Consider the following 56,577-nt stretch of genomic DNA (forward strand, 5'->3'; position numbering starts at 1 on the left):
GGCGGTGGTTAGGCGGGGGCGGGCGGCGGTTTTGTTCCAAGCGGGGGGGGGGGGGTCGCACATTGAGGAGGGCTTCGGCGGGCCGGCCTTGCGGGTGCCGGGCGGCCGGGCGGCGGCCGCCTTCGCACGTATGGTCGCAGCCCTTGGCGGTCCCGCCGATTTCGTCGAGAAGCCGGAAAAATACCTGCCGAAAGCGGCGGTGGAGTTTGCGGTCAAGGCGGCAGGCAACGGCTTTGCCACCGGCATTGCCACCCGCGATATCGGCCTTGCCGTGGTCGGGCTCGGTGGCGGGCGTACGCGGCCGGACGACAGGATCGACCATGCGGTCGGCATCACCAGGCTGCTGCCGCTCGGCGCCGAGGTGCGGACCGGCGAGCCGCTGGCGCTCGTCCACGCCCGCACGCAAGCGGAGGCCGAAGCGGCCGCAGCCGCCGTGCTTTCGGCCTATACGATCGGGGCGTCGAAACCAGCCGCCGACAAGACTGTCATCCGGCGCGTGCTGCCGCGCGGGTAGCGGAAGGCGCTACTGCACCAGCAACAGTGTGCCGTTTTCGACCTGGTATTTTGCCAGCCGCTGCAAAAAGCTCATGCCGATCAGGTTGGTGCGCAGCGCCTTGTCGTCGAGGACCACGGCCTGGATGTTGTCGACGCTGATCATGCCGATCTGCAGGCGGTCGATGTTGACCACAGCGGCCCTGATCGCGCCATTGGCGGTGTTGACCTGATGGCTGAAATCCGACGGGTTGAGCGAGATGCCGATGCGGCGCGCCGTCGAGGTGTTGATGGCGACCAAAGTGGCGCCGGTGTCGATCATGCCGTCGACCTGGCGGCCGTTGAGCTTGAAGGCGGAGGTGAAATGGCCGCGCTCGTCGGCCGCCACCAGGACCTTGCGACCGGTGGGCAGCGGTGCGGCCGGCTTGTCGGGAACCGAGGCGAGGCTCAGCTCGGGCTGCGGTTGCGGCTTGCCGGCGACGGTCGACTTCAACAGGTTGTCGAGAATCTGCGGGTTCGACTGATAGACGATCGGGATCGATGCCGACGTTCCGGCGAACACGCCCAGAATGAGAAGCTTGCGCAGCATGAATGGACCTTCGTGAAGGCCCATTTTTGCCCACGTATGGTGTGTGCCGCTTTAACGCCAACCCGAAACCGCGGCTTTGCGTAAACGGGCGGTAAACGACTGGATGCCAGCTGGCCTTGCCAGCCGCCGTCATTTGGTTCCGTACATGCGGTCGCCGGCATCGCCGAGGCCGGGCATGATGTAGCCCTTCTCGTTGAGCTGGCGGTCGATGGAAGCGGTAAAGACCGGGACATCCGGATGCGCCTTGGTGAAGCGCTCGATGCCTTCTGGCGCCGCCAGCAGGCAAAGGAAACGGATGTTGGTGGCTCCGCGCTCCTTCAGCTTGTCGATGGCCGCGATGGCCGAGTTCGCGGTCGCCAGCATCGGATCGACGACGATCACCAGCCGGTCGGCGAGATCGCTCGGCGCCTTGAAGAAATATTCCACCGCCTCCAGCGTTTCGTGATCGCGGTAGAGGCCGACATGCGCGACGCGGGCCGCCGGGACCAGGTCGAGCAGGCCTTCGAGCAGGCCATTGCCGGCGCGCAGCACCGAGGCGAAGACCAGCTTCTTGCCCTCCAGCGTCGGCGCTTCCATGGTTTCCATCGGCGTTTCGATGGTCGTCGTCGTCAGTTCGAGGTTGCGGGTGACCTCGTAGCCGAGCAGGAGCGAGATCTCGCGGAGCAGTCGCCGGAAGCCGGCGGTCGACGTCTCCTTCTTGCGCATGATGGTCAGCTTGTGCTGGACAAGCGGGTGGTCGACGACGGTGACGCCCTGCATGGGTTGCTCCAGTGAATGGTGAATAGTGAATAGTGAATAGTGAATAGTGAGCAGGTTTGCGAGTCCCGATGGCTCAATCATTGCGGTTGGAAGGCCGAAGAGCCGGCAAACCATTCACCTCTTCGCATCGAGCCGGGCAAGCAGCGCGCTTTTCGTTTTCCTGTCGACGAAAGCCGCCTCGATCGCGGTTCGGGTGATGGCGGCCAGCGCCTTTTCGTTCATGGCGAAATGCTCGGCGGCGATGTCGTATTCGCGCTTCAGCGAGGTCCAGAAATAGGGTGGGTCGTCGGAGTTCAGCGTCACCTTGCAGCCGGCCGCCTGCAGGGCAGGCAAAGGGTGATCGGCGAAACTGTCGTAGACTTTGAGCGCGATGTTGGAGCCGGGGCAGCATTCGAGCACGATGCCCTCATCGGCGATGCGGCGCACCAGGTCGGGATTTTCGATGGCGCGCACGCCATGGCCGATGCGCGAGGGGCGGATGTGGTCGAGTGCGGCCTGCACCGTCTCCCACCCGGTCAACTCGCCGGCATGGATGGTGATGCCAAGGCCGGCTTCGCGGGCGATCTCGAAGGCCCTGACATAATCCTCCATCTCGCCCATGCGCTCGTCGCCGGCGACGCCGAAGCCGGTGACCAGCGGATTTCCGCAGCGCGCCGCAAAGCGCGCCGCCTGCTCGATCGACTCGACGCCGACATGGCGTACGCCGGTGACGATCATGCGGCCCTCGATGCCGGTCTTGGCTTTGGCGCGCAGCATGCCTTCGCCGAGCGCATCGGTATAGGCCTTGGGCGACAGGCCGGCCCTGACGGCATGGTCGGGCGAGGTGAAGACCTCGGAATAGATGGCGCCGTCGCGGGCAAGGCTGGTCAGATAATGGTCGGCGAGGCGGGCATAATCCTCCTCGGTGCGGAACAGGTCGGCGGAAAAATCATAAGCCGCCAGGAACGAGGTGAAATCATGCCAGACGAAGGAGCCGTTCTGGATATAGGGCGAGGTGTCCTTGCCGTATTTCTGCGCCTGACGGATGACGAGTTCGGGCGCCGCTGCCCCCTCGATGTGGCAGTGCAGTTCTGCTTTCAAAGGCATGCAGTTATCCCGTCTCATCAGTCCAGGCCGTAAAGCCCACCACCTGGAAGCGCGGCCGAACACCGCGCCTTAAACAATAGCGCCCGCACCATCGATCGGCTATGGTCCCGCCGGTTTTATGACGGATCAAAATAATGTCAGTTGAGAGAACCACGGCCGCGGGCGGCATGGAAACCTCCTATGGTTTCAAGAAGGTAGGGCCAGGCGACAAGCAGCCTCTGGTCAACGATGTTTTCCACAAGGTGGCGAACCGCTACGACCTGATGAACGACCTGATGTCGGCCGGGCTGCACCGGCTGTGGAAGGATGCCATGGTGACATGGCTCAATCCGCCGAAACGTCCGGGCTGGAAAGTGCTTGACGTGGCGGGCGGCACCGGCGACATCGCCTTCCGCATTGTAGACGCCAGCCATGGCAACACGCATGCCACGGTGCTCGACATCAACGGCTCGATGCTCAGCGTCGGCCGTGACCGCGCGGAGAAAAAGCGCCTGTCCGGCAACACCGATTTCGTCGAGGCCAATGCCGAGGAACTGCCTTTCACCGATAGCACCTTTGACGCCTACACCATCGCATTCGGCATCCGCAACGTGCCGCGCATCGATGTCGCGCTGACGGAAGCCTTTCGCGTGCTGAAGCCCGGCGGACGGTTCCTGTGCCTGGAGTTTTCCGAGGTCGAGATGCCGCTGCTGGACAAGGTCTACGAAGCCTGGTCGTTCAACGCCATTCCGCAGATCGGCAAGATGGTGACGGGCGAGGGCGAACCCTATTCCTACCTGGTCGAATCGATCCGCAAATTTCCCAATCAGCAGAACTTTGCTGCCATGATCACCCGCGCGGGCTTCGAGCGCGTGTCGTTCCGCAACTATTCCGGCGGCATTGCCGCCCTGCATTCGGGCTGGAAGCTTTGAGGCACCACAGTTTGCAGCAGCAGGGTAGGCGATGAGCAGCGTCGGCGCCGCCTTTCGGCTCGCACGGGCCGGCTGGGTGCTGGTTCGCGAAGGCGTGATCGCAGCATTGCCGGGCGACGAACTCGGCGGCCTGCCGAAATTCGGCTGGCGCATGGCCCGGCTCTTCACCCGCCGCCGCGCACTCGCTTATGAGCGCAGCGACCGGCTGGCCAAGGCGGTGGTCCGGCTTGGACCCTCCTACGTCAAGCTCGGCCAGTTCCTGGCGACGCGGCCCGATGTCGTCGGCAACGACATGGCGCTCGACCTCGCCATGCTGCAGGACAAGATGCACACTTTTTCGCAGGCGGAAGCGGTGGCGGCGATCGAGGGCTCGCTCGGGCGCAAGATCGGCGAACTCTATACGCAGTTCGGCGGGCCGGTCGCGGCGGCCTCCATCGCCCAGGTCCATCCCGCGCAGGCCATGCATGACGGTGTCGATACCAAGGTGGCGGTGAAGGTGATCCGGCCTGGCGTGCGCCGCCGCTTCTTTCAGGATCTCGAAAGCTATTTCCTCGCCGCCCGGCTGCAGGAGAAATACATCCCGTCGTCGCGCCGGCTGCGGCCGGTCGAGGTGACCGAGACGCTGGCGCAGACCACCAAGATCGAGATGGATCTTCGCCTCGAGGCGGCCGCACTTTCGGAACTGGGCGAAAACACCAAGGACGATCCGGGCTTCCGCGTGCCGTCGGTCGACTGGGAGCGCACCGGGCGCGATGTGCTGACCATGGAATGGGTCGACGGCGTCAAGATGAACGACATCGCCGGCCTCGCGGCGGCGGGGCACGATCTGAAGGCGATCGCCACCAACCTGATCCAGTCGTTCCTGCGTCACACGCTCCGCGACGGCTTCTTCCATGCCGACATGCATCCAGGCAATCTGTTCGTCGAGGCCAATGGCAATATCGTCGCCGTCGATCTCGGCATTGCCGGACGGCTCGGCAAGAAGGAGCGCCGGTTCCTCGCCGAAATCCTCTACGGCTTCATCACGCGCGACTATCTGCGCGTCGCCGAGGTGCATTTCGAGGCCGGCTACGTGCCGCGTCAGCACAATGTCGCGGCTTTCGCGCAGGCCATTCGCGCGATCGGCGAGCCGATCCATGGCCAGCCGGCTGAAACCATCTCGATGGCGAAGCTTCTGACGCTGCTCTTCGAGGTCACCGAACTGTTCGATATGGCCACGCGGTCGGAACTGATCCTGTTGCAGAAGACCATGGTGGTGGTCGAAGGCGTCGCGCGCACGCTCGACCCGGCCTTCAACATGTGGAAGACGGCCGAGCCGGTGGTCGGCCAGTGGATCGCCGGCAATCTCGGGCCGAGCGGCCTGCTGATGGACGCGCGCGACGGCGCCAAGGCGCTGCTGGCGCTGGCCCGCCAGGCGCCCGATCTTGCCGCTCGCACCGAGCGGCTGTCACGCGAGATCGATTTTATGGCGGAGCACGGCCTGCGCTTCGACGAGGCGACATCGCGCGCCATCGGCAAGGCCGAAGCCCGTTACACCCGCTCGGGCCGGCTGGCGCTGTGGGTGATCGCGCTGACGCTGGTTTACATCGCGTGGAAGCTGCTCTGATCGCTTGCAACGCTAGCAACGGTGGTGCTAGCGTTGCAGTCGCGCCATTGATGTCGCGGAGCAAGTCATGGGCACCATTACTGTCCGCAATCTAGCTGACGACGTGAAGCAGAAATTGCGTGAGCGCGCTGCGGCGCGCGGGGTGTCGATGGAGGAAGAGGCGCGTGATGCGCTTGCCAAAAGCGTGCTGTCGGCGGAAGCCGGCATGCCCGAGAGCGAAACCCTCTATGCAACAATCCGCCGCTTGGTTGAGCCTCATGGAGGTTTTGACATCGATCTGCCCGAGCGAGGTCAATCCACAAAAACGCACAAAACCCTCGACGGCAAGCGCATCCTGCTGATCATCGGCGGCGGCATCGCCGCCTACAAGGCGCTGGACCTGATCCGCCGGCTGCGCGAGCGCGGTGCGGCGGTGCGCGTCGTGATGACATCGGCGGCGCAGGAGTTCGTCACCACGCTTTCGGTCGGCGCGCTTTCGGCCGACCATGTCTTCAGCGAATTGTTCGACCGCAATGACGAGCACGATGTCGGCCATATCCGCCTGTCGCGCGAGGCCGACCTTCTGGTAGTGGCGCCGGCCACTGCCGATCTGATGGCCAAGCTCGCCAACGGCCATGCCAACGATCTGGCCTCGACGGTGCTGCTCGCCACCGACAAGAAGGTGCTGATGGCGCCGGCGATGAACCCGAAAATGTGGTCGCATGCCGCGACGAGCCGCAACCGGGCGACGCTCGCCAAGGATGGCATCGCCTTCGTCGGCCCGGCCAAGGGCGAGATGGCGGAAAGCAACGAGGCGGGCGAGGGCCGCATGGCCGAGCCGCTGGAGATCGTGGCAGTGATCGAGGCACTGCTCGACAGCAGGCCGAAGCCGCTGGCCGGCCGCAGGATCATCGTCACCTCGGGGCCGACGCATGAGCCGATCGACCCGGTGCGCTACATCGCCAACCGCTCTTCGGGCAAGCAGGGCCATGCGATTGCGGCAGCGCTGGCAAGACTGGGCGCGGATGTACGCCTGGTCTCCGGTCCGGTTGGCATTGCCGATCCGGCCGGCGTTGTGACGACACATGTCGAGACCGCGGCCGAGATGAAAGCGGCCGTCGAACAGTTGTTGCCGGCGGACGCCGCGGTCTTCGTAGCTGCCGTCGCCGACTGGCGCACCGCTGGCACGGCCGGCGAGAAGATCAAGAAGGTGGCGGGCCAGGGCCCACCGGCGCTGCAAATGGTCGAAAACCCCGACATTCTCGCCGGCGTCGGTCATCACGGGCAACGGCCGGGGCTGGTTGTCGGCTTCGCCGCCGAGACGCAGGACCTGATTGCCAATGCCGAGGCCAAGCTGAAGAAGAAGGGCGCCGATTTCATTGTCGCCAACGATGTCTCGCATGAAAGCGGCGTCGGCCCCACCGGCGTCATGGGCGGCGACCGCAACAAGGTGCGCATCGTCTCGGAGGACGGCGTCGAGGAATGGCCTGAGATGGGCAAGGACGAGGTGGCGGCGCGGCTCGCCGCGCTCATCGCCGAGCGTTTGCAAGCCTGAGCGGCCGCCGGTCCGCAATCAGGCACGGGCCATGGTCTTGCAAGCAGCCTTGTGGTCGAGGGCATTTGACGCCGACAGCGCCGGCGGAATGCTGTCGCCAAATTCTCCATCCGCCGTGCCCTCAGCCTGTCGCCAATTGCGGCCGGCGTGCCGCCAAAGCCATCTTCAACGCCGCCAGGCAACCGACAATGCCAAGTGGCACGAAGGCCAGGTACAGCCAGCCGGCGACGTGGGCTGCTGCCTCGCGGTTCAGCCCGTCCGAAAAGCCGCTGGCATTGGCGATGATGCCGGCCATGGCGGCGCCCACGGCGTAGCCGATGCGCTGCATGGTCGGCACGGCGGCCGAGGCGATCGTCTGCTCGCCGTCGCGGGCCGAGGCGACGATGATGCGGGTCAGGAAGGGCCATGACACGCCGAAGCCACCGCCTTGCAACAAAGCGCAGAGCAGGATCACCGGGATCGAGCCGGCGGGGATGGCATAGGCGAAACCGGCGAGGCCGGCTGCAATCATCAGCGCGCCGATGACGAGGATCTGCCGTTCGCGCTGCAGCGGCGCATTGGCGACGGCGATCGACAGGATTGACCAGGCGATCGATTCGGCGGCGATGATGTAGCCTGTGGTCAGGATCGGGATGCCGTGCAGCGTGGTAAGCAGAAGCGGCCCGTAGATGGAAAAAGAGACTGTCGCCACCGAGAAGGCGGCAACCATGCTCATGCCGCTGCCGACCGGCGAGCGCCATGAGAACAGGCCCGACGGGAACAGTCGCGATTGCGGCTTCATGGCGTCGACGAAAACGAACAGCGCCAGGCCGGCGAGGCCGAGGACCAGCAGCAGCGACGATCGAAGCAAGGCGACGTCGACGCCTGCGGTGGCGATCAGCACGACGGCGATGGCGAGGCAGCCAAGTGCTGCAAAGGGGAAGGGCGGCGAGGTGCCGGCGGCGGCTTGCGGCTTCGTCGCTTCCGGCGTGTTCAGGACGATGAAGCTTGCCGATGCCATGGCGATGCCACCCAGCACGAAGACGCCGAAGGCCCAGCGCCAGGACAGGAGCTCGACCATGATCGCGCCGAGCATCGGGCCGCTGAAGGCGGCGACGCCCCAGATCGCCGACATGATGCCGAACAGCTGTGGCCAGATGCTGCGGTTAAACAGCCGCTCGACCGAGACGAAGGCCAGCGACACCAGCGCACCGCCGCCGAGACCCTCGACCAGACGGCCGCCAAGAAACACCGGCATGGACGGCGCGGTGGCGCAGATCAGTGCGCCCACGGCATAGAGCAGGGCGGCGACCGTGACGTTGGAGCGTAGAGCGACATAGCTGACCAGCCGCCCGGCCGCTGCGCCGGCGACAATGGCGCCGAGCTCGTAGACGGCCAGCGACCAGCCGACGAACTGCACACCGGCGAGGTCCCCGACCATGGCCGGCATGACCGTCGCCACCATCGTCTCGTTGGTGGCGTGCAGCAGGATGCCGAGGCTGATAAAGCAGAAGCGCGCGAGGTCGCCGCTTGCCCACAATGCCCGCCAGTCGACCTTGTTGCTGGTGATTTCAGTCATTCTTTTACCCTGCCTTTGCATATCTCGATGCCGGCGCATGGCGCCAGAAGCCAGTGGGGGCTTTCCGGCGGGGCCATGCGCGCTGTTTCAGTCAGGCGAGTTGTAAAACCTCAAGCGCAGTTGAGCTCAAGTGGCTTTTTATCGAAGTGCAGACGGTCGAGATTGGCCGGAAACCTCTCCGCTTGATGCGCCGGTCAGTTCTCAATGCTGCGCAGCTGAAACTGGCTGACGCCGATGGCAATGTTGATACCGGTCTGCGTCTGCAGGCTGAGCGGCTGCAGAGTGAAGGCCTGCGAGGAGCCGCCGACCAGGAGATTGGCGCCGGCGCCGACCGCCGCGGTCACTTCGGCGCTGGCGCCGATATAGTCGCCGGCCAACGCGCCGGGCGCATAGATGTTCCTCAGCGGCGTCAGCACCAGCCATTGCATGACGGTCTGCTTGGTGGTGCCGATGTCGAGCCCGTATTTGTTGACGGCGCCGAAATAGGCTTCCGGCGAAAAGCTCTTGTCGGCCGGCGTGAAGGTGCAGCTCAGATCCTTGCTGGAGCCGAAGATGAAGCCGGTGCCGCCGCCGATGGCGCAATCGAGCACACCGAGTTCGATACCCTGGCCTTGCGCTTGGGCTTGGGCGGTACAGATGATGGTGATAGCGGCGGCGATGGCTGGTTTCAGCACGGCGGATCCCCCAAAAAGCATGCGGCGCGAAACAGTAACCTGTTCCGCGCCGCGCGTAGAGGGATCAGTCGATCCTTATTTGCCGATGCTTATTTGAACGAGTGGATCAGCTCCAGGGAGGTCACGGCGACCGCTACATTGACGCCGGTCTGCGCCTGGACGCTGAGCGGCTCCAGCACAAAGGCGCCGTCCAGCCCGCCGACCAGCAGATTGGCGCCGCCGCCGGTCACCACGCTCGCCTCGGCGTTGACGCCGTAATAATGGCCGGCAAGGTCGCCCTCGTCATGGCCGCGGGTGGCGGCCAGAACCGCCCACACCAGCTGGCCCTGATGCGTCTGGCCGAGATCGACGCCGAGCTTGGAGATCATCCCCGTGTATTTCTCGGACGGCCCATGGTGATAAGGACGGAACGTGCAGTCGACGCCCTTGTTCGACGTGATGACGTAACCGACGCCGCCGTCGATGGTGCAATCGAGCGTGCCGAGCTGAAGCTTGCCGGCGCTGGCGGGAACGGCAAGCAGCGTCGTGGCAAGTGCCGCGGCACAGATGATTTTCTTGATCATGGGTCAGTCCTTTCGAAAAATGCCTTCAACAACGGTTGAATGGCCCGGAGCGTTCCGCTGAAAACTTGGCGCGATCAAGGCAGGGGTTAACGCTTTGCCCCCGGTGGTTAAGATTGGGTGATAGTGGGGTTTTCTGGATACGCATCCCTAGCGGAAGCGCTCTGCGCTTTCCCGGGGAGAAACCGCTCAAGCGGGGCACTGCATCAGGAATGGAACGTTGTTATAAAAGGCCGCGGATGGCGGCGCGCCGGCTGCATCTCAGCCGGCGGTGGCGCCCGATGTGCGCGACAGGCCGTCCTTGGCCGGCTGGTAGGTCGGGTCGAGATGGACGGCTTCGCGGTAGGCCTTCGAGGCCTTGACCTTGTCGCCGCGGCGCTCGTAGATCAGCGCCTGGTTGGACCAGGCTTCGGCGTTCTTGCCGTCGAGCTTGATGGCCATGTTGAAGTCGGAGAAGGCGTTGTCCTCGTCATTCATGGCGAGATAGGAGAGGCCGCGGCCGTTGTAGGGTTCGGCGGCGTCCGGCGCCAGCGAGATGGCGGTCGAGAAATCCTCGATGGCAAACTTGTGCTGGCCCTGGCTTTGATAGATCAGGCCGCGATTGTGGTAGGCGCGGGCATCCGTGGTGTCGAGCTGGATCGCCTTCTGGAAATCGTTGAAGGCCTGCTGGGTCTGGCCTGCCTTGCGATAAAGGTTGCCGCGGCCGATATAGGCGGCGTCATAATTTGCATTGATCTGGATCGAGCGGTTGTAGTCGGCAAGGGCGGCCGCTTGGTTGCCGAGGAAGCGCTGGATCAGCGCCCGGTTCGAATAGGCTTGGTAGAAATTCGGGTTGAGCTGGATGGCGGTGTCGAAATCCTTCAGCGCCGCCTGATACTGGCCGCCACGGCCATAGGCCGAGCCGCGCACATTGTAGCCTTCCGGATCCTGCGGATTGCGCTGGATCACCGCCGACAGCGAGGAGATGTTCTCGCTCGAGCCTTGCGCCTTGTCGATGTTGTTGAATTCGCCGGTCGGAACGCTCTGGCAACCGGCCAGCACCAGGCCGGACATCAGGGCTGCCGCCAGGGCCAAACCGCGCATTGTGGTTCTGCGCTCTACGCCGATTGCGTTCATGTCTGCCCTGTCCTCACTTCAGCCGCGCCGTCCAGGTCCCCCTCCGGGCCGGGTCACAGATTGTCGTAACAAAATCTAGAACGCGGTTTGCGCATTCAAGGGAACGCCCTCCAACAGAATGGCGGCGCTCCAAACAAAAAGGTGGCGGCGATTCCGCATCGCGCCACCTCAGAGTATCCTTCGAAAAGGACGAAAAATTGGCGTCAGAACCGCGGCGGACGCGGAGCACCACCAGGACCACCGGCGGCGCCGGCAGCAACCGGGCGCGGCGTCATCGGCAGCAGGCCTTCGCGCTGGGCGCGCTTGCGGGCCAGCTTGCGGGCGCGGCGAACGGCTTCGGCCTTTTCACGGGCGCGCTTCTCGGAAGGCTTCTCGTAATGGCCGCGCATCTTCATTTCGCGGAAAATGCCTTCGCGCTGCATCTTCTTCTTGAGAGCGCGAAGCGCCTGATCAACGTTATTGTCGCGGACGAGTACCTGCACGGGCAATCCTGTCTTTCGGGTTTGATATCAACAGGCAAGTGACCATAGCCACATGCCTCCGCGGCGCTTTACACCACGAATTGTGGCGGCTGATAGCAGAATCAGGCCGCGCTGTCCACACTGGAAATGAAGGACAACCGCCAATTTGCCACGGCAGCCCCGAGATAGGGCGCCAACTAGGCGCTGGCCAGATGGAGCCGTGCGAAATCCTCGAAGAATTCGCCGTAATCGCAGGTAATTTCCTCGCCGGCTGATATATCTCGAGTGGCGGTGGCGCCGCCATATTGCGAAAAATCCGTGTTCGGCCGCTCGGCGTGGTTCATGAAGCGGCCATTATCGACTTCATAGACCATGAAGCCGGGACGGTCGGGGCTCGGATAGGCATAGCGGTCGAGCAATTCCTTGAGGTGCGGCGGCGCCGCCTCGTATTTGTCCATCGGGATCAGCCGGTCGAAATCCGGATCGAGCCGCCATATCGAGGCGCCCTTCCTGATCGGCTCGGCGGCGAACACGCCGACGCCTTCGATTGCGCTCTGGGCGACATAGGTCCTGATCAGCAGCATGTCCGTCCTCCTCACCCGAAACCGAATCGCCAAATCGCGTGGAAAAAGCAAGTCCGGTTTCGGGGTCTATGGCTGATCGGCGCGGGCGATGGCCCGCGAAATGCTTCACGTCCGGGTGATCGAGACGCCGCCATCGGCAAACAGCGCCGATCCTGTGGTGAAGCTCGACGCATCCGATGCCAGGAAGAGCGCAGCGCGGGCGATCTCTTCAGGCACAGCGACACGTTTCAAGGCATGCAGGTTTTCCACGAAAGCGCGTGATTCCGGCGTCTTGAATGTTGCCGACGGGGTGTCGGTGCCACCCGGCATCAGCGCGTTGACCCGCACGCCCCTGGGGCCGTATTCGGCGGCCAGTACCTGCGTCAGGCCGATCAGTCCGGCCTTGCTCGCGGCATAGCTGGTCATGCCCGGCATGCCGACTGTGTGACCGACGAAGGTCGAGGTGAAGATCAGCGATCCGCCGCCGCGTTCGACCATCGCCGGCACCTGGTATTTCGCGCCGAGAAAGGCGCTGGTCAGATTGGCGTCGAGCGTCTCGCGCCATCCGTCCAGCGACAGTTCCGAAATCGGACCCATCGTTCCGACGGAGCCGACATTGTTGAAGCCGATATCGAGCCCGCCGAATTTTTCGACGGCGAGATCGACGAGGGCTTTTGCATAGGCTTCGTCGCGGACATCGCCGGCAAGCGCGACTGCCGTGCCGTCGGCGTCCTCGATTTCGACGACCAGCGCATCGAGTTCGGCCTGGCGGCGGGCGGCGATGACGACCCTGGCGCCTTCTTCGGCGAAGAGTTTTGCGGTGGCGCGGCCGATGCCGGAACTGGCGCCGGTGACGATCGCTATTTTATTGGTGAGTGCGAACATTTTTTACATCCTTTCATCGCGCCGGCTGTGCCGGCAACCGGGATGTTGATCGCAGTTCGGGACGGTGCTAGCCACCCGATACGTGCTCGACTTGCTGAATGGCTTCGCAGCGGCACAAGCGCCGCGCGCCGGACTATTGCTTCAGCAGCCAGCCGAGGCGATCGAGCGAAAATGCGTAGCTGATGGCGATGAGCAGCGTGATGACAACGCCCGTGGTTGTGTGACCGGCGGCATAGAATCCGGCTGCACCGCCAAACAGGATGGCCAGTTCAAGCACCAGCCTGACTGCGCCTGGTACAGGAACCGGCGCGCGTCCGGACCGGCTCGGGTCGCCGCGCACCGCGAAGGTTCCCCACAGCGCAGCTGCAATGAACGGCAAGGCCAAGGCGAGGACCCAGCGCCACCATCCGCCGGAGAGGCTCCAGCCGGCAAAGCCGAGGCCAAGCAAGGCGGCAAGTTCCAGCAGGAAACGCAACGTCAGATTCCACCAGGCGTTGCCCATATCCGTCCTCCAGAGTCTCGCGATCGCCAGTGTGTCCGAACGCAGCCATGCCTGCCAGCCCGGGCAGGTCTTTTCCACCGCGGCGCAAAACGGCAAGCGCCGTCGCAAACAGCGCAAGGGTGGAAGCGCCGTTTCGCTAGTGATACACCTCGCGCGCCGGGGCTGCGTAAAATACCCCACCGCCATTTGCGAGGCTGGAACGTTGAAAAAATATTCGGTATTCGCCATCGCCCGCGAGGCCATGCGCGGCCACAAGGGCTGGGAGGAACAATGGTCCTCGCCGGAACCGAAGAAGGAATATGACGTCATCATCGTCGGCGCCGGCGGTCATGGCCTGGCCACCGCCTACTATCTCGCCACCGTGCACGGCATCACCAATGTCGCGGTGCTGGAAAAGGGCTGGCTAGGCGGCGGCAACACCGGGCGCAACACCACCATCATCCGCTCCAACTATCTCTATGACGAGAGCGCCGGCATTTACGACCATGCGCTGAAGCTGTGGGATGGGCTCTCCCAGGAACTCAACTACAACGTCATGTATTCGGCGCGGGGCGTCATGATGCTGGCGCACAATGTGCACGACATCCAGGTGCTGAAGCGCCATGTCCATGCCAACCGTCTCAACGGCATCGACAATGAATGGCTGACGCCTGAGCAGGCGAAGGAATTCTGCCCGCCGCTCAACATTTCCAGGCAGGCGCGCTATCCCGTTGTCGGCGCCGCCTTGCAGCGGCGAGGCGGCACGGCGCGTCACGATGCGGTGGCCTGGGGCTATGCGCGCGGCGCTTCGGCGCGCGGCGTGCACATCATCCAGAATTGCGAGGTCACCGGCGTCAAGCGGGCGGCCAATGGCGCGGTCATGGGCGTCGACACGACGCGCGGCTTCATCGGCGCCAAGAAGGTCGGCGTGGTGGCTGCTGGCCACTCCTCGGTGATCATGAACATGGCCGGCGTGCGCATGCCGCTGGAAAGCTATCCCCTGCAGGCGTTGGTGTCGGAGCCGGTCAAGCCGGTGGTGCCGTGCGTGGTTATGTCGAACACGGTGCACGCTTATATCTCGCAGTCCGACAAGGGCGAACTGGTGATCGGCGCCGGCACCGACCAGTATGTCTCCTATTCGCAGACCGGCGGCCTGCATATCCTGCAGCACACGCTCGACGCCATCTGCGAGATGTTCCCGATCTTCACCCGCATGAAGATGCTGCGCTCGTGGGGCGGCATCGTCGACGTGACGCCCGACCGTTCGCCGATCCTGGCCAAGACGCCGGTGCCCGGCCTTTACGTCAATTGCGGCTGGGGCACGGGCGGCTTCAAGGCAACGCCCGGCTCAGGCGATGTCTTTGCCCACACGATTGCCAAGGACGATCCGCATCCTATCAACGCGCCCTTCACCATCGAGCGCTTCCGCACCGGTCGCCTCATCGACGAGGCAGCGGCGGCGGCGGTGGCGCACTGATGATGGTGGAGTTGGCTGTAGCGGTGCCGCTGGTGCTGGCGGGGGAGCAGGACCTGTTCCATTTTCCGTCACCGGACGAGGTGCGGACGCAGCCGATCAGCCGCGCCGGCAACGAAGCCAATTGGCCGTTTTCGATCGACGCCGGCATTCTGGCATGCGTGTGGAGCGGTGGCCAGAAGGTGGTCATCTTCATGGAGAACAGGCCCTCCGATCTCGGCGAGGACGACACATTCGATGCGCGCAGCGTCATCGTGACGACCGATCCGTTTCAGCTCACGATCGGCAACATGGCGTATCGCGAGCTGTTTCGCCCCGCCGCAAGTGTAGAGGAGCGCATTCGGCTCGTCGCGCCTTTTGCTGCGATGGGCCAGAGGCTTTGCAACCAACCGGCCGGCGCGCATGTCGGCCACGGCGAATTGTAGGAACGAACGATAATGCTTCTCATCCGCTGCCCCTATTGCGAGGAAGAGCGCCCGGAGCTCGAGTTCCGTAACGCCGGCGAGGCGCATATTGCGCGTTCGGCCAACATGGCGGGCGAGAGCGACGACGACTTCGAAAAGTTCTTCTTCATCCGCTCGAACCCCAAGGGCATCATTTATGAGCGCTGGCGACACATCCATGGCTGCGCACGCTTCTTCAATGCGGTGCGCGACACCGTCACCGACAAGTTCGTCATGACTTACAAAGCCGGCGAGCCGAAACCGTCCAAGCTGCCCAAAAACTCCAACGAAATGGCTTCCAAATGAGCGGCGCGTTCCGCATTCCGAGCGCCGGCCGTCTCAGCCAGGCGAAGACCGCGCGGTTCTCTTTCGACGGCCAGTCTTACACCGGCATCGAAGGCGACACGCTGGCCTCGGCGCTACTTGCCAATGGCGTGCATTTGGTGGGACGTTCGTTCAAGTATCACCGCCCGCGCGGCTTCCTGTCGGCCGGAGCGGAAGAGCCCAACGCGCTGGTCGAGGTCAAGCGCGACGCGGCACGCAAGGCGCCCAACATCCGGGCCACGGTGCAGGAGCTCTATGACGGGCTCGTCGCCAACTCGCAAAACCGCTGGCCGTCGCTCGCCTTCGACGTCGGCGCGGTCAACGAGATTGCATCGCCGCTGTTTTCGGCCGGTTTCTACTACAAGACCTTCATGTGGCCGAAGGCGGCCTGGAAGAGCCTCTACGAGCCGAAGATCCGCGCCGCGGCCGGCCTCGGCGTTTCGCCTGACAAGCCAGATCCCGACCATTATTCGTCGCGCTATGCGCATTGCGACGTACTGGTGCTAGGCGGCGGTGCGGCCGGCATTGCGGCAGCGCTCGCCGCTGCCGAAACCGGCGCGCGTGTCATCCTCGCCGATGAACAGGCCAGCTTCGGCGGCAGCCTGCGCTTCGAGAGCGGGGCGAAGATCGACGGCCAGGACGGTTATGCCTGGGCGCAAGGCGCGGTGGCCAAGCTCACCGCCCTGGACAATGTCCGCGTTTTGTCGCGGACGACGGCGTTCGGCTACTACGCGCAGAACTTCGTCGGCCTGGTCGAGCGGGTCAGCGACCATCTGCAAAACCCCGGCCACGATTTGCCGCGCGAGCGCCTATGGCAGGTACGCGCCAAGCGCGTGGTGCTGGCGACCGGCGCCATCGAACGCCATATGGTGTTTGCCGACAATGACCGGCCCGGCATCATGCTGGCCTCGGCGGCGCGGACTTATCTCAACCAGTACGGTGTCGCGGTCGGCAAAAATGTCGGCGTCTACACCGCAAATGACTCGGCCTACTCCGCCGCGATCGACCTGAAGAAGGCCGGCGTCAACGTGGCGGCGATCGTCGACCTGCGCGACCATCCGACCGGACCTGTGATCGACGAGGCGAGGGCGCTCGGGATCGAGGTCAATTTCGGCCGCGCGGTGATCCGCGCCGGCGGCAAGTTGCGCGTGACCTCGATGACGGTGCAGCCGAAAAATGGCGGCGGCGAGCGCACCATTCCGGTCGACGCCATCCTGATGTCGGCCGGCTGGACGCCGTCGGTGCATCTGTTCTCACAGTCGCGCGGCAAGGTCGCCTTTAATGACGAGACCAAGCGCTTCGTGCCGGGCATCTATGCGCAGGACTGCGTTTCGGTCGGCGCCTGCAACGGTACGGATGGGCTCTCGGCGTCGATCGATGAGGCCTATGCGGCCGGCGCAAAGGCGGCGAAGGATGCGGGCGGCAAAGTGGCCAAGGGCGTAAAGCCGAAGGTCGACGCGTCGGAAAGCTGGTCGCGCGGCATGCTGGGCGCGGCGCCCGGCGCCGGGCCGGACAAGACGGTCAAGGCCTTCGTCGATTTCCAGAACGACGTCACCGCCAAGGACATCCGCCAGGCGGTGCATGAAGGCATGCGCTCGATCGAGCACGTCAAGCGCTTCACCACCAACGGCATGGCGACCGACCAGGGCAAGACCTCCAACATGCACGGCCTGGCGATTGCCGCCGAGACGCTTGGCAAGCCGATCCCCGAGGTCGGGCTGACCACGTTCCGCGCACCCTATACGCCTGTTACTTTCGGCGCGATCGTCAGCCATTCGCGCGGTCCGCTGTTCGACCCGACACGGAAGACCGCGATCCATCCCTGGGCCGAAGCGCAAGGCGCCGTGTTCGAAGATGTCGGGCAGTGGAAGCGCGCCTGGTATTTCCCCCAGGCGGGCGAAGACATGCACAAGGCGGTCGACCGCGAATGCGTCGCGGTCCGCAGCAATGCCGGTCTGTTCGACGCCTCGACGCTGGGCAAGATCGAAGTGGTCGGGCCGGATGCGGCCAGGTTCATGGAACTGCTCTATACCAATCCATGGGAGAAGCTTGAGCCCGGCCGCTGCCGCTATGGCATCATGCTGCGCGAGGACGGCTTCATCTATGATGACGGCGTCGTCGGCCGACTGGCGCCGGATCGTTTCCATGTGACGACGACAACCGGCGGCGCGCCGCGTGTCATGAACCACATGGAGGACTATCTCCAGACCGAGTTCCCGCATCTGAATGTCTGGCTGACGTCAATCACCGAACAATGGGCGGTCATCGCCGTGCAGGGGCCGAAGTCGCGAGACACCATTGCACCGCTGGTCGAAGGCATCGACATGTCGGACGAGGCGCTGCCGCATATGTCGGTGCGCGAAGGCAAGATCTGCGGCGTGCCGACCAGGCTGTTTCGCATGTCGTTCACCGGCGAGCGCGGCTTCGAGGTCAATGTGCCGGCAGACTACGGCCAGGCCGTCTGGGAAGCGCTGTGGGCCGAAGGCCAAAAGCATGGCGCCGTCGCCTACGGCACCGAGGCGATGCACGTGCTGCGCGCCGAAAAGGGCTACATCATCGTCGGCCAGGACACGGACGGCACGGTGACGCCGAACGATGCCGGGCTCGACTGGGCGGTCGGCAAGAAGAAGACCGACTTCGTCGGCATCCGCGGCCTGACGCGGCCCGATCTGGTCGCCAAGGGCCGCAAGCAGCTGGTCGGCTTGAAGACCAAGGACCCGAAAGTGGTGCTTGAGGAAGGCGCGCAGATCGTCGCCGACCCGAAGCAGGCGATCCCGATGAAGATGATCGGTCACGTCACATCCAGCTACTGGTCGGAAAATTGCGGTCGCTCGATCGCGCTGGCGCTGGTTGCCGGCGGCCGCGACCGGATGGGCGAGACGCTCTACGTGCCGATGCCCAACGGGGTGATCGAAGTGGAGGTTACCGGCATGGTGTTCTTCGACGACACGGGAGGGCGCCTCAATGGCTAAGGCTGCTGCAAAGAAGACGGCCTCAGCTGCAGCGCCGTCCGTCGAGCGCCGCCCGGCCCTGGCTGGACGCGTCCTTTCCGCAACGGATGTCAAGGTCGAAGTTCTGCCGCCGGCGGAGCGCATGTCGCTGCGCGCGCCGGAGGCTTCCGTCGCGGCGCTGTCGAAGGCGCTCGGCCTGACCTTGCCGAAGCAGCCGAAAACTTCGGCGGCCAAGGCTGGCCGCACGGCGCTGTGGCTCGGCCCTGACGAGTGGCTGGTCATCGACGAGGCCGGCAAGGATCCGCTGGCCGATTGTGCTGGGGTTGCCGCATTGCATTCGGCGGTCGGCATCTCGCACCGCAACGTCGCCTTCGCCGTCACCGGCCCAGCGGCGGCCGCCGCGATCAATGCAGGCTGCCCGCAGGATTTGTCGCTCGAGGCTTTTCCGGTGCGCGCGGCGTCGCGCACCATTCTCGGCAAGTGCGAAATCCTGCTGCTGCGCACGGCAGCCGATGCCTTCCGGGTCGAGTGCTGGCGTTCCTTCTCGGACTATGTCTTTACTTTCCTGTCGGAAGCAGCCAGCGACGCGGCGGCGTAGGAACGTTTGACGGGTCAAGCCGTTCTGCTTCCCTCATCAGGGAGAACATACGATGCCGTCGAAAGTGCCGCCGAAGTCAGCTGGCAAGACGTCCGCCGTGCGCTCACTCGAACATGAGCAGCATCACGAGGTGACTGCCGAAGAGGAACTCGAGGAAGGCCTCGAGGACACGTTTCCGGCCAGCGATCCGGTGTCGATCACCTCGACCGCCATCCCAGGCGCGCCTGCAAGACCCGGCAGGGCCAAGACGGCGCCGGGTCGCAAACCGCGCAACAAATAACCGTTCGGCTACGCCAGGTTTGAACTCGGAGAAGCCCAGCTTGCGCTGAGAAAATGGGGGCGCTGAGGAAAAAACGGGCGGCCGGGATTATCCTGCCGCCCTTAAATTAGTCGTTGTGCTGTGGTCGAGCCCGATCAACTTAGAACGTGCTCGGCACGATCCATGGGTTGATCTCGATGCCGAGACGCGGGCTCTTGGCCTTGACGTCGGACTTTTCGACCGAGCCGGTCACGGCGCAATCGAGCTTGGCATTGGTCGTGGTGTCGACGCAGGTGGCGGCGGGGGCCTGCTTGGTCGAGTGTGTGTTGTTGGCGGCGAAAGCCGAGCCGGAGAGAGCCAGCACGGTGGCGAGAGCGAGAAGGGTCTTGTTCATGTCTGTCTCCATCGGTTAAATTTTTTTCGTACATGTACGATACAACGTACACATACGTCCACCGAGATGGGTTTTCAAGTCGGAAAACGTACGCGTACGAAAAATCTTTTTGAACGCCGAAAATTGCGGCGCACTGACACAGCCGAAGCTGTCAGGCCGGACGTTGAATTGGAGGGGCGGGGATGCTCAGCAGTCGACCGGGGTCTCGGTCAGCGGCGGCACATTCTGAGTGCTGAGCGTGGCGAGTGTGAAATCGCACATCCGCGTCACGAAAGCCTGCGGATCCCCGAAGGGGTAGAACGGGAACGTGATCAAAAGCGAGATGGTGCCGTGGCCGACTGCCCAAAGCATGGTGGCGATGGCGCGCGGATCGCCCTGCAGCTTGCCTGCGGCAACGCAGGCCTCGACCCTGGATATCAGCGCTTTCATCGCCGGGTTGGCCTCTTCCATGTCCTCATAGCTTCTGCCTTCCGGCAGCTTGGTCTTTTCGGTCATGAACACGGTGCGGTATTCGTTGGGATTGCCGAGCCCGAAGGCAGCATATTCGGTCATCACCGCACGCAAGGCCTCGATCGGATCGTCGGAAGGGTGCTCCTCGATGCGGCGGGCAAGTGTTTCGAAGGCATCCTCGGCCAGCGCAAACAGGATGTCTTGCTTGTCGGCGAAGTAGGAATAGACCGACATCGGAGCATAGCCGACCCGCTTGGCCAACTTGCGGATGGTCAGGCCTTCATAGCCCTCTTCCTTGACGAGCTTGTGGGCTGCGTCGAGCAGTTCGGAACGCAGTTCGGCCTTTTGTTTCTCGCGGCGTTTCTGGACGCTCAGTGGCAAGATCCGGTGCCTTTGGTTGGTTGTGCATGACTAAATATATACGCTGTACGGAAACGGGCAAGGGCGCTGTCAGGGATATCAAAAAGCGACCTCAAGCTTTCTCTCGAATAGTTGTGCCCGTTCTGGTCCATTTCGCCAGCATCTATGTCACAGCATGTGTAACCTGGGCGCACGCAGGCAACATCGGACTGTTACAAACAAAGCCTATTTGGCGGCTCTGCAAGAAATTTCGGTTTTGGGGGGCCTCTATGGCTGCGATAGAGCTTTCGTCCGGGCTGCCGGGCGCACATCCACTTTCTCATGGCGCAAGGCTAGCGCTCAGGCGGGTCGTGATAGTCGCATGGCTGGCGATCGCAATCGGCTTCGCCATGGAAGCCCTTATCTTGACTGCCGGATTTGCGGCAGGTTCGCACCCGGCGCCAACCCAGGTTCTGATAGACTTGGCGCAAGGCGTGACCTGGTCATTCTTCGTCTGCGCCGGCGTCAGCCTCGGCACGGCGATCACCAAGGTGCGAGCCTCGCTTGGCGGCCTGATCGCCATGATCTCGGGGCCGCTGGCCATGGGCATCGCCAAAGGTACGCAAAAGGTGATGGTGAGCGCGCTTGATGTATCGGCAAAGCCCGTGATCCTGTCGCTCACCACGCTCGGTATGTTGCGGGCGATCGAGTATGGTTTGCTGGGCTGGATGCTGGCTTCGCTGGCATCCAAGGAAGAACCTCGCTCGCTGCATTTCATGCTGGCGGGTGCCTTGGCCGGCGCGGTGTTCGGCGGCGGGATCACGGCGCTAACGATCGAGACTGCCGCAGCCAAGGACATTGCGCTGGCATTGCCGCAGGCTGTCGCCACCGGCCTCATTGAGATCGTGTTTCCGATCGGATGCTCGCTGGTCGTCTACATCGCCCTGCAAGTCAGCCGGCACATGAAGTTCATTTCCAGCGATGCGCGCTAGAGCAGGATGATTTCAGGTCGAATTGACCTGAAATCTGAATCCGGGTCTAATCAAATTGATAGAGCATGATGTCGTCCGAAAACCGCTTCACACTTTCGGCATCATGCTCTTTCTACAGACGGTGATCGGTTTGCGTCCTGTTTCCAGGCCGGTTGCCACCACCTCCGTATGGGCTTGCTCCCCGGTCGGGGAACGGAACTGATCCGATCTGTCATCAAATCGCGCCGACCACAATATCTCATTGTCTACTCAGGTTCGGTCGATCAGCTTGGCGGCAAGGTGCGACAGCAGCTTCACCGCTTCGCCATAGGTCCTGGCCTTTTCGGGATTGGAGGCGTTGCCGTCGAGCGCCCGCTTGTAGACGCCCTGACAGATGGCCGCCAAGCGGAAGAAGGAGAAGGCGAGGAAGAAGCTCCAATTGTCGATGCCGGCCAGCCCGCGCCGACGGCAATACGCCGCGACATAGGCTTCCTCCAAGGGCAGGCCGAGGGCGGCGCGGTCGACGCCGCCAAGACCGCGAAAGCCCGAGGCGTGCGGCAAGCGCCATTGCATGCACTGGTAGGCGATGTCGGCAAAGGGGTGGCCAAGCGTCGACAGTTCCCAGTCGAGCACGGCCAGCACTTTCGGCTCATTGTGCGCGAAGATCATGTTGTCCAGCCGGTAGTCGCCATGCACGAGAGATTTTCGGCCGTCATCGGCCGGCATATGCGTCTCCAGCCAGGCGATCAGCCGGTCCATGTCGGCGACCGTGCCGGTCTCCGAGGCGCGGTACTGGCTGGTCCAGCGTGCCAGCTGGCGTTCGAAGTAATTGCCGGGTTTGCCGAAATCGCCGAGCCCGACCGCCTCGACATCGACATCGTGCAGGGCCGCCAGGGTGGCGTTCATGGCATCGTAGAGGGCGGCGCGCTCATCGTTGCCAGCGGCCTCCGGCACTGCCGGATCCCAAAAGATGCGGCCGTCGAGAAAATCCATGACGTAGAACATGCGGCCGATCGGCGTCGCCTCCGCCGACAGATGCAGCATCGCCGGCACCGGCACGGCGGTGCCGGCCAGCGCCTTCATGACCGTGAATTCGCGGTCGACCTGATGCGCCGATTTCAGCAACTGGCCCGGCGGCTTGGCGCGCAGGACATAGCGGCCGCTGGCCGCAGTCAGCAGATAGGTAGGGTTCGACTGGCCGGATTTGAATTTTTCGATTGCCGAAAGCCCGGCAAAACCCGGGATGTGCCCATCGAGATAGAGCGCTAGTGGCGTCTGGTCCAGCGCGTTGGCGTCGCCACTCATGCGGTCTCCGGCTCACGCTCGATCAGCGTCAGCGTCAGCCAGCGCGCCGTCAGCGCCGGCTTCTTCGAGCCTTCGATCTCGATGGTCACGTCATGCGCCGTCTGCACCCAGCCCGACGGCCTGACCTTGACGTCGGCCAGCACGAAGCGGGTGCGGATGCGCGAACCGGTCTTCACCGGCGCCAGGAAGCGCAGCGAATCGAAACCGTGGTTGACGCCCATCTTGCCCTTTTCCAGCGGCGGCATGGTCTCGAAGGTCATCGCCGAGAGCAGCGACAACGACAGGAAGCCATGCGCGATGGTGCCGCCGAACGGCGTCTCGTTTTTGGCCCGCTCGGGGTCGCAATGGATGAACTGGTGGTCGTCGGTGGCGTCGGCGAACTGGTCGATCATGGTCTGTGTGACCTCGCGCCATGGCGAGACGCCGACTTCCTTGCCGACGCTGGCCAGAAGCACATCGAGACTGATCGGTTCCACTGCGGTGTCCTCCCCTTGCCGCCGACCGCGGCTCATTCCTTGAACAATGTCAGCCCATGCTGCACCGACTGCCCGCCGTCGATCGGCAGGATGGCGCCGGTGACATAGGAACCGGCACGGCTGCATAAATAGAGCGTTGCGCCGCCGATGTCATCCGCCACGCCGATACGGCCGATGGGGACATGGCTGCCGACATGTCTGGCCTTTTCTTCGGTGCCGGTGGCAAAGGCGGTCATCCGGCTCTGGAAGGGGCCGGGGGCGAAGGCGTTGACGGTGATGCGCCGCGCCGCGAGTTCGATCGCCAGCGTGCGCGTCAGGTGGTGAACGGCGCCCTTGGACGCGGTGTAGGAATAGGCGTCGTCGGCCAGCGGCTGCGTGCCCATCACCGAGCCCAGGTTGATGACGCGGGCCGGATCGGCATCGCTCGCGGCGGCTTCCAGCAGCGGCAGCAATTCGCGCGTCAGATGGAAGACGGCGGTGACGTTGACGGCGAACACCTTGGCCCAGCCGCTATAGGGAAAATCCTCCAGGGAGGCACCCCAGGATATGCCGGCATTGTTGACCAGAATATGCAGCTTCTCGGTGCGCGCCTTGACCTCGCCGACCAGCGCGGCAATGCCTGCTTCGCTCGAGACGTCACCGGCAAAGCCTTCGGCACTGCCGGAGCCGCCGAGCCCGTTCAACTCAGCGGCGACCTTGATGCAATCCTCGCCCTTGCGTGAAGCGATCATCACGGTGGCGCCGGCTTGGACCAAAGCGGTCGCCACCATGCGGCCGATGCCGGTCGCGGCTCCCGTCACCAGCGCTGTCTTGCCGGCGACTGAGAACAGTTCTTCCAGATAGCTCATCGGAATTCCTCCGCGCTTTTCTGCTCACGGTCCGGGGCGAAAGGGGCTCGCGTTGACAAGGCTACCCGAAGTACGGTCATCCTTGCCACGGGTAAAGTGCCCAGATGCGTGAAAGGGTTGGAGACCGATGGCGGACATGAATCTCGGCATGACCGAGCGGCTGAAGCCGATCCACGCCCGTGTCGCCGCCATGGTGCGCGATGAGATCATGCCGCTCGATCATGATTTTTTGAGTGAGGTCGGCAAGGGCGGCGACCGCTGGGTCTACACCGCGCGGCAGACCGAGATCCTCGAGGGATTGAAGAAGACGGCCAAGGAGCGCGGCCTGTGGAATTTCTGGCTGACCGGGTCCGAGCGCGGCTATGGTCTCTCGACGGTCGAATACGCCTACCTCGCCGAGGAGATGGGCAAGGCGCATCTCGGCGCCGAGACCTTCAACTGCTCGGCGCCCGACACCGGCAATATGGAGGTGCTGGAGCGCTACGGCTCGGACGACCACAAGCAGGCATGGCTTGAGCCGCTGCTCGAGGGCAAGATCCGCTCGGCCTATCTGATGACCGAGCCGGACGTCGCTTCCTCCGACGCCACCAACATCGCCATGCGCTGCGAAAGGCGAGGCGACGACTATGCACTCAACGGTGAGAAATGGTGGGCGTCGGGGGCCGGGGACCCGCGCTGCGCCATCTACATTGTCATGGTCCGCACCGGCGGCGAAGCCGAGCCGCAGCACCGCCGCCATTCGATGATCCTGGTGCCGTCCGACACCAAGGGCGTGATCAAGCTTCGACCGATGCAGGTCTATGGCGATGACGACGCGCCGCACGGCCACATGCACCTCCGCTTCGACAATGTCAGGGTGCCGGCCGGAAACCTGATCCTCGGCGAGGGCAGGGGGTTCGAGATCGCGCAGGGGCGGCTCGGCCCCGGCCGCATTCACCATTGCATGCGCGCCATCGGCCAAGCCGAAATGGCGCTGGAGCTGCTGTGCCAGCGCTCGATGCGCCGCGAGGCCTTCGGCCAGCCATTGGCCAAGCTCGGCGCCAATTTCGATATCATCGCCGAGTGCCGCATGGAGATCGAGATGGCGCGGCTGCTCTGCCTCAAGGCGGCGTGGATGATCGACCAGGGCGATGCGCGCGCAGCCGCGCCCTGGATCAGCCAGATCAAGGTCATCGCACCGCGCGTCGCGCTCAAGGTCACCGACGAGGCCGTGCAGATGTTCGGGGCGCAAGGCATCAGCCAGGACACGCCGCTGGCACGCTCATGGACGCATCTGCGAACCCTGCGCCTTGCCGACGGGCCGGACGCGGTGCACCGCCGGCAGGTGGCGCGTACGGAGCTCAGGAAATACACGCAGGAAAAGGTCTGAGCGGATGAAGGCCATTATCGCCCGCGATTTCGCGCCGCTCGACCAGCTCGTCCATGCCGACAATCTGAAGGCGCTGGTCGGCTGGCATCTCGCCGGCAAGGTTCGGCCGGCCATCGAAGGCACTTATCCGCTGGCCGATGCCGCCGCCGTGGTGACGCGCGTGCTTGGCCGTGGCGCATCCGGCAAGCTCATCCTCAAACTGTAAGGAGCCCCGCCATGGCGATCCCCTCAGACATGAAAGCACTGCTGCTGACCGGCGACGGCTACACCAGGACGCCCTCCGGCAGTGCGCTGGAGGCGATGGAGCCGTACCTCAAGCTTGGCAGCATCGGCGTGCCGACGCCCGGACCGAGCCAGGTTCTAATCAAGGTCAGCCTCGCCTCGATCAACCCGTCCGACGTCATGTTCATCAAGGGCCAGTACGGTCAGCCGCGCGCCAAGGGCCAGCCGGCCGGCTTCGAGGGTGTCGGCACGGTCGTTGCCAGCGGCGACGAGCCCTATGCGAAAAGCCTGATCGGCAAGCGCATCGCCTTCACCACCGGCGTCACCAATTGGGGCGCGTGGGCGGACTATGCAGTTGCCGAAGCTGCCGGCTGCATTCCGCTGCTCGACACGGTCCGCGACGAGGATGGCGCGGCGATGATCGTCAACCCGCTCACGGCGCTCGCCATGTTCGACATCGTCAAGGAGACGGGCGAAAAAGCCTTCATCATGACCGCCGGCGCCAGCCAGCTTTGCAAGCTGATCGCGGGTCTCGCCAAGGAGGCTGGGTTCCGGCCGATCGTCACCGTGCGCCGCGACGAGCAGATTCCGCTGTTGAAGGAGATCGGGGCTGCCCATGTGCTCAACGAGAAGGCGCCGGATTTCAAGGCAGCACTACGCGATGTGGTCAAGGCCGAGCAGCCGCGCATCTTCCTCGATGCCGTGACCGGGCCGGTGGCCTCGGCGATCTTCGACGCCATGCCGAAGCGCTCGCGCTGGATCATCTATGGACGGCTCGATCCGGACACCACTGTCATCCGTGAGCCCGGCCAGATGATCTTCCAACACAAGCACATTGAAGGCTTCTGGCTGGTCGAATGGATGCGCCAGTTCCGCGACAAGCGCGGCCCGGCGATCATGGAAGCACAGAAGCGCTTTTCGGATGGGCGCTGGTCGACCGACGTGACGGCGGTGCTACCGCTGGATGAGGCGATGGCGAAGGCCCCGGCGGAGCTGGCCAAGCCGAACGGGAAGGTGTTTATTAGGCCGTGACTTTCTACCCTCCCCCTTGTGGGGAGGGTCGACGAAAGAGCAATTTTGCTCGTTCGTCGGGGTGGGGGTCTTGGCTCCACCTCTGTTATTCGCGGGAGCGCTGGACCGACGTTAGTTGGCGCTGCACCCCCACCCCGGACCTGCGGTCCGACCCTCCCCACAAGGGGGAGGGTAAGCGGAGCTACTCCGCCGGCTCGACATTGGCGTACGCCGCTTCCTCAAGCTCCCGCTTCAGCCTCGCTTCCTCATGCGCCTTCGGCGTCACGAAGCGGCCGAGCAGGAGGTAGGCGACCGGGGTCAGGAACAGCGTCGAGACGGTGGCGAGACCCAGCCCGCCGACGATGACCCAGCCGAGCGCGATGCGCGCTTCGGCACCGGCGCCGGCGGCCAGCACCAGCGGGACCCCGCCGAGGATGGTGCAGATCATCGTCATCATCACCGGCCGCAGGCGGATGATCGAGGCCTGCTCGATCGCCTCGCGCACGCCGAGGCCGCGGTCGCGCAGCTGGTTGGCGAATTCGACGATGAGGATGCCGTTCTTGGCCATGACGCCGACCAGAAGCACGAGGCCAATCTGGCTGTAGGCATTGAGGCTGGTGCCTGACAAAAGCAGCGCAAAGATTGCGCAGGCAAGGCCGAGGGGGACCGTCGCCATGATGATGACGGCGCTGACGAAGCTTTCGAACTGGGCGGCGAGCACCAGGAGGATGATGACCAGCGCGAAGCCGAAAATGGTGATCATGGCGCTGTTGGTCTCGCCGAGCGTCGCGGCTTCGGCCAGCGGCAGGACGCGGCTGCCCGGCGGCAGCAGCGGGGCGGCGATCTGCTCGGCAACGCCGAGCGCGTCACCAAGTGCGAAGTTGCCGTTCAGGTTCGAGGTGATCGCCACCGAAGGCTGCTGCTGTTCGCGGGTCAGCGACGGCGGCACGGCGCGCTCGGTCAGCGTGGCGATGGTCGACATCGGCACGAAGCGGCCGTCGGCGGTTTTCAGGAAGATGTTTTCCAGATCGGTCGGATCATTGATCGGGTTGGTGGTCGAGACCAGCTTCACGCCATAGCTGCGGTCGGCGATGTAGACATCGACGACATCGTTACCGTCGAGCATCGCCTGCAAGGTGTTGGCGAGCCCTGATATGTCGATGCCGAGATCGGAGGCGCGCTCGCGGTCGATGGCCACCGCCAACTGCGGCTGCGTCGGGTCGATGGAAAGCCGCGGCGTCTGGAAGCGCGGATCGGCCTGCATCCGGGCGATGATCTTCACCGCCGCGTCGCCGAGCGCCTTGCGGTCGTTGCCGACCAGCGCGAATTGCAGGCCGTTGCCGGCGCCGCGAATACCGAGGCTATTGGCCTGTACCGGGAAGATGCGCACGGATGGCACCTGCCGGGTCAGCTGGCTTATCTGCGCCATGATCTCCTGCTGGCTGCGCGTGCGCTCGTCCCACGGCGCCAGCGTCATCACCATGAAGCCGGAATTGTAGGCGCCGTTCTGGCCGGCGTTTTCGAACGTCGAGACGATCTCGCCGGAATCGCGCAGCGGCTGGATCAGCCGCTCGATCTTCTGCATCTGCTGCGTGGTGTAATCGAGGCTGACGCCTTGCGGCGCGTTGATGCGCAACAGCACGACGGCGCGGTCCTCGCTCGGCGTCAGTTCCTGGCGGATGGTGCCGAACAGGCTGAAGGCGACGCCCGCAAACAGCACCGCAACCAGCAGCACGATCCACGGCGCGCCAAGGCAGGCATGCAGGGCGCGCTTGTAGGCCGCGTTCAGCGCGCCACCGACGCGCGCGCCAATGCCGTGACCGCCTTCATGGTGGAGCGATGCGCCGGTCAACATGCGCGAGGCCAGCATCGGGCACAGCGTCAGCGCGACCACGCAGGAGAGCAGCACCGACATGGCGAGGACGAAGCCGAATTCGCGAAACAGGCCGCCGGTCTGTCCCGGCAGGAAGGAGATCGGCACGAAAACGGCAACGAGCGTCAGCGTCGTGGCGATGACGGCGAAGAACACTTCCTGGGCGCCGAGCACGGCGGCGGCACGAGGCCCCATGCCTTCGTTGCGCCGTCGCACGATGTTTTCCAGAACGACGATGGCGTCGTCGACGACAAGGCCGGTCGCCAGCACCAGCGCCAGAAGCGTCAGGATGTTGATGGAGAAGCCGGCGAGATAGATGGCGGCGATGGTGCCAATCATGGCGACCGGCATTGACAGACCAGGGATCAGCGTCGCGCGCCAGTCGAGCAGGAAGATGTAGATGACGATCAGCACCATGGAGATCGACAGGCCGAGCGCGATCTCGACCTCGTGCACGGCGCCGTTGACGAAGACTGCGTCGTCGCTGGTGATCTTGATCGACATGCCCTTGGGCAGGTTTTCCTGCAGCTTGGCGACGGCTGCCTTCACTCCGGTGGAAATATCCAGCGTGTTCGATTCCGCCTGGCGGATGATGCCAAGGCCAATGCCGGTCTTGCCGTCGGAGCGCAACGAGGTCTGGCCGATGTCGGGACCGAGCGTGACGGTGGCGACGTCGCGGATGCGCGTCGTGCCGCCGATGATGATGTTTTCGAATTCTTCCGGCGTCGTCACATCGGCCGTGGTGCGGACGATGAGATCCTGGTTGGTGGTGGTGATCGAACCGGCTGGTGAATCGAAAGCGACCGAGGCAAGCGCTGCCCTCAGATCGGCCACAGTGAAGCCGAGGCTGGCGAGCTTGTTCTGGTCGACATCGATGCGGAAGATCTTGTCGCGGTCGCCATAGACCTGAACGTCGGCGACGCCAGGCACGGCAGCCAGTTCGTCCTCGATCTGGTCCTGGACGATCACCGTCATGTCCTGCACCGACAGGGTGTCGGAGGTGACGGCCAGTCGCATCACGGCATCGGAATTCGCATCGGCCTTGACGATGCGCGGCGGGTCGGCGGTCTCCGGTATCATGTTGGCGACACGGCCGACCGCGTCGCGCACGTCGGAGGCGGCGACGTTCAAATCGACGCCATCGTTGAACTCGATGGTGACGCGGCTCTGGCCGAAGGAAGAGGTCGACGAGATCGACTTGACGCCGGAGACGCGGGCGACCGCGCCCTCGATGGTGTCGGTCAGTTCACGGTCGACGGTTTCGGCGGCGGCGCCCTCGAAGGCCGTCGATACGGTGACCACGGCGCGGTCGACATCGGGCAGTTCGCGGATTTCGACGCCGTAGAAAGCGGCAAGGCCGGCCACTGCGATCAGCGTGTTCAGCACGAAGGCCATGACCGGCCTGCGGATGAAGAGAGCGGTGAAGCCGGTTTCGCTGGCGGTGCTGACAGGCGCGGTCATGAGCCTTCGGCAGCTTCCGCGGCGCGCTGATCCTGGCCGGCGATGCGGACCGCGCCGCCTTCGCTGACGCTCTGGGTGCCTTCGGTGACGACCATGTCGCCATCCTCGATCTCGGCGTCGATCAGCACCGTCTCGGTATTACGCTGGATGATGCGCACGGGAACGCGCCTGGCCTTGCCGTCCTCGATCTGCCAGACATAGGCGCCGTCGGAACCCCACAGGATCGCCAGGGGGCTGACGGCCGGATAGGTGTCGCCGGGGAAGCGCATGGTGATGCCGAACGACATGCCGGCGCGCAGCGAGTCCGCCGGATTGGCGATTGCAGCCTTGACCAGCAGGGTGCGGCTCTTTTCGTCGATGTGGTTGTCGATGGCCGACACAGTGCCGGTATAGGCCTTGCTCGGATTGGCGATCGGCGTCGCCGACAGTTGCGCGCCGACCTTGACGGCGGCGGCGAAGCGCTCGGGCACCAGGAAATCGACCAGGATGGAGGAGCGGTCGTCAAGCGTGGCGATCGCCGACTGGCTGGTGACGTAATTGCCGGCCGATATCGGCAGGATGCCGACCGTGCCGGCGATAGGGGCGACGATCGAACGACGCTGCAAGGCGAGTTCGGCATCCTGCAGCGCCAGTTTGGCGCCGGCCAGCACCACTTGGGCATCGGCGACGGCGACCGGGGTCGCGGCGTTGGAGGCCCTCAATGATTTCACCCGCTCGAGCTTGTCCTGGGCATCCTGCAAGGCAAGCTTGGCACGATCCTGCGAGATCACCTCGGTCTCGGAATCGAGAAAAGCGATGATCTGCCCCTTGTCGACGCGGGTGCCGGATTGGACGAGGAATTCAACCAGCCGGCCGGAGCTGTACGGGTTGACCGTCACCGAGACATTGGCGCGGCCGGTGCCGATCGCCTGCAGGCGATCGTTGATGGTGGCGGTGGCCGCCGGCAAGGCGACGACATTTGCCGGCCGGCCGGCAGCGTTGCGACCGCCTGCCGGTTTCGTCGTGTCGACCGCGCCGGTTGTGGCGGGCGCCGAAGCATAGCCCCAGTCGATGCCCCAGCGTGCCAGAACCTCCGGCGCGCCCGGGAAGAATCGCGCCCAGGCGAGGACAGCCGCGACCAGGATCACAAGCGCAAAAACGATCTGTTTCCAGGCGACCATCGACACTCCGGTTGGCAAAACGTCTACCGGTTTCACCAAGCAAAAAAACGCGCAGCGACGCACCCGGTATGTGCGAAGCCGCCGCAATATCATGGCTTTATGGCAATTCTGCCGCTTCCATGCACATTAAATCTGCGTAATTTTGCGCACCTGCGGCGGGGATTGAACGTGTCAGCGCAGGCTTTCCAGGTCGCGGATGCGCCTGGCGCTGTCTGCCTCGAGCTGCCTGGTGACGGCGCCGATCAGCGTCTCGGCGACAACGAACAGAGCGGCGGAAGAGTCCCACGCCGAAGGCACGGCGGTGCGTCCGGCAATGACGTGGCGGGCGAAGCGGGCGATCGGCGATAGCCACTGGTCGGTGAACAGCACGATCTGCACGCCGCGCTGATGCGCGGTCTCGGCAAAGCGGACCAGACTGTCCTGGTAGCGCCTGATGTCGAAGATCACCAGCACGTCGCGCTTGCCCATGTCGATCAGCCGGTCGCGCCAGATGCTCTCCTGGCCGGCGAGGTGATAAACGTCGGGCTGGATGATGGCGAGGTGGGCGGCCATGTAGCGCGCCAACGGATCGGTGAAGCGGCCGCCGATCAGGAATGTCTTGCCGCGCCGTTCGGCGAGCCTTGCGGCGATGTCGGCAAGCTGCCTGTCGGAGAGATGCCTGAAGGTCTCGCGCATATTGTCCAGCGTCGCCTCCAGCATTGGCGACACGGCACTGCTGCCTGGCGAGGCCGGATTGAGCGTGCGCGATGCCGGCGACTGCAATTGCGCCGCCAGTTCGTCCTGCAGCGCCGACTGGAACTCGGGATAGTTCTGGAACCCTAGCCTCGAGACAAAGCGCAGGATTGTCGGCGACGATACGCCGGCGGCGGTCGAGAACTCGGCGACCGTCTTCAGCCCGATCAGCGGATAGTTGGCAATCAGTGTCTGCGCGGCGCGGCGCTCGCCGGCCGGCATCGTGCCGATGCGGTCCGAAATCAGTTCGGCAATGCTGGAAATCATCGTTTTCCCCACCCCTGAGCCCGTCCAGACCGCTTCCCCGAAATCGCGTTTGACAAAGCCGGACAAACTGTATGAAATCATCCACAGGGACGCAATGAGGCAAAATACGTAACATAAGATACAGCGCTCCCCAGGGGACGGCAGACTATGGAGAGAGCACGGCCCGCCAGCCTTGCATCGTCTGATACCGTAGGGGTGACGAACCCCGGCGGGTCCAGCCCTTTCGTGCTGACCTGCGACCACGCTTCCAACTTCCTGCCATCCGAATTCGGCACGCTTGGCCTGCCGGCCGAAGACCTCTCCCGCCACATCGCCTGGGACCCCGGCGCGCTGCCGGTGGCCCGCCGCATCGCGACCGCCCTCGATGCGACGCTCATCGAAACCCGCATCTCGCGCCTGATCATCGACTGCAACCGTCCGCTCGACGCACCGGACCTGGTGCCGCCGGTCAGCGAGACGACGGCCATTCCGGGCAATGCCGGCCTGTCGGACAGTGAGCGCGCCGAGCGCATCGCTTTGTCGTGGCGGCCGTTCCACGACACGATCGCATCGATCATCGACGACCGGCAGGCGCGTGGGCAGGAGACCCGGCTGGTGTCGGTGCATTCCTTCACCCCCGTCTACAAGGGCAAGAACCGGCCCTGGCATATCGGCATCATCCATGATGACGACCGCCGGCTGGCGTCGCCGCTGATAGCGGCGCTGCAGCGGCTCTCCGGCGTCAGTGTCGGCATCAACGAGCCCTATTCGCCGGCCGACCGCGTCTATTTCACTTTGGAGCGCCATGCACGCTCGCGCGGCCTTGCCTGCGCAATGATCGAAATCCGCAACGACGAGATCTCCGGCGAGACCGGGCAGCGGAAATGGGCGGAGCTGCTCACAGGCATTTTTTCTGACCTGGAACCCGAGGAGGCCAAGGGTTCCCGGCGACAAGCAATGGGAAAGTCAGTTCAATCGGCCAGCTAGAAAAACAGGGGACGAAAATGGCAGGACCGGACAAATCAGACGCTGAAAGATCGGAGGATGTAAAAACCCTCCATAGCATGGGCTATGCCCAGGAGTTGGCTCGCCGCATGAGCGGCTTCTCGAACTTCGCTATTTCCTTTTCGATCATTTGCATTCTGGCGGGCGGCATCACGTCCTTCCCGCTGGCCATGGCGACCGGCAGCGGCTTCGAGGCGACTGTCGGCTGGGTCATCGGCGGCGTCTTTGCACTTGTCGTTGCCGCGTCCCTTGGCCAGATCGGCTCGGCCTATCCGACGGCCGGCGGTCTCTACCACTGGTCGTCAATTCTCGGCGGGCGCGGCTGGGGCTGGGCCACGGCCTGGATCAACTTGCTCGGCCTGGTCTTCGTCGTCGCCTCGGTCAATGTCGGCGTCTACGCGCTGTTCAAGGACCTTGTCTGGTCCGGCGTGTTCGGTAACGACGTCTCCGCGTGGGGCTATCAGGAGCAGGTGATCGGCGTTGTGATCATCACGGTCGCGCAGGCGCTGATCAATCATTTCGGTATCAGGCTCACCACCATGCTGACGGATTTCTCGGGCTACCTCATTCTGGTCGTCGCCGTCGTGTTGACCGCGATGTTCCTGATCTGGGGCGCAAGCTGGGATTTCTCGCGGCTCACCACCTTCGTCAACAACACCGGTGATCCAGGCGCAGGCTACGTTCCGACCGCACGGACGGCACTCGTCGCCTTCCTGATCGGCCTGCTCTACCCACTCTACACCATCACCGGCTTCGACGCTTCGGCCCACACGTCCGAAGAGACCCACAATGCCCGCGTGGCGGTGCCGCGCGGCATGATCCATTCGGTTCTGTGGTCGCTGGTGTTCGGCTTCGTCATGGCCGTTTCGTTCGTACTGGCCAGCCCCGATCTGGCAGCGACGGCCAAGGATGGCGCCAATGCCTGGTTCAATCTCTTCAACAATCTGCCGGCACCATTCCTGCTGAAGAGCATGATTGCCATCGCAATCGTGCTGGCGAATTTCATCTGCGCGCTCGCCGGACTGACGTCGACCTCGCGCATGATCTTTGCCTTCGCGCGTGACGGCGGCCTGCCCGGTTCGTCGGTGTGGAAAACCGTCAGCCCGACATGGCGTACGCCGGTGGCGGCGATCTGGCTCGGAGCGGTGCTCGCTGTCGCAGCGACATTGTACTCGCCGGCTTTCGCCGCACTGGCGGCCGGCTGTGCATTGTTCCTCTACGTGTCCTACGCCATGCCCGTGGCCGCCGGCCTGCTTGCCGAGGGCAAGAGCTGGACCGAATTCGGCCCGTTCCGCCTCGGCATCTGGTCCAAGCCGTTCGCCGTCATCACGGTGCTTGGCGTTCTGGTGCTGATGTATGCCGGCATCCAGCCGCCCTTCGACATCCTGATCAACTATGCCATCGGCCTGATCGTTCTGCTGGTCGTTCTGTGGTTCGGCATCGAATCGCGCCGCTTCAAAGGCCCGCCGATCGGCGCCGACATTGCTCGCCGCGCTTCCGAGATCGCGGCCGCGGAAGCAGCCGTCGGCCAGACGGCCGGTTAACAAGCAAGACTAGATGCTCCGGCCGGCGCAAGCCGACCGGGGCAGGGCCGGCCAGCTAAGAACGCAAAGGGGACTACAATGGCAGCACCGGGTTATTCAGACACAGACAAGGCGGAAGACGTAAAGCACCTCCATTCCATGGGCTACGCCCAGGAACTTGAGCGGCGGCTAAGCCGCTTCTCCAACTTCGCCGTTTCCTTCTCCATCATCTGCATCCTGTCCGGCGGCATCAATTCGCTAGCGCAGGCAACGTCGGGCGCCGGCGGTATCGGTATCGGCATCGGCTGGCTGGTCGGCTGCTTCGTTTCGCTCACCTTCGCGGTCGCCATGTCGCAGATCAGCTCGGCCTATCCGACGGCCGGCGGCCTCTATCACTGGGGTTCGATCCTCGGCAATCGCGGCACCGGCTGGGTGACGGCCTGGCTCAACCTGCTCGGCCTGATCACCGTGCTCGGCGCCATCAATGTCGGCACCTGGACGTTCTTCATCGGCGCCTTCGGGCCGACGCTCGGCATCGAGGGTACGCTGACCAATCAGATGATCTTCCTGGTCATCATCACCGGCGCCCAGGCCCTGATCAACCATCTCGGCATCAAGCTGACGGCGAAGTTGACCGATTTTTCGGGCTACCTGATCTTCTTCGGCTCGATCCTGATTGCGGTCGTCTGCCTGTTCTCCGCCGAGACCTGGGATTTCAGCCGGCTCTTCACCTTCCACAACTACTCGGGTGAGGCCGGCGCCAGCGTCTGGCCGTCCGTCTCGAACGCCTGGGTGTTCGCTCTCGGCCTCTTGCTGCCGATCTACACCATCACCGGCTACGATGCTTCGGCACACACTTCCGAGGAAACCATCAAGGCGGCCTCATCGGTGCCGCGTGCGATGGTGATGTCGGTTATCTGGTCGGCGGTCTTCGGCTATTTGTTCCTGGCCGCCTTCGTGCTGATGATCCCCAACATGGACGACGCCGCCAAGCAGGGTTGGAACGTGTTCTTCTGGGCCTTCGACCAGCGCGTCAGTCCCGGCCTCAAGGAGTTCGTCTACCTCGTCGTGTTCATCGCCCAGCTGTTGTGCGGCCTCGCAACCGTCACCTCGGCTTCGCGCATGATCTTTGCCTTCTCGCGTGACGGCGGCCTGCCGGGCTCGTCGGCACTGGCCAAGGTCAGCCCGACCTATCGCACGCCAGTGGCGGCCATCTGGACGGCGTCGGTCCTGTCGGTGTTGTTCGTTTGGGGTTCGACGCTGGTTTCGGTCGCCGGCACTTCGGCCTACACCATCGTCGTCTCGTGCACCGTCATCTTCCTGTTCCTGTCCTTCACCGTGCCGATCGTGCTCGGCATGGTGGCCTGGGGCACGCCGAAGTGGGACAAGATGGGACCGTGGAACCTGGGCCGTGGCATCTTCATGCTGTTCGGGGTCCTTTCCATAGTGTCGATGATCCTGATCTTCATCATCGGCATCCAGCCGCCGAACGACTGGGCGCTGTACATCACCGTCGGCTTCTTCATCCTGACGGCGATTGTCTGGTTCGCCTTCGAGCGCAATCGCTTCCAGGGCCCGCCGCTGGGCGACATCATCGCGGCGCGTCAGGCAGCGATCAAGGCTGCCGAACAAGCTGTCGGCGAAACCGGCCACTGACGTCACCATCATGGCCATGGCCGGCGGGCAGCCGGCTATGGTTCGTCCTCAACGACCAAGCACTGGAGTGCCAAAGGAATGGCCGGAAATTTCTCGTTCGATCAGTTGAAGAAAGCGGTCTCCAATGGCGAGATCGACACGGTGCTGGCCTGCATCGTCGACATGCAGGGGCGGCTCGCGGGAAAGCGTTTCCTGGCGCAGTACTTTGTGGATTCTGCTCATGACGAGACGCATGGCTGCAACTATCTGCTCGCCGCCGACATCGATATGGAGCCGGTGCCGGGCTACAAGGCGGCAAGCTGGTCGAAGGGCTATGGCGACTTCGTCATGAAGCCGGACCTTGCGACGCTGCGGCGGATTCCGTGGCTGGAAAAGACCGCGCTGGTGATCTGCGACGTGCTCGACCACCACACCCATGACGACCTTCCGCATTCGCCGCGCGCGATGCTGAAAAAGCAGGTCAAGCGGCTCACCGAACGCGGCTATATCGGCTACTTCGCCTCCGAGCTCGAATTCTACCTGTTCAACGAGACCTATGATTCCGCCCGCAAGAAGCACTGGCAGGGCCTCGATACCGCTTCGCCCTATATTGGCGACTACCAGATCGGCATCACCACCAAGGAAGAAGGCGTCATGCGCCGGCTTCGCAACGAGATGGAAGCGGCCGGCATTCCGATCGAGAATTCCAAGGGCGAATGGGGCCCAGGCCAGGAAGAGATCAATGTGCGCTATGCCGAAGCGCTCGACATGGCCGACCGCCACGTCATCCTGAAGAACGGCGCCAAGGAGATTGCCGAGTCCGAAGGCAAGTCGATTTCCTTCATGTCGAAATACAATTACGGGCTCGCCGGTAATTCCAGCCACATCCACAATTCGCTGTGGAGCGCCGATGGCAACACGCCATTGTTCTTCGACAAGAAGGCGGACTGGACTTTGTCCACGCTTGGCCAGCAATGGGCGGCTGGGCAACTGAAATATGCCAAGGAGTTTACCTGGTTCCTGGCGCCCTACATCAACTCCTACAAGCGCTTCCAGGCCGGCACCTTCGCACCGACCAAGATCATGTGGAGCGAGGACAACCGCACCGCCGGCTTCCGCCTGTGCGGCGAGGGCACCAAGGGCATCCGCATGGAATGCCGCATCGGCGGCGCCGACCTGAACCCCTATCTCGCGTTCGCGGCGCTGATCGCCGCCGGCCTTGCCGGCATCGACGAGAAGCTCGAACTGCAGAAGCCGTTCGTCGGCGATGCCTACCAGGCCTCGCGCCTTCCGGAGATCCCGAAAACGCTGCGCGACGCCACCGAGACGCTGGCCAAGTCGAAGATGCTGAAGCAGGCGCTCGGCGACGATGTGCTCGAACATTATGTCCACACCGCAAAGTGGGAGCAGTTCGAATACGACCGCCGCATTACGGATTGGGAACTGCACAGAGGGTTCGAGCGGTACTAAAACTTTATACAGCTTTAATGTTGACAATGTAGTGAAGTTAGTACCATATGGTACCTGTAAACTGCAGTGCGCTACATTGAGGAGTTTGCAATGTCCAAATATGCGCCGCTCAAGGACTTTCTCATTGCCCAAAATGTCGATCGCGTTCCGATGTCATTCGCCGAAATCGAGAGAGTGCTCAATCTGCCGCTGCCCGCATCGAAGCAATACCCTGCATGGTGGAGCAACAATCCGAGCAACAATCCCATGACAAGGGAGTGGCTTGAGGCTGGGTTCGAGACCGAATCCGTCAATATAGGGAGTGGGAAACTGGTATTTCGCCGCGTTCGCAAAGTGCCCATTTCGGCGCCGCCCAGTGGTAGCGTGCCTGCCGCGCCAAAGGAGGCGCGCGCGGATCGCCACCCCGGTTTTGGTTTCATGAAGGGCCTGATAACAATCGAAGCCGGATTTGATATCACCAAACCTTTCGATGACGAGCCATGGGACCGGGGCTATCTGGGCGGTGAGGCTGACGCGCGTGACGGCAAACTTGCGGTGCGTAAATGAGCGAAGGGCCAAACCTGCTTCTGGATACATGTGCGATGATCTTTGTCGCCAACGATAGTCTGATCGATCCGCACGCAAGCCGGGAGATTTCGGAAGCGGCCTATGACGGCCGTCTGTATCTTTCGCCGATGTCGACATGGGAGATCGGAATTGGCGTAGCCAAGGGCCGGCTCAATCTGCCATTGGCGCCACTCGACTTCGTGGAGCGATTCATCGAGCGAATGTCGGCAAAGCTCAGCGCTATCTCACCAGCCATTCTGATTGCGTCATCCAACCTGCCCGGTCCGCCTCATGGTGATCCGATGGATCGGATACTGATGGCAAGTGCGAGAGCGTTGGACATGGTTCTGGTGACGCGTGACGAGCCCATCCTTCGCTATGGCCGCAATGGCCATCTGCGCACCCTAGCCTGCTAACTTGGAGTATCCTTTGGAAACCGTAAAACTCAAATCGCCCATCGATGGTTCGATTTACGCCGAGCGGCCGATCGCGACCGACCAAGCGATCAATGCCGCGGTCGAGCGCGCCAAGGCGGCGCAGGAGAAGTGGGCGCTGACGCCGATCGTCGAGCGCGGCAAATTTATGCTGGCGATGCTCGAAACGCTGGTCGCGATGACCGACGAGATCGTGCCGGAGATCGCCTGGCAGATAGGGCGACCGGTGCGCTATGGCGGCGAGTTCGGCGGCGTCAGGGAACGCACCAACTACATGGTCGAGATCGCTGAAGCCGCGCTGAAATCGGTGCCGGCCTCCAACCCGAAGGATGGCTTCCGCCGCTATGTGAAGAAGGATCCGCTCGGCGTGGTCATGGTGATCGCGCCGTGGAACTATCCCTATCTGACCGCCGTCAACACCATCGTGCCGGCGCTGATGGCCGGCAATACCGTTATCCTCAAACATGCGGCGCAGACGCTGCTGGTCGGCGAACGTTTCCAGCAGGCTTTCGACAAGGTTGGGCTGCCCAAGGGCGTGTTCCAGAATGTCGTGCTCAACCATGCCCAGACCGAGAAGCTGCTCGGCTCGGGCAAGATCGACCATGTCAATTTCACCGGTTCGGTCGGCGGCGGCCGCGCCATCGAGAAGGCGGCGGCCGGCACCTTCATGACGCTCGGGCTCGAACTCGGCGGCAAGGATCCGGCCTATGTGCTGCCCGACGCCAAGCTCGACCATGCGGTGGCCAATCTGGTCGACGGCGCCTTCTACAATTCCGGCCAGTGCTGCTGCGGCATCGAGCGCGTCTATGTGCATGAGAAGGTCTACGACCAGTTCGTCGAAGGTTTCATCGCTGAGACGAAGAATTATGTCGTCGGCAATCCGCTGGAACAGGCGACAACAATGGGGCCGATGGCGCAGGCGCGCTTTGCCGACCTGATCCGCGAGCAGAAGGCCGAGGCGCTGCGCAAGGGTGCAATCGCACACATCAATATGAAGGTGGCTAACGACAAGGCCGGCTCGCCCTATCTGGCGCCGGAAGTGCTGACCGGCGTCGACCACCAAATGAGCGTCATGCGCGAGGAAAGTTTTGGCCCGATCGTCGGCATCATGAAGGTGCGCGACGACGAGGAGGCGATCGCGCTGATGAACGACAGCCCCTACGGGCTGACCGCTTCGATCTGGACCGGCGATATCGAGCATGCGGTGGCGATCGGCGACCGCGTCGAGACCGGCACCGTGTTCATGAACCGCTGCGACTACCTCGATCCGGCGCTGGTCTGGACCGGCGTCAAGGACACCGGCAAAGGCGTTGCCCTTTCGGCGCTCGGCTACGACAATCTGACCCGGCCGAAATCCTTCCATCTGCGCGAAGCCATCTGATTTTTTGAAAGACAAGACATGTCCAAGCTGATCTCCAAATGGAACTACCCGACCACCGTCCGCTTCGGCGCCGGGCGTATCAAGGAACTGCCTGAGGTGCTCGCGGCCACCGGCATTAGGCGGCCGCTATTCGTCACCGATCCGGGGTTGGCGAAACTGCCGGTCGTCGCTTCGACGCTGAAAATCCTCGACGACGCCAAGGTATCCTATGGCGTGTTCTCCGAGGTGAAGCCGAACCCGGTCGATTCCAACCTCACCGCCGGCATCGCCGTGTTCAAGAAGGGCAAGCATGACGGCGTCATCGCCTTCGGCGGCGGTTCAGCGCTCGATCTCGGCAAGCTGATCGCGTTCCAGGCTGGCCAGACGCGGCCGATCTGGGACTTTGAGGATGTCGGCGACTGGTGGACGCGCGCCAATTCGGATGCCATCGCGCCGATCATCGCCGTGCCGACCACTGCCGGCACAGGCTCGGAAGTCGGGCGTGCCGGCGTCATCACCAATGAGGCGACGCACACCAAGAAGGTGATCTTCCATCCGAAACTTTTGCCGGCAATCGTCATTGCGGATCCGGAACTGTCGGTCGGCATGCCCGGCTTCATCACCGCCGGCACCGGCATGGATGCGCTGGCGCATTGCCTCGAAGCCTATTGCGCGCCGGGCTATCACCCGATGGCCGACGGCATTGCCGTCGAAGGTGTGCGCCTGGTGTTCGAGAACCTGCCAACGGCCTATGCCAACGGCAAGGACCTCGTCGCCCGCGCCCATATGATGAGTGCCGCCGCCATGGGCGCCGCCGCCTTCCAGAAAGGGCTTGGCGCCATCCATTCGCTGTCGCACCCGATCGGCGCGCTTTACGACACCCATCACGGCATGACCAATGCGGTGTTCATGCCCTACGTGCTGGCCTTTAACCGGGACTCGATCGAAGAACGCATCGCCCGGCTTGCCGCCTATTGCGGAATCAAGGGCGGGTTCAACGGTTTTGCCAAAGCGATCGTCAAGCTGCGCAAGGAATTGAAGGTGCCGCATGCACTGCCCGGCCTGATCAAGGGGCTCGACATGGACAAGAAGCGCAAGGGGCTGATCGCCGACATGGCGGTGGTCGATCCGACAGCCGGCGGCAACCCGGTCAAGCTGACCAAGAAAGCAGCGCTGACGCTGCTCGAAAACTCTATCGCCGGTACGGTCTGAGGCGGTTTCCTGTGCCGGAATTGATCTGGAAACGAGGGGAAAGGAAAGGGCAAAGGAAAGGGCAAAGGGGCAAGAGACAAGGCTATAAACCATTAGCCGGGAAATTAAGTGCAGGCTAATTGCTACAGCCGGTTAAAAAGAGTTAACTTTTCGTACCGCCGGGCGCCTGTTTCAAAAAGCTTTCATCTGGCTGTCACACGAAATCGATACCGCATCGCAGGCGTCCAGGACGCCAGTTCAACGGAGAGAACACATGTTCAAGTTCACAGGGAAAGTGCTTTCCCTTTCGGCCGTCGCCCTCATGGCGACCTCTGCTATCTCGTCGGCCCAGTCCATGGATGAACTGGTTGCCGCAGCGAAGAAGGAAGGCCAGCTCACGACCATCGCGCTGCCCCATGACTGGTGCGGCTACGGCGCCGTCATCGACGGCTTCAAGGCAAAGTATCCTGAGATCACCATCAACGAACTCAACCCCGATGCCGGCTCCGGCGACGAGGTCGAGGCGATCAAGGCCAACAAGGACAACAAGGGCCCGCAGGCGCCCGACGTCATCGACGTTGGCCTGTCCTTCGGCCCGACCGCCAAGGCTGACGGCCTGATCCAGCCCTACAAAGTGTCGACCTGGGACTCGATCCCCGACAGCGCCAAGGATGCCGATGGTTACTGGACCGGCGACTACTATGGCGTGCTATCCTTCCTGGTGAACAAGGACCTCGTCAAGGAAGCGCCGGCTGACTGGGCTGACCTGCTGAAGCCGGAATTCGCCAACACCGTGGCGCTTGCCGGCGACCCGCGCGCCTCGAACCAGGCCATCCAGGCCGTCTACGCGGCCGGCATTTCCGGTGGTGCGGCTGCCGGCGAAGCTGCTGGCACTGCTGGTCTCGACTTCTTCAAGAAGCTTAACGCCGCCGGCAATTTCGTGCCGGTCATCGGCAAACCGGCGACCCTGGCACAAGGCCAGACGCCGATCCTGGTGACCTGGGATTACAATGCACTTGCCGGTCGCGACACGCTGAAGGGCAATCCGCCCGTCGACGTCGTCGTGCCGAAGACCGGTGTCGTTGCCGGCGTCTATGTGCAGGCGATCAGTGCTTTCGCACCGCATCCGAACGCTGCCAAGCTCTGGCTGGAGTATCTCTACTCCGACGAAGGCCAGATCGGCTGGCTGAAGGGCTATTGCCACCCGATCCGCTTCAACGATCTTGCCAAGAACGGCAAGCTCCCGGCGGACGTGATGGCCAAGCTGCCGCCGGCCGAGGCTTACGCTGCCGCGGTGTTCCCGACGCTGGACGAGCAGGGCAAGGCAAAGGAAGCCGTCACCAAGAACTGGGATGCCGTCGTCGGCGCCAACGTCAAGTAAGGCTTGAAACCAACCGGGCGGCCTCGCGGCCGCCCGGTGTTCCTCGGAGACGGTAGCCGGCGCATGACAGATATCTCGCTTTCCGATCACGCAGTTGCCGGGAAGACCGCGCCCCCCAGCGAGGCGCGTGCAATGCGACTGCCGACGCAATGGCTCGGCGTTGCGCCATTCTTCATCTTCGCCATCATGTTCCTGATCCTACCCACGCTCTATCTGATGCTGGGTGCATTCCAGAACGATGCCGGCGAATTCACGTTCGAAAACATAGCAGCACTGGCGCAGCCATCGATTGTCGCCGCCTACTGGATCTCGCTCAAGGTCAGCCTTTCCTCGGCGCTGATCGGCGCCTTCGCCGGGCTTGCGATCGCCATCGCGATCGTGCGCGGCGGCCTGCCGGAGTGGATACGCTCGGCAACGCTAACCTTTTCCGGCGTTGCTTCCAATTTCGCCGGCGTACCGCTGGCCTTCGCCTTCCTCGCGACACTGGGACGGCTCGGTCTCGCGACGGTGCTTCTGAACACGGTGTTCGGCCTCAACATCTACGCACACGGCTTCAACATCCTGTCGTTCTGGGGCCTGACGCTGACCTATGTCTATTTCCAGATCCCGCTGATGGTGGTCATCATCACGCCGGCGATCGACGGTTTGAAGAAGGAATGGGGCGAGGCCGCCGCGACGCTCGGCGCCACCCAGGCGCAATACTGGCGCATGGTGGTGATCCCGGTGATCTGGCCAAGCTTCCTCGGCACGGTCATCCTGCTCTTTGCCAATGCCTTCGGCGCGATCGCCACCGCTTATGCGCTGACCGGCTCCTCCCTCAACATCGTGCCGATCCTGCTCTATGCGCAGATCCGCGGTGACGTGCTGCACAATGCCCATCTCGGCTATGCGATCGCCTTCGGTATGATCGTCATCACCGGGCTGGCCAATGTCTTCTATATCTGGTTCCGGACGCGCTCGGAGAGGTGGCTGAAATGAAGTCCGGAAAATTCTGGGCCTGGGTCGTCTTCGGGCTGGGCGCGGCCTATTTCTTCATTCCGCTGATCGCGACGGTGGAATTTTCCTTGCGCATGCGGCGCGGCGCTTATTCGTTCGACGCCTATCAGATCGTGCTTGGCGACCCTCGTTTTCAGGCGACCTTTGGCTACTCAGTGCTTGCCGCCATCTTCACCATCATTCTGGGCGTGTTGATCGTGGTGCCCGCCGCCTACTGGATTCGACTGCGCCTGCCGCAACTGCGGCCGATCGTAGAGTTCATCACGCTGCTGCCGCTGGTCATTCCCGCCATCGTCATCGTCTTCGGCTATATCAGGATGTACGGTTCGAATTCGCCGCTGCCGTTCCTGGCGACCGACATGGGCACAAATGCCTTGCTGGTCATCGGCTATGCAATGCTGGCGCTGCCCTACATGTATCGCGCGGTCGATACCGGACTGCGCACCATCGACGTCAGGACGCTGACCGAAGCGGCGCAGATCCTTGGCGCCGGTTGGGGCACGATCATTGGTCGTGTGATCCTGCCCAATGTGCTGATCGCCGTGCTGTCGGGCGCCTTCCTTACCTTCGCCATCGTCATTGGCGAATTCACCATGGCCAGCTTGCTCAACCGGCCCGCCTTCGGCCCCTATCTGCAAAACGTTGGCGCCAACCGCGCCTATGAGCCGGCGGCGCTTGCCATCATCGCCTTCGCCATCACCTGGGGCTGTATGTCGCTGATCCAGATCCTGTCCCGTTTCGCGCCGAGATCGGCGAACCGCCCGAACTGATCGACAAAGTACTGATCGAAAGAAAAAGCCATGGCCGAACCATTCCTCTCCATCCAGCATGTGCGAAAATCCTTCGGCGCCACCACCGTGGTCGAAGATTTCAATCTTGATGTCGAGCCGGGCGAGTTCGTTTCCTTCCTTGGGCCATCGGGTTGCGGCAAGACCACCGTGCTGCGCATGGTCGCCGGTTTCGAAGAGCCGTCGGCGGGCAAGATCGTCGTCGCAGGCAAGGACATCACGAGGCTAAAGCCCAACCAGCGCAATGTCGGCATGGTGTTCCAAGCCTATGCGCTGTTCCCCAACCTGACGGTGGCGCAAAACATCGGCTTTGGCCTGAAGGTCGCCGGCATGCCCAAGGCGGACATCGACAGACGCGTGGCCGAGATGCTCGACATCATCAAGCTGCCGCAGATGGCCGACCGCTATCCCTACCAGCTCTCCGGCGGCCAGCAACAGCGCATCGCGCTGGCCCGCGCCATCGCGCCGAAGCCGAAGCTGCTTTTGCTCGACGAGCCGCTGTCGGCGCTCGACGCCAAGGTGCGCGTCTCGCTGCGCGAGGAAATCCGCTCGATCCAGAAGAAGCTCGGCATCACCACCATCTTCGTCACACATGACCAGGAAGAGGCGCTGTCGATCTCGGACCGCATCGCGGTGATGTATGGCGGCAAGGCCGAGCAGGTCGGCACCCCGTTCGAGATCTACAACCGGCCGGCGACCAAGTTCGTCGCCAATTTCGTCGGCACGCTGAACGTGCTCGAAGGCACTGTCACCGATGCCGCGTCCGGCAAGGTGCGCGTCAACACGCAGGAAGTCTCGCTAACGGGCAAGCTCAACGGCTCGAAGTCCGGTGACACGCTGTCGCTGGCGCTGCGACCGGAGGCGATTTCGCTCGGACGCCAACCCGGGCGCGATTCAAGCCTGTCGGGCGAAATCTCCGAAGTGCACTTCCTCGGCTCAGTCATTCGCGTTCGCGTCGGCATCGGCGGCAACACGGTGTCGCTCGACACCTTCAACAGCCCGGCAACGCCACCGCCCGCGGTCGGCGAGAAGGCCGACATATCGTTCTCATCAAGCGATATGCTGGTGCTGCACTAGCAAGCAGCATTTTGGCGCGACCGAGGCGGTCGATTCGAGCTGGCGCGATGAACGGCCGTATCATTGCCGGACCCGAGTGCTGGATAATCAACAGCATCTTGCCATCCAGCCACTGCCCATGATGCCGCTTCGCCGCTACGATGGGCCATGGCGCTGTTCGAACTTACCCTCATCCTGCTTCTGGCTGCCGTCGCGCTGACGGCGCTGTCGCGGCGGCTGGAAATTCCCTATCCGTCCCTGCTGGCTCTGGCCGGCGTCGCGATTGCCTTCGTACCCGGTGCGCCGACGATCGAGATCGATCCGGAGCTGGCGCTTGCCCTGTTCATCGCGCCGGTGCTTCTCGACGCCGCCTATGACACGTCGCTGCGCGACCTCAAGCGCTACCGGCTGTCGCTCGCGTTGCTCGCGCTGGGCGCCGTGGTCTTCACCACCGTGGTGGTTGCCTTGGTCGGCTGGAAGATGGCCGGCCTGCCGATCGCGGCGGCAATCGCGCTTGGCGCCATCGTCGCGCCACCGGATGCGGTGGCCGCATCCGCCGTGCTCAGCCAGTTCAAGGTACCGCACCGCATCACCGCCATCCTGCAGGGCGAGAGCCTGCTCAACGATGCAACGGCGCTGCTGATCTACCGGCTGGCGGTTTCGGCCGCGCTTGGCACGATCATGCTCAGCAACGCCGTTCCGGTGATCCTGCTGGCAACGATCGGCAGTGTGATCGCGGGCTATCTGTTTGGCCGCGTCTCGCTGCTGGCGCTCGGCCGCATCGAGGATGCGGCGAGCAGCACGGTGGTGCAGTTTGCCGGAACCTTCGCCGTGTGGATCATCGCCGACAGGCTCGGCCTTTCCGCCATCATCACCATCGTCGTCTATGCCATGACCATTGCGCGCAGGGCGCCGCGCCAGTCGTCGGCGAGACGCCGAGTCAGTACCTATTCGGTCTGGGAGTCGGCCGTGTTCGTGCTCAACGTGCTGGCTTTCGTGCTGATGGGCCTGCAGGCACGCACGATCGTCGGCAGGCTGGCCGGCGACGGGCAAGGCGAAGCATTCCTTTTCGCCGCAACGGTGCTGGTCGTCGTTGTCGTCGCGCGCCTTGTCTGGGTGGCGAGTTACGTCGCGATCATCCGGTGGCTTGCCCGCTTCGGCAGCCAAGAGGCAAGGCGGGAATTGCCGACATTCGGCGGCGCCGTCATTGTCGGCTGGTGCGGCATGCGTGGGTTGGTGACGCTGGTGGTGGCCATTGCGCTGCCGGCCGATTTTCCCGGCCGCGACCCGATCGTGCTTGCCGCCTTCGCGGTGGTGCTGGGCACGCTGGTGCTGCAAGGCATGACGCTGAAGCCGCTGCTGCGCTGGATCAACTTCGACCCCGATAGAACCGTCGACAATGAGGTGGCGCAGGCGCGCGTCGCCATCATGCAGGCAGCACTGGACGTGCTGAGCCGCAAGACATCTGCGGCCGCCGCCGTCGTGCGCGAACAGTATGAAGCGCAGCGCCTGATTGCGGAAAACCCGGAGGACGCTCAGGCCGCGACCGAATACGACCGGCTCCGCCTCTATGCCATCAACCGCCAGCGCGACACGCTCGAGGAGTTGCGCAGCAACGGCACGATCGGCGACGAAGCCTACCACCGGCTGGAGGAAGAGATCGACTGGGCCGAACTGGCGGCATCGCCGGCGGGCCGGTTCCAGCCGCTGACCACATCATAGACGCTGGCCCAGTTCCGCCGTCGTGCCGGTACATTGCAACCCGTCTGCCGAACCGCTACTGCCAAAGCGAAATTGAGCCGGATAAGCAATGAAGCTGGTCAGCTACAACATCCAGTACGGGTTCGGCGGCGATGGCCGTTACGATCTTTCGCGCTGCACCAAGCTGGTCGACGGCGCCGATATCATCGCGCTGCAGGAGGTCGAGCGGCATTGGCAGCGCACCAATGAGGACGACCAGCCGGAGGTCCTGTCCAAGCTGCTGCCTAGCTATTACTGGGTCTATGGCCCGGCCTTCGACATGGACGCCAGTGAGCAGCGCGACGGCCGGGTCGTCAACCGCCGCCGCCAGTTCGGCACCATGCTGCTGTCGAAGCTGCCGATCGCCTGGTCGCGGCTGCACGCGCTGCCCATGCGCCGCACGCTGCGGCCGCTCAACACGCGCAACGCCGCGCTCGAATGCATGATCCGCACGCCGGCCGGACCGGTAAGGGTCCTGTCGCTGCATCTCGCCCATATCGCGGCGGAGGAGCGTCTGGAGCAGATCGACTATCTCTTGGCCGAGCATCGCCGCGCGCCGTCCGAGGGCGCCCCGTGGAGCGGCGCGGACGATGAGCCTTCGCGCAACTGGACCAGCGGCGAGGCCGAGCCGGAAAACCCGACAGCTGCGATCTGGATGGGCGATTTCAACATGGAGCCGGGCAGCGCCGAATACAGCCGCATCGTCGGCAGCACGCCCTATCATCGCGGGGCAGCTTATCTCGACGGCTTTGTTGATGCCGCTGCCGTCGCTAGCGAGCCGGCTGCCGATTTCCACACCCATGTGAAAACGATCGACGGGAAAGTGGCAAAACGCCGGCTCGACCATTGCTTCGTCGGCGGTATGTTCGCGGACCGTGTGCGCTCGGTCAGTGCCGATATAGGCGAGATCGCTTCAGACCATTTTCCGGTCCGGATCGATATCGATCTCGAAACGCCTTTGAGCTCGGGAGATCGGTGAGCCCTCAATGACGCTTTTCGTCTTTTTCGCGGTGCTTGCCGCCGCCGCCATGCACGCGATCTGGAACGCGCTGGTCAAGGTGCATCTCGACCGCTTCCTGTCGATCACGCTGATGACGCTGGGCATGGGTTTTGCCGCGCTGTTCGTGCTGCCCTTCGTCGAGTTTCCGAAGGCTGCGGTATGGCCCTTCATCATCGCCTCGGTGCTCTTTCACATGGGCTACCGGACCTTCCTCATCGGCGCCTACAAGGCAGGCGACTTTGCCCAGACCTACCCGCTGGCGCGCGGCACGGCACCCCTGCTTGCGGCCCTCGGCGGCGTTGTCGTGGTGCAGGAGATCCCCGGCCCATTCGCCATCCTCGGCATCCTCTTGTTGTCGGCCGGCACACTGGTGATGTCGTTTCGCGGCGGCGCGCATCTGGAGCGGATCAATCTGCGCGCAGTCGGCTTTGCGCTCGGCACCTCTATCTTCATTGCCAGCTATACGCTGTCGGATGGCAGCGGCGCGCGGCTGGCGGCGACGGCGCAGAGCTATGCCGCCTGGTTGTTCATCTGCGATGCCTTTGGCGCGCTGGTGCTGTGCCTCATCTTTCGCGGACCCAAGGCGCTACCCGTGCTGGCGCGCGACTGGAAGGCAGGCCTGTTCACCGGCGTGCTCAGCGGCGCGGCCTACTGGATCGTCATGTGGGCGATGACCAAGGCGCCGATCGCCTCGGTGGCGTCGTTGCGCGAGACGTCGATCCTGTTTGCCATGATGATCTCGGTTTTCGCGCTCGGCGAGAAGATGACAGGCTGGCGCGGCGCCGCCGCGCTCAGCATCGTCGCCGGTGTCGTGGCCCTCAGACTGGGCTGAGAGCCTGATAATTCAGCCGAGCACCGTCATCACCTGTCCGCGCCGTTCCGGACTGAAGCGGATGACGACGATGATGCAGACGGCGACCACGCCGGCAAACAGCGCCAGCGCGTAGCCATAGCTGCCTCCAGACGTCTCGGCGATGCCGGCCTGGTAGGGACCGCCATAGGACGCCGCGAGATTGCCGGCCTGGTAGATGAAGCCGGGCAAGGTTGCCCGCACGGCGCCGGGCGACAGCTCGTTAAGATGCACCGGGATGACGCCCCAGGCGCCCTGCACCGCGACCTGCATGACGAAGGCGCCGATGGCCAGCATGAACGTGTCGAGCTGAAGGCCCAGAGCGGAATCGAGGGCAAGGCAATCAGGCAGGCGAGCGTTATCGCGCTGACGCGGCCGATCTTCTCCGACAGTGCGCCGAACGCCAACCCGCCGACGATGGCGCCGATATTGGCGACGATGGTGATCCAACTCACCGTGTGCGGGTCGAAGCCATGCTGCTTCTTGAGGAAGGTCGGGTAGAGGTCCTGCGTGCCGTGGCTGAAGAAATTGAAGAACATCATCAGCACGACCGCATAGACGGCGACGCCCCAGTGCTGCTGCAGCGTTTCAAGAAGGCCAGGTCTGACGGATTTCAGCGCCTCGACGAAGGCCGGCGATTCCGGCACATGCGAGCGGATGAAGAGCACGATCAGCGCCGGCAGGAAGGAGAGCAGGAACATGGCGCGCCAGCCGATCGTGTAACCGCCGATCGTCTGCTGGTAGAGCACGCCGTACACCACGGCCGCCAGAAGGTAGCCGGTGGGATAGCCGCATTGCAGGATGCCCGAGACCATGCCGCGGGCACTGGGCGGAATGGACTCCATGGCGAGCGAACTGCCCAGCCCCCATTCGCCGCCCATGGCGATGCCGAACAGAGCGCAGCGCCAGGAAAACGCCGAGATTGGGCGAGAAGGCAGCCAGCGCGCCGATCACCGAATAGCTGACGATGTTGAGCATCAGAATGGGCTTGCGGCCATATTTGTCGGCCAGCCTGCCGAAGAAGAAGGCGCCGATTAAGCGTGTCGCCAGCGTCAGGAACAACGCTTTGGAGACTGCCGGGACGTCAGTGTTGAATTCGGTTGCGATATCGGTGAGCAGGAACGTCAGAAGGAAGAAATCAAAAGCGTCGAGCGTCCAGCCGAGGAAGGAGGCAAGGATGGTTTTCTTCTGCTGCGCGGTGAGAGCCACGACGTTCCTCCTAAACGCCCCGGGGAACGATGTGTTCCTTGGGGCGCAAAAGAGAACAGGCGTCAGCCGGCTTTCGAAAGAAGCGCGGTCACTTTTTCGTAATGTCGAGATCGAACACCATCAGCCCGTCGGTGCCGCCTTCGAGCGCTGCGACCAATCGGGCGCCGGCGCGCTGATGCGCTTCATGCACGAGATAGGCGTCGCGGGCGGCGGCATCGCGGAAGTCGATGGTGAAGGCATGGCTGAAGCCGCGCGCGAACGGCTCCGGGCTGACATTGGTGCTGAAATGGACCGTGTCCATGCCGTCGACAACGGAGCGCAGTGCTTCGAGATCGGCGTGGATTGCCGTGCGCTCGGTGGCGGGCGCATCGCTGCGGAAGCGTACGAAGACGCAGTGTCTGATCATTGGTTCGTTCTCCTAAGTGGCTATGCGGCCCGATTGCCGGAGAACACCGCCGGCGGAAGCGGCTCGCGGCCGAGGATGATGTCGGCGCCTTTTTCGCCGACCATGATGGTCGGCGCATTGGTGTTGGAGGAAGGCACGCGCGGCATCACCGAGGCATCGCAGACGCGCAGGCCCTCGATGCCGCGCAGGCGCAGGTCCGGTGTGACCACCGCCATATCGTCATGGCCCATGCGGCAGGTACCCACGGGGTGATGGTCGGTCTTGGCGGTGCGGCAGGCATAGTCGATCAGCTCGTCATCGCTGGCGCGCGATGGTCCAGGCAGCACCTCGCGCAACACGTAAGGTGCAAGCGCCTTCTGCCGCATGATCTCGCGCGCAAGCCTGAGGCCCTTGATCGACATGGCGCGGTCGTAAGGGTCCGACCAATAGTTGGGATCGATCAGCGGGTGGTCGGCCGGGTCGGCGCTGCTCAGCCGCACCGTGCCGCGCGAGCGCGGGCGCAGGAAGGCCGAGTTCAAGGTCACGCCGGGGTTCTTCAACCTCTCGACGCCGGCCTCGATGCCGGAGCCGAGTCCCAGATGGAACTGGATGTCGGGCGAGGCGGCGGTCGGATCGGCGTACCAGAAGCCGCCGGTCTCGAACAGGCTGGAGGCGACCGGCCCCTTCTTCAGCAGCAGATACTGCAAGCCGGCCCACGCGGTGCGGTGCAGCTTGGCGTAGTTGTCATAGGTGTGGTCGCCGGTGCATTCGGCGATAACGAACAAATCGAGATGGTCCTGCATGTTGGAGCCGACACCGGGCAGATCATGCACCGGCGTCACGCCGACCGATTTCAGGTGATCAGCCGGGCCGATGCCCGACTGCATCAACAGCTTCGGCGAACCGATGGCGCCGGACGAGACGATCACTTCGCGCTCGGCGCGCATGATGGTCTTCTCGCCGCCGGGTTTGTCGGCGATCTCGACGCCGATGGCGCGGCCTTTCTCGACGACGATGCGGGTGACCAGCACATCGGTTCGGACTGTCAGGTTCTTGCGGGCGCGGATGGGCTTCAAATAGGCGACCGAAGCGGATGAGCGCCGGGCGTCCTTCTGGGTCAGCTGGTAGTAGCCGACGCCTTCCTGGCTAGCGCCGTTGAAATCCGGGTTGAAGGGGATGCCCATCTCTTGGCCGGCGCGGAAATAGGCCTCGCAAATCGGCAGCGGCGAAATCGGGTTCGACACGCCGAGCGGCCCCTGGTCGCCGTGAAAATCGTTGGCGAAGCGCTGGTTGTTCTCGGCGCGCTTGAAATAGGGCAGCACGTCGCGATAGCCCCAGCCCGCGAGGCCCTCTTCCTTCTCCCATGCGTCGTAGTCGCGAGCGTTGCCGCGCGTGTATATCTGGGCATTGATGGACGAGCCGCCGCCGACCACCTTCGCCTGCGTATACCAGAAGACGCGGTCTTGCATGTGCCTCTGCGGCACAGTCGACCAGCCCCAGGAAGCGATGCCCTTGGTCATCTTGGCAAAGCCCGCCGGCATGTGGATGTAGGGGTGCCAGTCCTTGCCGCCGGCCTCGAGCAGCAGCACGGAATTCGCTGGATCCTCGCTCAGCCGGTTGGCCAGAACGCAGCCGGCCGGGCCGGCACCTACGATGATGTAGTCGGTCATAACTCTATCCACCTACAGTCGAGGCACGGAGAGCGCGCCGTCGACATTGATAATCGAGCCTGTGGAAAAGCCGAGCTTGCCGGCGGCAAGCGTCGCCACCACGGCGCCGATGTCCGATGCTTCGCCCCAGCGTTTTGCCGGCACCAGGCCGCTGTCGATAAGCGCGTCGTATTTGGCTGATACGCACGCGGTCATGTCGGTGCGAATGATGCCGGGCCGCAGTTCGAACACGCCGATGTTTTCCGGCGCAAGCCGTAGCGCCAGGTTCTTCACCCACATCGAAAGGCCGGCTTTCGAGATGCAGTAGTCGGCGCGTTCCGGCGAGGCCATATCGGCGCTGACCGAGGTGATGGTGATGATCGAGCGCGGATGATTGCTGGGAGCCGCCAGCATCGCCTTGGCGACGGCCTGGCTAAGGAATACGGTGCCGCGCAGATTGACGTCCAGCGCACGGTCGAAATTCTCGGGCTTCAGCTCCAGCAGATCGCCGCGCACCACGGCGCCGATGCCGGCATTGTTGACGAGGCAGTCGATGCGGCTGAAGGCACGTATGGCGGCGTCGACGAGGGCCGTGTGATCCTCGAGGTTGGCGATATCACAACGGACATAGGCGAACTCCGCACCCCGTGCGGTGATGTTGGCGGCCAGTTCGTCCGGCGCTTGTTCGGCAAGGTCGGCGATCAAAATGTCGAAGCCGTCCCCGGCCAGCGCCTCGGCGCAGGCGAGCCCAATGCCGCGCGCACCGCCGGTGACGATTGCTGCGGGGCGGGTCATGCCGCGAGGTCCGTTCGGCGAATATGCTCGGCCACGCGCAGCGCCTGTGCCGCAATCGACAGCGCCGGATTCACGGCGGCCGAGTTCGGCAAAAAACTGGCGTCGACAACGAACAGGTTCGGGTGGTCGAAGGCGCGGCAGAAAGGGTCGAGCGGCGACGTCGCCGGATCGTCGCCCATTTTCACCGTGCCGCACTGGTGCGAGGGCGTGCGCTTGTCGAAGGGACGCGACAGCACGATGGGATAACCGCAGGCGCGGAAGTTCTCACGCATCACCTTGGTCAGCCCGTCCAGCGACTGCATGTTGGAGCGCCGCCATTGCATGACGATGTCGTTGCCGTCGACCATGATGCGGCTTTCCGGATCGGGTAGATCCTCGCACATCAGATACCAGTCGACGGCGTGACCGGCCATGTAATCGAGCGCGAATTTCGGCACGCGTTTGACGTTGGCCTTCAACATGTTGCCGTCGATCTTGCCGAGCAGCTGGACGTTGCCGAGCGGCTTGCCGCCTTTGCCGTCGGAGAGATAGTAGTCATTCAGCATCAGCGTCTTCTGGTAGACGCTGTCGTTCCTGCGGCGCGGATCGATCGCCAGCATGGCGCTCGAATTATGGTTCATGAAATTGCGGCCGACCTGGTCGGAGCGGTTGGCGAGGCCTTTGCCATCTGGTGAAGGCGAGCGCAGCAGGATGACGGCGGAATTGACCGCGCCGGCGGACAGGATGACCAGCTTCGGCGCGACTTTCTTCAGCTCGCCATTCTGACGGTAGTGAACGGCAGCGATGCTTTTGCCGTCGGACGACGCTTCGAGATATTCGACATGGCAGCCGGTTTCGAGTCGGATATTGCTGTCCTTAAGTGCAGCCGTCAGCGGTCCGGTCTGCGCATCAACCTTGCCCTGGGCGGTGTTGGGGAATGCGTCCCAGCCGGTCTTGCCCTCTTTCAGCCAGGTGTCGATGTCGACGCCGAGCGGCAGCGAGGCGGGGTGCAGGCCCAGTCCCTTCAACTCGGCGCGGGCGCGCGCAATCGGCGCTTCGTCGGGCACCGGCTTGAAAGCATAGGGGATCGAGTGGAACGGTTCGGTCGGGTCCTCGCCGAGCGAGCCGCGGACGCGAAACAGCTGCTCGGCTTTCGAATACCAAGGCTCGAATTCATCGTAGGAAAACGGCCATGCCGGCGAGACGCCACCGAAGTGCTCCATGGCGGCGAAATCCTCTTTGCGGTAGCGGATCAGCACCGCGCCGTAGAATTTCGAATTGCCGCCGACATAGTAGTAATTGCCGGGGTTGAAGGCCGCACCGCCGGCCTCGCGCCACATCTCCTTCGGACGGTAGTGGCCGTCGACGAAGATGGAGCGCGTGTCGCGGGCATGCGGCGTTGCCGTCAAGGGCTCACCGCGCTCCAGCATCAGGATCGAGGCGCCGCTGCCCGCCAGGCCGGAGGCGATCGTAGCGCCGCCGATACCGGAGCCGATGATGACGACATCGGGGCTGACCATCTCGATCAGCGGATGCGGTGTTCGGTCGCCGGATCGAAGAACACGGCCTTGGTCAGGTTGAAGGCGAGCGGCGTGCTGGTGCCCGGCTGGATGTTGGCGTCGGCCCGCAACCGCGCCACCACGCCCTTGCCGCCGAGATTGGTCACCGCGAAAGTATCGGACCCTGCCGGCTCGACCACTTCGATGTGCAGGTCGGCAGTGGCAATGTTGGAGGCGTTGCGTTCCGCACCTTCCGGATCGGTCAGCGCTTCCGGGCGCACGCCGAAGATGATCGGCTTGCCCTGGAATGCCGAAAGACCCGCCGGCGCGTTGGCCATCGGCAGCGTGATCGGCTCGCGCGCCTCGCGCTCCAACACGACGGACAGCGCATTGCCCGACGTGGCAATGGTCGCCGGGATCAGGTTCATCGCCGGCGAACCCATGAAGTCGGCGACGAACAAATTGGTCGGGTTGTTGTAGATCTCGGCCGGGGTGCCGAACTGCTGCACCTCGCCGTCGCGCATGACGGCGATCTTGGTAGCCAGCGTCATCGCCTCGATCTGGTCGTGGGTGACGTAGACGATGGTTGTGCCGGTGGTGGCATGCAGGCGCTTGATCTCGATACGCATGTCAACGCGCAATTTGGCGTCGAGGTTGGACAAAGGCTCGTCGAACAGGAACAGCTTGGGGTCGCGCACCAGCGCCCGGCCCATGGCGACGCGCTGGCGCTGGCCGCCGGAAAGCTGGCTCGGCTTGCGCTGCAGGAGGTGGCCGATCTGCAGGACCTTGGCCACCTTGTCGATCGCCTTTTGGCGTTCGTCGGCCGGCACGCCGCGCATCTCCATGCCGAAGGAGATGTTTCCGGCCACCGTCATGTTCGGATAGAGCGCATAGCTCTGGAACACCATGGCGATGTCGCGCTTGGATGGGTGCAGATCGTTGATGGCGCGGCCGTCGACGCGGATTTCGCCCTCGGTGATCTGCTCCAGGCCGGCAATCGTGTTGAGCAAGGTGGACTTGCCGCAGCCGGACGGGCCGACCAGCACCAGGAAGCCGCCCTTTTCGAGCTCGACATCGATGCCCTTCAGGATCTCGACATTCCCGAAGCGCTTCTTCAGCCCATCAATTTCCAGAAAAGCCATCAGATTATCCTTTGACCGCGCCCGCCATCAGGCCACGCACGAAGTAGCGGCCGGCGACCACATAGACGAGAAGGGTGGGCAGGGCTGCGATCATCGCCGCAGCCATGTTGACGTTGTATTCGACGACGCCTGTCGAGGTGTTGACGACGTTGTTGAGCGCCACCGTCATCGGCATCACGTCGCCGGAGCCGGCATAGGCGGAGGCGAACAGGAAGTCGTTCCAGATGTTGGTGAACTGGTAGATCACCGTCACCACGATGATCGGCAGCGAGTTGGGCAGCATGATGCGCCGGAAGATCTGGAAGAAGCTTGCCCCGTCGATCTGCGCCGCCTTCACCAGCTCGTTCGGAAACGCTTCGTAGTAATTGCGGAAGAAGAGGGTGGTGAAACCGATGCCGTAGACGACGTGAACGAACACCAGGTTCACGGTCGGATTGCCAAAGCCGAAGGTGAAACCGGTCGCGTTCTGCAGCTTGACGCCGAACCGGCCCAAGCTGCCGAGGATCGTTGCCATCGGCAGCAGTACCGACTGGAACGGGATGAAACAGGCAAACAGCATCAGCCCGAACACCAGCGTCGCCCCGCGAAAGCGCCATTTGGTCAGCACATAGCCGTTGAGCGCGCCGAGCAGGGTCGAGATGATGACTGCCGGAACCACCATCTTGATCGAGTTCCAGAAATAGCCCTTCATGCCGACGCAGGTCAGGCCCGAGCAAACTTCGCTCCACGCCTTTATCCATGGGTCGAAGGTCGGCGCCTGGGG

The 56,577-nt window shown here is 63.6% G+C and carries 53 protein-coding genes and 2 pseudogenes (1 of these 55 only partly in view); 29 read left to right on the forward strand and 26 right to left on the reverse strand.

The annotated features are described in order from the left end of the window. Positions 1-514: pseudogene (locus tag NKI10_RS15525) on the forward strand (thymidine phosphorylase); the annotation flags it as partial. 9 nt (positions 515-523) lie between these two features. Here the strand turns inward: NKI10_RS15525 and NKI10_RS15530 are convergent. From NKI10_RS15530 to NKI10_RS15540, 3 genes are all read right to left on the reverse strand, one after another. Continuing rightward, positions 524-1,081 (reverse strand): TIGR02281 family clan AA aspartic protease, encoded by a 558-nt coding sequence (locus NKI10_RS15530; protein ID WP_352860800.1) that lies wholly within the window; start codon positions 1,079-1,081, stop codon positions 524-526. Positions 1,082-1,210: 129 nt separating this feature from the next. Beyond that, positions 1,211-1,840: a uracil phosphoribosyltransferase gene (upp, locus tag NKI10_RS15535; RefSeq protein ID WP_023671129.1), complete on the reverse strand. Its 630-nt coding sequence runs from the start codon at positions 1,838-1,840 to the stop codon at positions 1,211-1,213. 114 nt (positions 1,841-1,954) lie between these two features. Then, positions 1,955-2,926, reverse strand: a complete 972-nt coding sequence (locus NKI10_RS15540) for an adenosine deaminase (RefSeq protein WP_352860802.1) — start codon at positions 2,924-2,926, stop codon at positions 1,955-1,957. A gap of 134 nt (positions 2,927-3,060) precedes the next feature. On the opposite strand from NKI10_RS15540, the gene ubiE reads away from it, so the two are divergent. The 3 genes from ubiE to coaBC all read left to right on the forward strand — a co-directional run bounded on the left by ubiE (position 3,061) and on the right by coaBC (position 6,977). Continuing rightward, positions 3,061-3,837: a bifunctional demethylmenaquinone methyltransferase/2-methoxy-6-polyprenyl-1,4-benzoquinol methylase UbiE gene (gene ubiE, locus NKI10_RS15545; protein WP_023747104.1), complete on the forward strand. Its 777-nt coding sequence runs from the start codon at positions 3,061-3,063 to the stop codon at positions 3,835-3,837. Positions 3,838-3,868: 31 nt separating this feature from the next. Further along, positions 3,869-5,443 (forward strand): 2-polyprenylphenol 6-hydroxylase, encoded by a 1,575-nt coding sequence (ubiB, locus tag NKI10_RS15550; RefSeq protein WP_023671132.1) that lies wholly within the window; start codon positions 3,869-3,871, stop codon positions 5,441-5,443. A 67-nt stretch (positions 5,444-5,510) separates the two neighbouring features. Beyond that, complete coding sequence (coaBC, locus tag NKI10_RS15555; protein WP_352860804.1) at positions 5,511-6,977, forward strand: bifunctional phosphopantothenoylcysteine decarboxylase/phosphopantothenate--cysteine ligase CoaBC; 1,467 nt, start codon at positions 5,511-5,513, stop codon at positions 6,975-6,977. A gap of 121 nt (positions 6,978-7,098) precedes the next feature. Here coaBC and NKI10_RS15560 read toward each other — a convergent pair whose 3' ends face one another. The 8 genes from NKI10_RS15560 to NKI10_RS15595 all read right to left on the reverse strand — a co-directional run bounded on the left by NKI10_RS15560 (position 7,099) and on the right by NKI10_RS15595 (position 13,296). After that, positions 7,099-8,535: an MFS transporter gene (locus NKI10_RS15560; protein WP_023740927.1), complete on the reverse strand. Its 1,437-nt coding sequence runs from the start codon at positions 8,533-8,535 to the stop codon at positions 7,099-7,101. A gap of 194 nt (positions 8,536-8,729) precedes the next feature. Beyond that, positions 8,730-9,209: a DUF992 domain-containing protein gene (locus tag NKI10_RS15565; protein ID WP_023671135.1), complete on the reverse strand. Its 480-nt coding sequence runs from the start codon at positions 9,207-9,209 to the stop codon at positions 8,730-8,732. An 89-nt stretch (positions 9,210-9,298) separates the two neighbouring features. Next, positions 9,299-9,772 (reverse strand): DUF992 domain-containing protein, encoded by a 474-nt coding sequence (locus NKI10_RS15570; RefSeq protein WP_023671136.1) that lies wholly within the window; start codon positions 9,770-9,772, stop codon positions 9,299-9,301. A 258-nt stretch (positions 9,773-10,030) separates the two neighbouring features. Continuing rightward, positions 10,031-10,885 (reverse strand): tetratricopeptide repeat protein, encoded by an 855-nt coding sequence (locus NKI10_RS15575; protein WP_023714058.1) that lies wholly within the window; start codon positions 10,883-10,885, stop codon positions 10,031-10,033. A gap of 203 nt (positions 10,886-11,088) precedes the next feature. Further along, complete coding sequence (rpsU, locus tag NKI10_RS15580; protein WP_023671138.1) at positions 11,089-11,367, reverse strand: 30S ribosomal protein S21; 279 nt, start codon at positions 11,365-11,367, stop codon at positions 11,089-11,091. Positions 11,368-11,543: 176 nt separating this feature from the next. Further along, a complete protein-coding gene (locus NKI10_RS15585; RefSeq protein WP_023671139.1) occupies positions 11,544-11,930 on the reverse strand; it encodes an SET domain-containing protein in 387 nt (128 codons plus the stop codon). Between the two features lie 105 nt (positions 11,931-12,035). Next, positions 12,036-12,794 (reverse strand): SDR family oxidoreductase, encoded by a 759-nt coding sequence (locus tag NKI10_RS15590; RefSeq protein WP_352860808.1) that lies wholly within the window; start codon positions 12,792-12,794, stop codon positions 12,036-12,038. Positions 12,795-12,927: 133 nt separating this feature from the next. After that, a complete protein-coding gene (locus NKI10_RS15595) occupies positions 12,928-13,296 on the reverse strand; it encodes a YrdB family protein (RefSeq protein WP_023683195.1) in 369 nt (122 codons plus the stop codon). Positions 13,297-13,498: 202 nt separating this feature from the next. Between NKI10_RS15595 and NKI10_RS15600 the strand changes: the two genes are divergently transcribed. Genes NKI10_RS15600 through NKI10_RS15625 form a run of 6 tightly spaced genes read left to right on the forward strand, consistent with a single transcriptional unit; the run spans position 13,499 to position 19,345 of the window. Continuing rightward, the gene (locus tag NKI10_RS15600; RefSeq protein ID WP_352860810.1) at positions 13,499-14,752 is read left to right on the forward strand and encodes a sarcosine oxidase subunit beta; all 1,254 of its coding nucleotides are present in this window, start codon (positions 13,499-13,501) and stop codon (positions 14,750-14,752) included. After that, entirely contained in the window at positions 14,752-15,174 is a 423-nt protein-coding gene (locus NKI10_RS15605) for a hypothetical protein (RefSeq protein ID WP_023686459.1), read from the forward strand. The genes NKI10_RS15600 and NKI10_RS15605 overlap by 1 nt, the downstream gene beginning before the upstream one ends. A 12-nt stretch (positions 15,175-15,186) precedes the next feature. Continuing rightward, entirely contained in the window at positions 15,187-15,498 is a 312-nt protein-coding gene (locus NKI10_RS15610; RefSeq protein ID WP_023683197.1) for a sarcosine oxidase subunit delta, read from the forward strand. Further along, positions 15,495-18,488, forward strand: coding sequence for a sarcosine oxidase subunit alpha (locus NKI10_RS15615; protein WP_352860812.1), 2,994 nt, complete (start codon positions 15,495-15,497; stop codon positions 18,486-18,488). The genes NKI10_RS15610 and NKI10_RS15615 overlap by 4 nt, the downstream gene beginning before the upstream one ends. Next, the gene (locus tag NKI10_RS15620) at positions 18,481-19,065 is read left to right on the forward strand and encodes a sarcosine oxidase subunit gamma (RefSeq protein ID WP_352860814.1); all 585 of its coding nucleotides are present in this window, start codon (positions 18,481-18,483) and stop codon (positions 19,063-19,065) included. Before NKI10_RS15615 ends, NKI10_RS15620 begins: the two co-directional genes overlap by 8 nt. A gap of 52 nt (positions 19,066-19,117) precedes the next feature. Continuing rightward, positions 19,118-19,345 carry a hypothetical protein gene (locus NKI10_RS15625; protein ID WP_352860816.1) on the forward strand — a complete coding sequence of 76 codons (228 nt, stop codon included), beginning with the start codon at positions 19,118-19,120 and terminating at the stop codon, positions 19,343-19,345. Positions 19,346-19,484: 139 nt separating this feature from the next. Here the strand turns inward: NKI10_RS15625 and NKI10_RS15630 are convergent, their stop codons facing one another. Continuing rightward, the gene (locus NKI10_RS15630) at positions 19,485-19,718 is read right to left on the reverse strand and encodes a DUF680 domain-containing protein (RefSeq protein ID WP_023671148.1); all 234 of its coding nucleotides are present in this window, start codon (positions 19,716-19,718) and stop codon (positions 19,485-19,487) included. A 186-nt stretch (positions 19,719-19,904) separates the two neighbouring features. After that, a complete protein-coding gene (locus NKI10_RS15635; RefSeq protein ID WP_023671149.1) occupies positions 19,905-20,549 on the reverse strand; it encodes a TetR/AcrR family transcriptional regulator in 645 nt (214 codons plus the stop codon). 26 nt (positions 20,550-20,575) lie between these two features. Here NKI10_RS15635 and NKI10_RS15640 point away from each other — a divergent pair, with 26 nt between their 5' ends. After that, positions 20,576-21,499: a hypothetical protein gene (locus NKI10_RS15640; RefSeq protein WP_352860818.1), complete on the forward strand. Its 924-nt coding sequence runs from the start codon at positions 20,576-20,578 to the stop codon at positions 21,497-21,499. Positions 21,500-21,748: 249 nt separating this feature from the next. Here NKI10_RS15640 and NKI10_RS15645 read toward each other — a convergent pair whose 3' ends face one another. From NKI10_RS15645 to NKI10_RS15655, 3 genes are read right to left on the reverse strand one after another with little or no spacing between them, the layout of a single operon-like run. After that, positions 21,749-22,783, reverse strand: coding sequence for a phosphotransferase family protein (locus NKI10_RS15645; protein ID WP_352860820.1), 1,035 nt, complete (start codon positions 22,781-22,783; stop codon positions 21,749-21,751). Further along, entirely contained in the window at positions 22,780-23,295 is a 516-nt protein-coding gene (locus NKI10_RS15650) for a MaoC family dehydratase (protein ID WP_280940371.1), read from the reverse strand. Before NKI10_RS15650 ends, NKI10_RS15645 begins: the two co-directional genes overlap by 4 nt. Next, positions 23,292-24,107 carry an SDR family oxidoreductase gene (locus NKI10_RS15655; protein ID WP_023671153.1) on the reverse strand — a complete coding sequence of 272 codons (816 nt, stop codon included), beginning with the start codon at positions 24,105-24,107 and terminating at the stop codon, positions 23,292-23,294. The genes NKI10_RS15650 and NKI10_RS15655 overlap by 4 nt, the downstream gene beginning before the upstream one ends. Before the next feature lie 127 nt (positions 24,108-24,234). Here NKI10_RS15655 and NKI10_RS15660 point away from each other — a divergent pair, with 127 nt between their 5' ends. From NKI10_RS15660 to NKI10_RS15670, 3 genes are read left to right on the forward strand one after another with little or no spacing between them, the layout of a single operon-like run. Then, positions 24,235-25,476, forward strand: coding sequence for an acyl-CoA dehydrogenase family protein (locus NKI10_RS15660; protein WP_352860823.1), 1,242 nt, complete (start codon positions 24,235-24,237; stop codon positions 25,474-25,476). Then, entirely contained in the window at positions 25,397-25,681 is a 285-nt protein-coding gene (locus tag NKI10_RS15665; protein WP_352860825.1) for a zinc-binding dehydrogenase, read from the forward strand. Before NKI10_RS15660 ends, NKI10_RS15665 begins: the two co-directional genes overlap by 80 nt. An 11-nt stretch (positions 25,682-25,692) precedes the next feature. Further along, entirely contained in the window at positions 25,693-26,730 is a 1,038-nt protein-coding gene (locus NKI10_RS15670) for a zinc-binding dehydrogenase (protein WP_023725210.1), read from the forward strand. Between the two features lie 181 nt (positions 26,731-26,911). Here NKI10_RS15670 and NKI10_RS15675 read toward each other — a convergent pair whose 3' ends face one another. The 3 genes from NKI10_RS15675 to NKI10_RS15685 all read right to left on the reverse strand — a co-directional run bounded on the left by NKI10_RS15675 (position 26,912) and on the right by NKI10_RS15685 (position 32,202). Beyond that, on the reverse strand, positions 26,912-30,043 hold the full coding sequence (locus NKI10_RS15675; RefSeq protein ID WP_352860827.1) for an efflux RND transporter permease subunit: 3,132 nt from the start codon (positions 30,041-30,043) through the stop codon (positions 26,912-26,914). Beyond that, a complete protein-coding gene (locus NKI10_RS15680; RefSeq protein ID WP_352860830.1) occupies positions 30,040-31,203 on the reverse strand; it encodes an efflux RND transporter periplasmic adaptor subunit in 1,164 nt (387 codons plus the stop codon). The genes NKI10_RS15675 and NKI10_RS15680 overlap by 4 nt, the downstream gene beginning before the upstream one ends. Before the next feature lie 171 nt (positions 31,204-31,374). Then, positions 31,375-32,202 carry a MurR/RpiR family transcriptional regulator gene (locus NKI10_RS15685; RefSeq protein WP_023832906.1) on the reverse strand — a complete coding sequence of 276 codons (828 nt, stop codon included), beginning with the start codon at positions 32,200-32,202 and terminating at the stop codon, positions 31,375-31,377. A gap of 147 nt (positions 32,203-32,349) precedes the next feature. On the opposite strand from NKI10_RS15685, the gene NKI10_RS15690 reads away from it, so the two are divergent. From NKI10_RS15690 to NKI10_RS15760, 15 genes are all read left to right on the forward strand, one after another. Continuing rightward, positions 32,350-33,168 carry an N-formylglutamate amidohydrolase gene (locus NKI10_RS15690; RefSeq protein ID WP_352860832.1) on the forward strand — a complete coding sequence of 273 codons (819 nt, stop codon included), beginning with the start codon at positions 32,350-32,352 and terminating at the stop codon, positions 33,166-33,168. Positions 33,169-33,185: 17 nt separating this feature from the next. Then, positions 33,186-34,730, forward strand: coding sequence for an amino acid permease (locus tag NKI10_RS15695; RefSeq protein ID WP_023740938.1), 1,545 nt, complete (start codon positions 33,186-33,188; stop codon positions 34,728-34,730). A 78-nt stretch (positions 34,731-34,808) separates the two neighbouring features. Then, positions 34,809-36,365: an amino acid permease gene (locus NKI10_RS15700; RefSeq protein ID WP_023691841.1), complete on the forward strand. Its 1,557-nt coding sequence runs from the start codon at positions 34,809-34,811 to the stop codon at positions 36,363-36,365. Between the two features lie 78 nt (positions 36,366-36,443). Next, positions 36,444-37,814, forward strand: coding sequence for a glutamine synthetase family protein (locus tag NKI10_RS15705; protein ID WP_352860835.1), 1,371 nt, complete (start codon positions 36,444-36,446; stop codon positions 37,812-37,814). Between the two features lie 90 nt (positions 37,815-37,904). Continuing rightward, positions 37,905-38,360, forward strand: a complete 456-nt coding sequence (locus tag NKI10_RS15710; RefSeq protein WP_023695631.1) for a DUF7662 domain-containing protein — start codon at positions 37,905-37,907, stop codon at positions 38,358-38,360. After that, on the forward strand, positions 38,357-38,776 hold the full coding sequence (locus NKI10_RS15715; RefSeq protein WP_031242742.1) for a type II toxin-antitoxin system VapC family toxin: 420 nt from the start codon (positions 38,357-38,359) through the stop codon (positions 38,774-38,776). The genes NKI10_RS15710 and NKI10_RS15715 overlap by 4 nt, the downstream gene beginning before the upstream one ends. Positions 38,777-38,789: 13 nt before the next feature. Continuing rightward, entirely contained in the window at positions 38,790-40,175 is a 1,386-nt protein-coding gene (locus NKI10_RS15720; RefSeq protein WP_352860838.1) for an aldehyde dehydrogenase family protein, read from the forward strand. An 18-nt stretch (positions 40,176-40,193) separates the two neighbouring features. After that, a complete protein-coding gene (locus tag NKI10_RS15725) occupies positions 40,194-41,366 on the forward strand; it encodes an iron-containing alcohol dehydrogenase (protein WP_352860840.1) in 1,173 nt (390 codons plus the stop codon). Positions 41,367-41,619: 253 nt separating this feature from the next. Further along, positions 41,620-42,726, forward strand: coding sequence for an ABC transporter substrate-binding protein (locus tag NKI10_RS15730; protein WP_023671169.1), 1,107 nt, complete (start codon positions 41,620-41,622; stop codon positions 42,724-42,726). 63 nt (positions 42,727-42,789) lie between these two features. After that, positions 42,790-43,704: an ABC transporter permease gene (locus NKI10_RS15735; RefSeq protein WP_352860842.1), complete on the forward strand. Its 915-nt coding sequence runs from the start codon at positions 42,790-42,792 to the stop codon at positions 43,702-43,704. Beyond that, positions 43,701-44,492: an ABC transporter permease gene (locus NKI10_RS15740; protein ID WP_023671171.1), complete on the forward strand. Its 792-nt coding sequence runs from the start codon at positions 43,701-43,703 to the stop codon at positions 44,490-44,492. Before NKI10_RS15735 ends, NKI10_RS15740 begins: the two co-directional genes overlap by 4 nt. Positions 44,493-44,522: 30 nt before the next feature. Further along, positions 44,523-45,587 carry an ABC transporter ATP-binding protein gene (locus NKI10_RS15745; RefSeq protein ID WP_352860844.1) on the forward strand — a complete coding sequence of 355 codons (1,065 nt, stop codon included), beginning with the start codon at positions 44,523-44,525 and terminating at the stop codon, positions 45,585-45,587. 147 nt (positions 45,588-45,734) lie between these two features. Then, positions 45,735-47,288, forward strand: a complete 1,554-nt coding sequence (locus NKI10_RS15750) for a cation:proton antiporter (protein WP_352860846.1) — start codon at positions 45,735-45,737, stop codon at positions 47,286-47,288. A gap of 88 nt (positions 47,289-47,376) precedes the next feature. Further along, entirely contained in the window at positions 47,377-48,285 is a 909-nt protein-coding gene (locus NKI10_RS15755; RefSeq protein WP_352860848.1) for an endonuclease/exonuclease/phosphatase family protein, read from the forward strand. 7 nt (positions 48,286-48,292) lie between these two features. Further along, positions 48,293-49,138 carry an EamA family transporter gene (locus NKI10_RS15760; protein WP_023671174.1) on the forward strand — a complete coding sequence of 282 codons (846 nt, stop codon included), beginning with the start codon at positions 48,293-48,295 and terminating at the stop codon, positions 49,136-49,138. A 12-nt stretch (positions 49,139-49,150) separates the two neighbouring features. On the opposite strand, the pseudogene NKI10_RS15765 reads toward NKI10_RS15760, so the two are convergent. The 7 genes and pseudogenes from NKI10_RS15765 to NKI10_RS15795 all read right to left on the reverse strand — a co-directional run. Then, positions 49,151-50,365 (reverse strand): annotated as a pseudogene (locus NKI10_RS15765) (MFS transporter). Positions 50,366-50,453: 88 nt separating this feature from the next. Continuing rightward, on the reverse strand, positions 50,454-50,771 hold the full coding sequence (locus tag NKI10_RS15770) for a Dabb family protein (protein ID WP_352860851.1): 318 nt from the start codon (positions 50,769-50,771) through the stop codon (positions 50,454-50,456). Between the two features lie 20 nt (positions 50,772-50,791). Beyond that, positions 50,792-52,420 carry a GMC family oxidoreductase gene (locus NKI10_RS15775; protein ID WP_352860853.1) on the reverse strand — a complete coding sequence of 543 codons (1,629 nt, stop codon included), beginning with the start codon at positions 52,418-52,420 and terminating at the stop codon, positions 50,792-50,794. Between the two features lie 12 nt (positions 52,421-52,432). Continuing rightward, positions 52,433-53,194 (reverse strand): 3-ketoacyl-ACP reductase, encoded by a 762-nt coding sequence (locus NKI10_RS15780; RefSeq protein WP_023747122.1) that lies wholly within the window; start codon positions 53,192-53,194, stop codon positions 52,433-52,435. Beyond that, the gene (locus NKI10_RS15785) at positions 53,191-54,693 is read right to left on the reverse strand and encodes a GMC oxidoreductase (protein WP_352860855.1); all 1,503 of its coding nucleotides are present in this window, start codon (positions 54,691-54,693) and stop codon (positions 53,191-53,193) included. Before NKI10_RS15785 ends, NKI10_RS15780 begins: the two co-directional genes overlap by 4 nt. Positions 54,694-54,698: 5 nt before the next feature. Further along, positions 54,699-55,814, reverse strand: coding sequence for an ABC transporter ATP-binding protein (locus tag NKI10_RS15790; protein WP_023671180.1), 1,116 nt, complete (start codon positions 55,812-55,814; stop codon positions 54,699-54,701). A 4-nt stretch (positions 55,815-55,818) separates the two neighbouring features. Then, positions 55,819-56,577 carry the 3' portion of a carbohydrate ABC transporter permease gene (locus tag NKI10_RS15795; RefSeq protein WP_023704034.1) on the reverse strand. The gene runs 186 nt beyond the window's last position, so only the last 759 of its 945 coding nucleotides appear in the window; its start codon lies off the right edge, out of view; the stop codon is at positions 55,819-55,821.

The organism is Mesorhizobium sp. M0802 (assembly GCF_040320115.1).
In the GTDB taxonomy this organism is placed as follows: Bacteria; Pseudomonadota; Alphaproteobacteria; order Rhizobiales; family Rhizobiaceae; genus Mesorhizobium.

Excerpts from the sequence above, each read along its gene's own strand:
- NKI10_RS15530 (WP_352860800.1), bottom strand. The coding sequence starts at position 1,081 with ATGCTGCGCAAGCTTCTCATTCTGGGCGTGTTCGCCGGAACGTCGGCA.
- upp (WP_023671129.1), bottom strand. The coding sequence starts at position 1,840 with ATGCAGGGCGTCACCGTCGTCGACCACCCGCTTGTCCAGCACAAGCTG.
- NKI10_RS15540 (WP_352860802.1), bottom strand. The coding sequence starts at position 2,926 with ATGCCTTTGAAAGCAGAACTGCACTGCCACATCGAGGGGGCAGCGGCG.
- ubiE (WP_023747104.1), top strand. The coding sequence starts at position 3,061 with ATGTCAGTTGAGAGAACCACGGCCGCGGGCGGCATGGAAACCTCCTAT.
- ubiB (WP_023671132.1), top strand. The coding sequence starts at position 3,869 with ATGAGCAGCGTCGGCGCCGCCTTTCGGCTCGCACGGGCCGGCTGGGTG.
- coaBC (WP_352860804.1), top strand. The coding sequence starts at position 5,511 with ATGGGCACCATTACTGTCCGCAATCTAGCTGACGACGTGAAGCAGAAA.
- NKI10_RS15560 (WP_023740927.1), bottom strand. The coding sequence starts at position 8,535 with ATGACTGAAATCACCAGCAACAAGGTCGACTGGCGGGCATTGTGGGCA.
- NKI10_RS15570 (WP_023671136.1), bottom strand. The coding sequence starts at position 9,772 with ATGATCAAGAAAATCATCTGTGCCGCGGCACTTGCCACGACGCTGCTT.
- NKI10_RS15575 (WP_023714058.1), bottom strand. The coding sequence starts at position 10,885 with ATGAACGCAATCGGCGTAGAGCGCAGAACCACAATGCGCGGTTTGGCC.
- NKI10_RS15585 (WP_023671139.1), bottom strand. The coding sequence starts at position 11,930 with ATGCTGCTGATCAGGACCTATGTCGCCCAGAGCGCAATCGAAGGCGTC.
- NKI10_RS15590 (WP_352860808.1), bottom strand. The coding sequence starts at position 12,794 with ATGTTCGCACTCACCAATAAAATAGCGATCGTCACCGGCGCCAGTTCC.
- NKI10_RS15595 (WP_023683195.1), bottom strand. The coding sequence starts at position 13,296 with ATGGGCAACGCCTGGTGGAATCTGACGTTGCGTTTCCTGCTGGAACTT.
- NKI10_RS15605 (WP_023686459.1), top strand. The coding sequence starts at position 14,752 with ATGATGGTGGAGTTGGCTGTAGCGGTGCCGCTGGTGCTGGCGGGGGAG.
- NKI10_RS15610 (WP_023683197.1), top strand. The coding sequence starts at position 15,187 with ATGCTTCTCATCCGCTGCCCCTATTGCGAGGAAGAGCGCCCGGAGCTC.
- NKI10_RS15615 (WP_352860812.1), top strand. The coding sequence starts at position 15,495 with ATGAGCGGCGCGTTCCGCATTCCGAGCGCCGGCCGTCTCAGCCAGGCG.
- NKI10_RS15620 (WP_352860814.1), top strand. The coding sequence starts at position 18,481 with ATGGCTAAGGCTGCTGCAAAGAAGACGGCCTCAGCTGCAGCGCCGTCC.
- NKI10_RS15625 (WP_352860816.1), top strand. The coding sequence starts at position 19,118 with ATGCCGTCGAAAGTGCCGCCGAAGTCAGCTGGCAAGACGTCCGCCGTG.
- NKI10_RS15630 (WP_023671148.1), bottom strand. The coding sequence starts at position 19,718 with ATGAACAAGACCCTTCTCGCTCTCGCCACCGTGCTGGCTCTCTCCGGC.
- NKI10_RS15640 (WP_352860818.1), top strand. The coding sequence starts at position 20,576 with ATGACTAAATATATACGCTGTACGGAAACGGGCAAGGGCGCTGTCAGG.
- NKI10_RS15645 (WP_352860820.1), bottom strand. The coding sequence starts at position 22,783 with ATGAGTGGCGACGCCAACGCGCTGGACCAGACGCCACTAGCGCTCTAT.
- NKI10_RS15650 (WP_280940371.1), bottom strand. The coding sequence starts at position 23,295 with ATGAGCCGCGGTCGGCGGCAAGGGGAGGACACCGCAGTGGAACCGATC.
- NKI10_RS15655 (WP_023671153.1), bottom strand. The coding sequence starts at position 24,107 with ATGAGCTATCTGGAAGAACTGTTCTCAGTCGCCGGCAAGACAGCGCTG.
- NKI10_RS15660 (WP_352860823.1), top strand. The coding sequence starts at position 24,235 with ATGGCGGACATGAATCTCGGCATGACCGAGCGGCTGAAGCCGATCCAC.
- NKI10_RS15670 (WP_023725210.1), top strand. The coding sequence starts at position 25,693 with ATGGCGATCCCCTCAGACATGAAAGCACTGCTGCTGACCGGCGACGGC.
- NKI10_RS15675 (WP_352860827.1), bottom strand. The coding sequence starts at position 30,043 with ATGACCGCGCCTGTCAGCACCGCCAGCGAAACCGGCTTCACCGCTCTC.
- NKI10_RS15680 (WP_352860830.1), bottom strand. The coding sequence starts at position 31,203 with ATGGTCGCCTGGAAACAGATCGTTTTTGCGCTTGTGATCCTGGTCGCG.
- NKI10_RS15685 (WP_023832906.1), bottom strand. The coding sequence starts at position 32,202 with ATGATTTCCAGCATTGCCGAACTGATTTCGGACCGCATCGGCACGATG.
- NKI10_RS15690 (WP_352860832.1), top strand. The coding sequence starts at position 32,350 with ATGGAGAGAGCACGGCCCGCCAGCCTTGCATCGTCTGATACCGTAGGG.
- NKI10_RS15695 (WP_023740938.1), top strand. The coding sequence starts at position 33,186 with ATGGCAGGACCGGACAAATCAGACGCTGAAAGATCGGAGGATGTAAAA.
- NKI10_RS15700 (WP_023691841.1), top strand. The coding sequence starts at position 34,809 with ATGGCAGCACCGGGTTATTCAGACACAGACAAGGCGGAAGACGTAAAG.
- NKI10_RS15705 (WP_352860835.1), top strand. The coding sequence starts at position 36,444 with ATGGCCGGAAATTTCTCGTTCGATCAGTTGAAGAAAGCGGTCTCCAAT.
- NKI10_RS15710 (WP_023695631.1), top strand. The coding sequence starts at position 37,905 with ATGTCCAAATATGCGCCGCTCAAGGACTTTCTCATTGCCCAAAATGTC.
- NKI10_RS15715 (WP_031242742.1), top strand. The coding sequence starts at position 38,357 with ATGAGCGAAGGGCCAAACCTGCTTCTGGATACATGTGCGATGATCTTT.
- NKI10_RS15725 (WP_352860840.1), top strand. The coding sequence starts at position 40,194 with ATGTCCAAGCTGATCTCCAAATGGAACTACCCGACCACCGTCCGCTTC.
- NKI10_RS15730 (WP_023671169.1), top strand. The coding sequence starts at position 41,620 with ATGTTCAAGTTCACAGGGAAAGTGCTTTCCCTTTCGGCCGTCGCCCTC.
- NKI10_RS15735 (WP_352860842.1), top strand. The coding sequence starts at position 42,790 with ATGACAGATATCTCGCTTTCCGATCACGCAGTTGCCGGGAAGACCGCG.
- NKI10_RS15740 (WP_023671171.1), top strand. The coding sequence starts at position 43,701 with ATGAAGTCCGGAAAATTCTGGGCCTGGGTCGTCTTCGGGCTGGGCGCG.
- NKI10_RS15745 (WP_352860844.1), top strand. The coding sequence starts at position 44,523 with ATGGCCGAACCATTCCTCTCCATCCAGCATGTGCGAAAATCCTTCGGC.
- NKI10_RS15750 (WP_352860846.1), top strand. The coding sequence starts at position 45,735 with ATGGCGCTGTTCGAACTTACCCTCATCCTGCTTCTGGCTGCCGTCGCG.
- NKI10_RS15755 (WP_352860848.1), top strand. The coding sequence starts at position 47,377 with ATGAAGCTGGTCAGCTACAACATCCAGTACGGGTTCGGCGGCGATGGC.
- NKI10_RS15760 (WP_023671174.1), top strand. The coding sequence starts at position 48,293 with ATGACGCTTTTCGTCTTTTTCGCGGTGCTTGCCGCCGCCGCCATGCAC.
- NKI10_RS15770 (WP_352860851.1), bottom strand. The coding sequence starts at position 50,771 with ATGATCAGACACTGCGTCTTCGTACGCTTCCGCAGCGATGCGCCCGCC.
- NKI10_RS15775 (WP_352860853.1), bottom strand. The coding sequence starts at position 52,420 with ATGACCGACTACATCATCGTAGGTGCCGGCCCGGCCGGCTGCGTTCTG.
- NKI10_RS15780 (WP_023747122.1), bottom strand. The coding sequence starts at position 53,194 with ATGACCCGCCCCGCAGCAATCGTCACCGGCGGTGCGCGCGGCATTGGG.
- NKI10_RS15785 (WP_352860855.1), bottom strand. The coding sequence starts at position 54,693 with ATGGTCAGCCCCGATGTCGTCATCATCGGCTCCGGTATCGGCGGCGCT.
- NKI10_RS15790 (WP_023671180.1), bottom strand. The coding sequence starts at position 55,814 with ATGGCTTTTCTGGAAATTGATGGGCTGAAGAAGCGCTTCGGGAATGTC.